General features: G+C 72.5%; 58 protein-coding genes and 4 pseudogenes. 20 read left to right on the top strand and 42 right to left on the bottom strand.

The window, feature by feature from the left end; all coding sequences use genetic code 11:
- Positions 1-180: 180 nt before the first annotated feature.
- Entirely contained in the window at positions 181-843 is a 663-nt protein-coding gene (locus tag MKW14_RS37650) for an SDR family NAD(P)-dependent oxidoreductase (protein WP_240870786.1), read from the bottom strand.
- A gap of 133 nt (positions 844-976) precedes the next feature.
- On the opposite strand from MKW14_RS37650, the gene MKW14_RS37645 reads away from it, so the two are divergent.
- The gene (locus MKW14_RS37645) at positions 977-1,822 is read left to right on the top strand and encodes a helix-turn-helix transcriptional regulator (RefSeq protein ID WP_240870785.1); all 846 of its coding nucleotides are present in this window, start codon (positions 977-979) and stop codon (positions 1,820-1,822) included.
- A 52-nt stretch (positions 1,823-1,874) separates the two neighbouring features.
- On the opposite strand, the gene argG is transcribed toward MKW14_RS37645, so the two are convergent.
- The 8 genes from argG to MKW14_RS37605 form a co-directional block, all read right to left on the bottom strand.
- Complete coding sequence (argG, locus tag MKW14_RS37640; protein ID WP_240870784.1) at positions 1,875-3,329, bottom strand: argininosuccinate synthase; 1,455 nt, start codon at positions 3,327-3,329, stop codon at positions 1,875-1,877.
- A gap of 327 nt (positions 3,330-3,656) precedes the next feature.
- Positions 3,657-3,872 carry a PLDc N-terminal domain-containing protein gene (locus tag MKW14_RS37635; RefSeq protein ID WP_240870781.1) on the bottom strand — a complete coding sequence of 72 codons (216 nt, stop codon included), beginning with the start codon at positions 3,870-3,872 and terminating at the stop codon, positions 3,657-3,659.
- 10 nt (positions 3,873-3,882) lie between these two features.
- Positions 3,883-4,512: a DUF3887 domain-containing protein gene (locus MKW14_RS41420; protein ID WP_240870779.1), complete on the bottom strand. Its 630-nt coding sequence runs from the start codon at positions 4,510-4,512 to the stop codon at positions 3,883-3,885.
- 82 nt (positions 4,513-4,594) lie between these two features.
- Positions 4,595-6,652, bottom strand: a complete 2,058-nt coding sequence (locus MKW14_RS37625) for a beta-galactosidase (RefSeq protein ID WP_240870777.1) — start codon at positions 6,650-6,652, stop codon at positions 4,595-4,597.
- Between the two features lie 29 nt (positions 6,653-6,681).
- Positions 6,682-6,870, bottom strand: a complete 189-nt coding sequence (locus tag MKW14_RS37620) for an ABC transporter permease family protein (protein ID WP_240870776.1) — start codon at positions 6,868-6,870, stop codon at positions 6,682-6,684.
- Positions 6,871-7,200: 330 nt separating this feature from the next.
- A complete protein-coding gene (locus MKW14_RS37615; RefSeq protein ID WP_240870797.1) occupies positions 7,201-8,319 on the bottom strand; it encodes a LacI family DNA-binding transcriptional regulator in 1,119 nt (372 codons plus the stop codon).
- Between the two features lie 218 nt (positions 8,320-8,537).
- Positions 8,538-9,413 (bottom strand): fructosamine kinase family protein, encoded by an 876-nt coding sequence (locus MKW14_RS37610; RefSeq protein WP_240870774.1) that lies wholly within the window; start codon positions 9,411-9,413, stop codon positions 8,538-8,540.
- Between the two features lie 61 nt (positions 9,414-9,474).
- The gene (locus MKW14_RS37605; RefSeq protein WP_240870773.1) at positions 9,475-10,212 is read right to left on the bottom strand and encodes an ANTAR domain-containing protein; all 738 of its coding nucleotides are present in this window, start codon (positions 10,210-10,212) and stop codon (positions 9,475-9,477) included.
- A 132-nt stretch (positions 10,213-10,344) separates the two neighbouring features.
- Here MKW14_RS37605 and MKW14_RS37600 point away from each other — a divergent pair, with 132 nt between their 5' ends.
- Complete coding sequence (locus tag MKW14_RS37600) at positions 10,345-10,695, top strand: helix-turn-helix transcriptional regulator (RefSeq protein ID WP_240870771.1); 351 nt, start codon at positions 10,345-10,347, stop codon at positions 10,693-10,695.
- Positions 10,696-10,734: 39 nt separating this feature from the next.
- Here the strand turns inward: MKW14_RS37600 and MKW14_RS37595 are convergent, their stop codons facing one another.
- Positions 10,735-11,385 carry a phosphoribosyltransferase gene (locus MKW14_RS37595; protein ID WP_240870769.1) on the bottom strand — a complete coding sequence of 217 codons (651 nt, stop codon included), beginning with the start codon at positions 11,383-11,385 and terminating at the stop codon, positions 10,735-10,737.
- Between the two features lie 159 nt (positions 11,386-11,544).
- Here MKW14_RS37595 and MKW14_RS37590 point away from each other — a divergent pair, with 159 nt between their 5' ends.
- Entirely contained in the window at positions 11,545-11,847 is a 303-nt protein-coding gene (locus MKW14_RS37590) for a hypothetical protein (RefSeq protein ID WP_374116655.1), read from the top strand.
- A 19-nt stretch (positions 11,848-11,866) separates the two neighbouring features.
- Here MKW14_RS37590 and MKW14_RS37585 read toward each other — a convergent pair whose 3' ends face one another.
- Positions 11,867-12,631, bottom strand: coding sequence for a hypothetical protein (locus MKW14_RS37585; protein WP_240870768.1), 765 nt, complete (start codon positions 12,629-12,631; stop codon positions 11,867-11,869).
- A 75-nt stretch (positions 12,632-12,706) separates the two neighbouring features.
- Positions 12,707-13,132, bottom strand: coding sequence for a CBS domain-containing protein (locus MKW14_RS37580; protein ID WP_240870767.1), 426 nt, complete (start codon positions 13,130-13,132; stop codon positions 12,707-12,709).
- 78 nt (positions 13,133-13,210) lie between these two features.
- Between MKW14_RS37580 and MKW14_RS37575 the strand changes: the two are divergent.
- Positions 13,211-13,483, top strand: a pseudogene (locus MKW14_RS37575) (acyltransferase); the annotation flags it as partial.
- 169 nt (positions 13,484-13,652) lie between these two features.
- Here MKW14_RS37575 and MKW14_RS41725 read toward each other — a convergent pair.
- Positions 13,653-13,991 (bottom strand): winged helix DNA-binding protein, encoded by a 339-nt coding sequence (locus tag MKW14_RS41725; RefSeq protein ID WP_374116654.1) that lies wholly within the window; start codon positions 13,989-13,991, stop codon positions 13,653-13,655.
- Positions 13,992-14,288: 297 nt separating this feature from the next.
- Here MKW14_RS41725 and MKW14_RS37565 point away from each other — a divergent pair, with 297 nt between their 5' ends.
- A complete protein-coding gene (locus tag MKW14_RS37565; RefSeq protein WP_240870766.1) occupies positions 14,289-14,693 on the top strand; it encodes an ATP-binding protein in 405 nt (134 codons plus the stop codon).
- 89 nt (positions 14,694-14,782) lie between these two features.
- Here the strand turns inward: MKW14_RS37565 and MKW14_RS37560 are convergent, their stop codons facing one another.
- Genes MKW14_RS37560 through MKW14_RS37550 form a run of 3 tightly spaced genes read right to left on the bottom strand, consistent with a single transcriptional unit; the run spans position 14,783 to position 16,954 of the window.
- The gene (locus MKW14_RS37560) at positions 14,783-15,346 is read right to left on the bottom strand and encodes a PadR family transcriptional regulator (RefSeq protein ID WP_240870764.1); all 564 of its coding nucleotides are present in this window, start codon (positions 15,344-15,346) and stop codon (positions 14,783-14,785) included.
- A gap of 50 nt (positions 15,347-15,396) precedes the next feature.
- Positions 15,397-16,062, bottom strand: coding sequence for a GDSL-type esterase/lipase family protein (locus tag MKW14_RS37555; RefSeq protein ID WP_240870762.1), 666 nt, complete (start codon positions 16,060-16,062; stop codon positions 15,397-15,399).
- Positions 16,063-16,093: 31 nt separating this feature from the next.
- A complete protein-coding gene (locus tag MKW14_RS37550; RefSeq protein ID WP_240870794.1) occupies positions 16,094-16,954 on the bottom strand; it encodes an NAD(P)-dependent oxidoreductase in 861 nt (286 codons plus the stop codon).
- Between the two features lie 143 nt (positions 16,955-17,097).
- Here MKW14_RS37550 and MKW14_RS37545 point away from each other — a divergent pair, with 143 nt between their 5' ends.
- Positions 17,098-17,694: a TetR/AcrR family transcriptional regulator gene (locus MKW14_RS37545; protein ID WP_240870760.1), complete on the top strand. Its 597-nt coding sequence runs from the start codon at positions 17,098-17,100 to the stop codon at positions 17,692-17,694.
- A gap of 125 nt (positions 17,695-17,819) precedes the next feature.
- Positions 17,820-19,193: a Tat pathway signal sequence domain protein gene (locus tag MKW14_RS37540; RefSeq protein ID WP_240870758.1), complete on the top strand. Its 1,374-nt coding sequence runs from the start codon at positions 17,820-17,822 to the stop codon at positions 19,191-19,193.
- Between the two features lie 28 nt (positions 19,194-19,221).
- Here the strand turns inward: MKW14_RS37540 and rutA are convergent, their stop codons facing one another.
- The gene (rutA, locus tag MKW14_RS37535) at positions 19,222-20,307 is read right to left on the bottom strand and encodes a pyrimidine utilization protein A (protein WP_240870791.1); all 1,086 of its coding nucleotides are present in this window, start codon (positions 20,305-20,307) and stop codon (positions 19,222-19,224) included.
- A 169-nt stretch (positions 20,308-20,476) separates the two neighbouring features.
- Between rutA and MKW14_RS37530 the strand changes: the two genes are divergently transcribed.
- The 3 genes from MKW14_RS37530 to MKW14_RS37520 all read left to right on the top strand — a co-directional run bounded on the left by MKW14_RS37530 (position 20,477) and on the right by MKW14_RS37520 (position 24,847).
- Entirely contained in the window at positions 20,477-23,383 is a 2,907-nt protein-coding gene (locus MKW14_RS37530; protein WP_240870756.1) for a SpoIIE family protein phosphatase, read from the top strand.
- 143 nt (positions 23,384-23,526) lie between these two features.
- Positions 23,527-24,378, top strand: a complete 852-nt coding sequence (locus tag MKW14_RS37525) for a helix-turn-helix domain-containing protein (RefSeq protein ID WP_240870754.1) — start codon at positions 23,527-23,529, stop codon at positions 24,376-24,378.
- 52 nt (positions 24,379-24,430) lie between these two features.
- Positions 24,431-24,847, top strand: a complete 417-nt coding sequence (locus tag MKW14_RS37520) for a VOC family protein (protein WP_240870752.1) — start codon at positions 24,431-24,433, stop codon at positions 24,845-24,847.
- A 9-nt stretch (positions 24,848-24,856) separates the two neighbouring features.
- On the opposite strand, the gene MKW14_RS37515 is transcribed toward MKW14_RS37520, so the two are convergent.
- The 6 genes and pseudogenes from MKW14_RS37515 to MKW14_RS37490 all read right to left on the bottom strand — a co-directional run bounded on the left by MKW14_RS37515 (position 24,857) and on the right by MKW14_RS37490 (position 30,725).
- Positions 24,857-25,963: an FAD-dependent oxidoreductase gene (locus MKW14_RS37515; protein WP_240870750.1), complete on the bottom strand. Its 1,107-nt coding sequence runs from the start codon at positions 25,961-25,963 to the stop codon at positions 24,857-24,859.
- Positions 25,964-26,118: 155 nt separating this feature from the next.
- Positions 26,119-27,447, bottom strand: a complete 1,329-nt coding sequence (locus MKW14_RS37510) for an enolase C-terminal domain-like protein (RefSeq protein ID WP_240870747.1) — start codon at positions 27,445-27,447, stop codon at positions 26,119-26,121.
- Positions 27,448-27,488: 41 nt separating this feature from the next.
- A pseudogene (locus MKW14_RS37505) lies at positions 27,489-27,809 on the bottom strand (GntT/GntP/DsdX family permease); the annotation flags it as partial.
- A gap of 221 nt (positions 27,810-28,030) precedes the next feature.
- Entirely contained in the window at positions 28,031-28,792 is a 762-nt protein-coding gene (locus MKW14_RS37500) for a sulfite exporter TauE/SafE family protein (protein WP_240870746.1), read from the bottom strand.
- A 74-nt stretch (positions 28,793-28,866) separates the two neighbouring features.
- Entirely contained in the window at positions 28,867-30,045 is a 1,179-nt protein-coding gene (locus tag MKW14_RS37495) for a Gfo/Idh/MocA family protein (RefSeq protein ID WP_240870744.1), read from the bottom strand.
- Positions 30,015-30,725, bottom strand: coding sequence for a ThuA domain-containing protein (locus MKW14_RS37490; protein WP_240870741.1), 711 nt, complete (start codon positions 30,723-30,725; stop codon positions 30,015-30,017). Before MKW14_RS37490 ends, MKW14_RS37495 begins: the two co-directional genes overlap by 31 nt.
- An 88-nt stretch (positions 30,726-30,813) precedes the next feature.
- Between MKW14_RS37490 and MKW14_RS37485 the strand changes: the two genes are divergently transcribed.
- Complete coding sequence (locus tag MKW14_RS37485) at positions 30,814-31,602, top strand: SGNH/GDSL hydrolase family protein (RefSeq protein WP_240870739.1); 789 nt, start codon at positions 30,814-30,816, stop codon at positions 31,600-31,602.
- Positions 31,496-32,266: a zinc-binding dehydrogenase gene (locus MKW14_RS41120; RefSeq protein WP_308314676.1), complete on the top strand. Its 771-nt coding sequence runs from the start codon at positions 31,496-31,498 to the stop codon at positions 32,264-32,266. Before MKW14_RS37485 ends, MKW14_RS41120 begins: the two co-directional genes overlap by 107 nt.
- 9 nt (positions 32,267-32,275) lie before the next feature.
- Here the strand turns inward: MKW14_RS41120 and MKW14_RS37475 are convergent, their stop codons facing one another.
- Together MKW14_RS37475 and MKW14_RS37470 are read right to left on the bottom strand one after the other, a co-directional pair.
- A complete protein-coding gene (locus MKW14_RS37475) occupies positions 32,276-32,452 on the bottom strand; it encodes a hypothetical protein (RefSeq protein ID WP_240870736.1) in 177 nt (58 codons plus the stop codon).
- A gap of 85 nt (positions 32,453-32,537) precedes the next feature.
- Positions 32,538-33,161, bottom strand: a complete 624-nt coding sequence (locus tag MKW14_RS37470; protein WP_240870734.1) for a DUF6629 family protein — start codon at positions 33,159-33,161, stop codon at positions 32,538-32,540.
- Between the two features lie 201 nt (positions 33,162-33,362).
- On the opposite strand from MKW14_RS37470, the gene MKW14_RS37465 reads away from it, so the two are divergent.
- Positions 33,363-33,557 carry a hypothetical protein gene (locus MKW14_RS37465; protein ID WP_240870732.1) on the top strand — a complete coding sequence of 65 codons (195 nt, stop codon included), beginning with the start codon at positions 33,363-33,365 and terminating at the stop codon, positions 33,555-33,557.
- A gap of 32 nt (positions 33,558-33,589) precedes the next feature.
- On the opposite strand, the gene MKW14_RS37460 is transcribed toward MKW14_RS37465, so the two are convergent.
- On the bottom strand, positions 33,590-34,645 hold the full coding sequence (locus MKW14_RS37460; RefSeq protein ID WP_240870730.1) for an NAD(+)/NADH kinase: 1,056 nt from the start codon (positions 34,643-34,645) through the stop codon (positions 33,590-33,592).
- 43 nt (positions 34,646-34,688) lie between these two features.
- Here MKW14_RS37460 and MKW14_RS37455 point away from each other — a divergent pair, with 43 nt between their 5' ends.
- Complete coding sequence (locus MKW14_RS37455) at positions 34,689-34,892, top strand: hypothetical protein (protein ID WP_240870729.1); 204 nt, start codon at positions 34,689-34,691, stop codon at positions 34,890-34,892.
- A gap of 4 nt (positions 34,893-34,896) precedes the next feature.
- On the opposite strand, the gene MKW14_RS37450 is transcribed toward MKW14_RS37455, so the two are convergent.
- From MKW14_RS37450 to MKW14_RS37410, 9 genes and pseudogenes are all read right to left on the bottom strand, one after another.
- Positions 34,897-35,250 (bottom strand): VOC family protein, encoded by a 354-nt coding sequence (locus MKW14_RS37450; protein ID WP_240870727.1) that lies wholly within the window; start codon positions 35,248-35,250, stop codon positions 34,897-34,899.
- A 58-nt stretch (positions 35,251-35,308) separates the two neighbouring features.
- Positions 35,309-35,695 (bottom strand): LysR substrate-binding domain-containing protein, encoded by a 387-nt coding sequence (locus MKW14_RS37445; protein WP_240870725.1) that lies wholly within the window; start codon positions 35,693-35,695, stop codon positions 35,309-35,311.
- A gap of 174 nt (positions 35,696-35,869) precedes the next feature.
- Complete coding sequence (locus MKW14_RS37440; protein ID WP_240870722.1) at positions 35,870-36,538, bottom strand: response regulator; 669 nt, start codon at positions 36,536-36,538, stop codon at positions 35,870-35,872.
- Positions 36,535-37,830, bottom strand: a complete 1,296-nt coding sequence (locus MKW14_RS37435) for a sensor histidine kinase (RefSeq protein ID WP_240870720.1) — start codon at positions 37,828-37,830, stop codon at positions 36,535-36,537. Before MKW14_RS37435 ends, MKW14_RS37440 begins: the two co-directional genes overlap by 4 nt.
- Before the next feature lie 19 nt (positions 37,831-37,849).
- The gene (locus MKW14_RS37430) at positions 37,850-38,692 is read right to left on the bottom strand and encodes an ABC transporter permease (RefSeq protein WP_240870718.1); all 843 of its coding nucleotides are present in this window, start codon (positions 38,690-38,692) and stop codon (positions 37,850-37,852) included.
- Positions 38,689-39,627, bottom strand: coding sequence for an ABC transporter ATP-binding protein (locus tag MKW14_RS37425; protein WP_240870716.1), 939 nt, complete (start codon positions 39,625-39,627; stop codon positions 38,689-38,691). The genes MKW14_RS37430 and MKW14_RS37425 overlap by 4 nt, the downstream gene beginning before the upstream one ends.
- Before the next feature lie 186 nt (positions 39,628-39,813).
- Positions 39,814-39,933: pseudogene (locus MKW14_RS37420) on the bottom strand (transcriptional regulator); the annotation flags it as partial.
- A gap of 34 nt (positions 39,934-39,967) precedes the next feature.
- A pseudogene (locus tag MKW14_RS37415) lies at positions 39,968-40,513 on the bottom strand (threonine aldolase family protein); the annotation flags it as partial.
- Between the two features lie 73 nt (positions 40,514-40,586).
- Complete coding sequence (locus MKW14_RS37410; protein ID WP_240870714.1) at positions 40,587-41,582, bottom strand: pirin family protein; 996 nt, start codon at positions 41,580-41,582, stop codon at positions 40,587-40,589.
- An 89-nt stretch (positions 41,583-41,671) separates the two neighbouring features.
- On the opposite strand from MKW14_RS37410, the gene MKW14_RS41720 reads away from it, so the two are divergent.
- On the top strand, positions 41,672-42,037 hold the full coding sequence (locus MKW14_RS41720) for a hypothetical protein (RefSeq protein WP_374116653.1): 366 nt from the start codon (positions 41,672-41,674) through the stop codon (positions 42,035-42,037).
- Here the strand turns inward: MKW14_RS41720 and MKW14_RS37400 are convergent.
- Together MKW14_RS37400 and MKW14_RS37395 are read right to left on the bottom strand one after the other, a co-directional pair.
- The gene (locus MKW14_RS37400) at positions 42,015-43,070 is read right to left on the bottom strand and encodes a maleylacetate reductase (RefSeq protein WP_240870712.1); all 1,056 of its coding nucleotides are present in this window, start codon (positions 43,068-43,070) and stop codon (positions 42,015-42,017) included. The genes MKW14_RS41720 and MKW14_RS37400 overlap by 23 nt on opposite strands.
- A complete protein-coding gene (locus MKW14_RS37395; RefSeq protein ID WP_240870710.1) occupies positions 43,067-43,930 on the bottom strand; it encodes a dioxygenase family protein in 864 nt (287 codons plus the stop codon). The genes MKW14_RS37400 and MKW14_RS37395 overlap by 4 nt, the downstream gene beginning before the upstream one ends.
- Positions 43,931-44,276: 346 nt before the next feature.
- Here MKW14_RS37395 and MKW14_RS37390 point away from each other — a divergent pair, with 346 nt between their 5' ends.
- The 3 genes from MKW14_RS37390 (at position 44,277) to MKW14_RS37380 (ending at position 48,735) form a co-directional block, all read left to right on the top strand.
- Positions 44,277-45,476, top strand: coding sequence for an EfeM/EfeO family lipoprotein (locus tag MKW14_RS37390; RefSeq protein ID WP_240870708.1), 1,200 nt, complete (start codon positions 44,277-44,279; stop codon positions 45,474-45,476).
- Positions 45,473-46,711, top strand: a complete 1,239-nt coding sequence (gene efeB / locus MKW14_RS37385; protein WP_240870706.1) for an iron uptake transporter deferrochelatase/peroxidase subunit — start codon at positions 45,473-45,475, stop codon at positions 46,709-46,711. The genes MKW14_RS37390 and efeB overlap by 4 nt, the downstream gene beginning before the upstream one ends.
- Positions 46,712-46,902: 191 nt before the next feature.
- Positions 46,903-48,735, top strand: coding sequence for a phospholipase C (locus MKW14_RS37380; RefSeq protein ID WP_240870704.1), 1,833 nt, complete (start codon positions 46,903-46,905; stop codon positions 48,733-48,735).
- A 67-nt stretch (positions 48,736-48,802) separates the two neighbouring features.
- Here the strand turns inward: MKW14_RS37380 and MKW14_RS37375 are convergent, their stop codons facing one another.
- The gene (locus tag MKW14_RS37375; RefSeq protein ID WP_240870702.1) at positions 48,803-49,372 is read right to left on the bottom strand and encodes a rhodanese-like domain-containing protein; all 570 of its coding nucleotides are present in this window, start codon (positions 49,370-49,372) and stop codon (positions 48,803-48,805) included.
- Positions 49,373-49,463: 91 nt separating this feature from the next.
- On the opposite strand from MKW14_RS37375, the gene MKW14_RS37370 reads away from it, so the two are divergent.
- The gene (locus MKW14_RS37370) at positions 49,464-49,751 is read left to right on the top strand and encodes a metal-sensitive transcriptional regulator (protein ID WP_240870789.1); all 288 of its coding nucleotides are present in this window, start codon (positions 49,464-49,466) and stop codon (positions 49,749-49,751) included.
- Positions 49,752-49,769: 18 nt separating this feature from the next.
- On the opposite strand, the gene MKW14_RS37365 is transcribed toward MKW14_RS37370, so the two are convergent.
- The 4 genes from MKW14_RS37365 to MKW14_RS41115 all read right to left on the bottom strand — a co-directional run bounded on the left by MKW14_RS37365 (position 49,770) and on the right by MKW14_RS41115 (position 53,383).
- Positions 49,770-50,516 (bottom strand): sulfite exporter TauE/SafE family protein, encoded by a 747-nt coding sequence (locus MKW14_RS37365; protein WP_240870700.1) that lies wholly within the window; start codon positions 50,514-50,516, stop codon positions 49,770-49,772.
- A complete protein-coding gene (locus MKW14_RS37360; protein ID WP_240870787.1) occupies positions 50,513-50,884 on the bottom strand; it encodes a rhodanese-like domain-containing protein in 372 nt (123 codons plus the stop codon). Before MKW14_RS37360 ends, MKW14_RS37365 begins: the two co-directional genes overlap by 4 nt.
- 39 nt (positions 50,885-50,923) lie before the next feature.
- Entirely contained in the window at positions 50,924-52,282 is a 1,359-nt protein-coding gene (locus MKW14_RS37355) for an MBL fold metallo-hydrolase (protein WP_240870698.1), read from the bottom strand.
- 108 nt (positions 52,283-52,390) lie between these two features.
- Positions 52,391-53,383, bottom strand: a complete 993-nt coding sequence (locus MKW14_RS41115; protein ID WP_308314675.1) for a hypothetical protein — start codon at positions 53,381-53,383, stop codon at positions 52,391-52,393.
- 214 nt (positions 53,384-53,597) lie between these two features.
- On the opposite strand from MKW14_RS41115, the gene MKW14_RS37345 reads away from it, so the two are divergent.
- On the top strand, positions 53,598-54,413 hold the full coding sequence (locus MKW14_RS37345; RefSeq protein WP_240870696.1) for an MIP/aquaporin family protein: 816 nt from the start codon (positions 53,598-53,600) through the stop codon (positions 54,411-54,413).
- Positions 54,414-54,461: the final 48 nt, after the last annotated feature.

The raw sequence follows: 54,461 nt of genomic DNA, 5'->3' as shown, positions 1-54,461 counted from the left end.
CCCGATCTTCGACCTGGTCGACTACGGCGTGGTCGGCGACCTCTTCGACGTCGTCCCCCAGCTCACCGAGGAGATCAACACCCGCAAGGGGTAACGCCGTTCAGGCTGCCCGGGCCAGGCGTCAGGACGACCTGGGCAGCTATGGCCGCCATGGCCGCCATGGCCGGTTCATCCGTGCGATCACCAGGGCAGGCGCCCGTTGACGTCGAAGTAGCCGCCGGTCGGGCCGTCGGGGCCGGTCTGCGCCATCCGCACGATGATCTCGGCGCCCTCCTCGACGGTCTGCGTGCCCGTGTTGCCGTTCAGGTCCGTCTTGGTGAAGCCCGGTTCCACGGAGTTGATGCGCATCTTCGGGAACGCCTTGGCGAACTGCACGGTGAGCATGTTGAGCGCGGTCTTGGAGGTCGGATAGGCGACGCCGGGATAGAAGTGGGCGGGGTGCTCCGGGTCGGAGAGGTAGGTCAGCGACGCGAGTCCGCTGCTGACGTTGACCACGACCGGCGCGGCCGAGCGTTCCAGCAACGGCAGGAACGCGTGCAGGACCCGGACGACGCCGAAGACGTTGGTCTCGAACGTGGTGCGCATGTGGTCGGCGGTGACGGTCGACGGGACCGGCACGCTGTTGTCCTCGGTCCGGGTCTCCATGCCGGCGTTGTTGATCAGCACATCGAGTCCGCCGTCGGCCTCGATCGTCTTGGCGGCGGCGTTCACGGAGGCGTCGTCGGTGACGTCGAGCTGGACGAACCGGGCGCCGACGTACACGGTGTGGCCCGCTGCGACGAGCCTGCGGGCGGTCTCGAAGCCGAGACCCTTGTTCGCTCCGGTGATGAGTGTTGTCGTCATGCCGTCCACTGTCCGCCGGCAGGGCGGGGTCAGCCAGAAGACCCTTCTTCCTGGGACTGGCGGTACTGGGACTGCCGGTACGGGGACTGCCGGTACCAGGCACAGGTACGGCCGACGGTGTTCACTGGGTGGCATGACGGCGACGGAACTCGGACAGGCGCTCAGGCGCTGGCGCGACCGGGTCGCCCCGGACGCGGCCGGACTGCCCACCGGCGGGCATCGGCGTGCGGCCGGGCTGCGGCGCGAGGAGCTGGCCCTGCTGGCCGGGATCTCGGCGGACTACATCACCCGGCTCGAACAGGGCCGTGCGACGAACCCCTCCGCGCAGGTCGTCGAGGCGCTGGCGCGGGCGCTGAGGCTGTCGGCGGACGAGCGGGCGTATCTGTTCCGGCTGGCGGAGCTGGTGCCGCCGGGTCCGGAGGTGGTGCCGGCGTTCCTCACCCCGAGCGTGCAGCGCCTGATGGACCGGCTCGGGGACACGCCTGTCGGTGTCTCCGACGCCGCGATGAACCTGCTGGTGGCCAACCCGATGCACGCGGCGCTGATGGGCGATCAGTCCGGCCTGCGCGGTTTCGAACGCAACGGCGTGTGGCGTGCCTTCACCGGGGCGCCGACCCGGGTGCGGCACACCCCGGAAGAGCGCCGCGCCTTCGAGATCGGCATGGTCGCCGAACTGCGGGCGACCGCCGCGCGGTACCCCGCCGACCGTCAACTGCGGCGGATGATCGCCGAGTTGCGTGGCCGGAGCGAGCGGTTCGCCGAGCTGTGGGACGCGGGGGTGGTGGGCCGGCTGGACGCCTCCCACAAGACGATCGACCATCCGCAGGCGGGGTCGCTGACCCTGGACTGCGATCTGCTCAGGGTGGAGGGGAACGACCTCCACATCCTCGTCTACTCGGCCGAGCCGGGCACCGAGGCGGCCGAGAAGCTGCGCCTGATCTCGGTCCTCGGCACCCAGAACCTGGTCGAGAGGCCCTGAAGACGGATGCCGGGTCGGTGACGACCCGGCATCCCCTGTCCTGCTGTCCGGCTCAGTCCGTGCCGGACTCCATGGCCGCGCGGTCCAGCAGCGCGTCCTCCTCCGAGACCTCGCCGCGGGAGGCGATGGCCTCGGCGCCGCCCTCGGGCAGCTCGGGCATGGTGCCGATGAGCCCGGTCGCGGCGGCCTGGGAGGCGCCGATGGTGGGGCTGCCGGTGCCGATCAGGCCGAGGCCGACGTACTGCTCCAGCTTGGCGCGCGAGTCGGCGATGTCGAGGTTGCGCATGGTCAGCTGGCCGATCCGGTCGACCGGGCCGAACGCGGAGTCCTCGGTGCGCTCCATCGACAGCTTGTCGGGGTGGTAGCTGAACGCCGGGCCCGTGGTGTCGAGGATCGAGTAGTCCTCGCCGCGCCGCAGCCGCAGGGTGACCTCGCCGGTGATCGCCGAGCCGACCCAGCGCTGCAGCGACTCACGGATCATCAGCGCCTGCGGGTCCAGCCAGCGGCCCTCGTACATCAGCCGGCCGAGGCGACGGCCCTCGTTGTGGTACTGGGCGAGGGTGTCCTCGTTGTGGATGGCGTTGACCAGGCGCTCGTAGGCGGCGTGCAGCAGGGCCATGCCGGGGGCCTCGTAGATGCCGCGGCTCTTGGCCTCGATGATCCGGTTCTCGATCTGGTCGGACATGCCCAGGCCGTGGCGGCCGCCGATGGCGTTGGCCTCCATCACCAGGTCGACGGCGGTGGCGAACTCCTTGCCGTTGATCGTCACCGGGCGGCCCTGGTCGAAGCCGATCGTCACGTCCTCGGGGGCGATCTCCACGGCCGGGTCCCAGAACCGGACGCCCATGATGGGCTCGACGGTCTCGACGCCGGTGTCCAGGTGCTCCAGGGTCTTGGCCTCGTGGGTGGCGCCCCAGATGTTGGCGTCCGTGGAGTAGGCCTTCTCGGTGCTCGCCCGGTAGGGCAGCTCATGGGCGAGCAGCCACTCCGACATCTCCTTGCGGCCGCCGAGCTCGGTCACGAAGTCCGCGTCGAGCCAGGGCTTGTAGATCCGCAGGTTCGGGTTGGCCAGCAGGCCGTAGCGGTAGAACCGCTCGATGTCGTTGCCCTTGTAGGTCGAGCCGTCGCCCCAGATCTGGACGTTGTCCTCGAGCATCGCCCGCACCAGCAGCGTGCCGGTGACGGCGCGGCCGAGCGGCGTGGTGTTGAAGTAGGCGCGGCCGCCGGAGCGGATGTGGAACGCGCCGCAGGTCAGCGCGGCCAGGCCCTCCTCGACCAGCGCGGCGCGGCAGTCGACCAGGCGCGCGATCTCGGCACCGTAGGTCTTCGCACGCCCGGGCACCGAGGCGATGTCGGGTTCGTCGTACTGACCGATGTCGGCGGTGTAGGTGCAGGGGACGGCGCCCTTGTCGCGCATCCACGCGACCGCGACCGAGGTGTCGAGGCCGCCGGAGAAGGCGATGCCGACGCGCTCGCCGGCGGGAAGGGAGGTGAGGACCTTGGACATAGCAAGAGTATGCATCAACTCGCATGGTCATGCAAAGCCCGATTCCGCGGACCTCACCGGAGCCGCACGTCGGCTCCCCCGCACCGAGGGCGAAACCTCACGTGGACTCCCGTACGACCAGTCGGCACGGCACCGTGTGCACACCCGGAACCGGCCCCGAGTCGATGGCCTCCGGGCCGGCGGGCGAGGAAGCCGTCGGCCTGGAAGGAGTGTTTCGGGCAGGCCGTCGCCCTGGGGCGGGCCGGCCACTACGTGGTCGGCCCGCCCCAGGGCGACGGTCTTCTCCGGCGCGCGTCACCTCCGGCGAGGCGTCGCGAGCACCGGCGCCTATCGGTTCCCGCTGCGGCCGAACCGCAGGTACGCGATGAGCCCGAGGACGTTGCCGAACGCGCAGAGGGCCAGCCAGGCCTGGGGAGTCAGGTTCCGGGTGTCGGGATGCCGGGCGACGTCGATCATGCAGAGAACAGCGGGGACGAGCGCGATCAGCGGTCCGATCGCGACCCACGGCGAGGGCGGCGCGGACGCAAGAAGCTCGGTGGACATGGATCGCCGACTACGGGGTCTCGGGCGCGAGGATGAACATCCCGGCGACCTTCTCGTCCGTGTCGAAGGCGACCCGGGCCTTCATGTCGCCTGCCTCGTAGCACAGCGGGATGTCGACGACCGTGTGGTCGCCGATGCGCCGGACGAACGGTTCGCCCGTGCCGAAGCCCTCGAACGCGCCGACCAGACCGGCGACGGTGGCGAGGCCGTCACCCCGCACCTCGTCGGTGAACGCGGCCAGCACCTGGTCGTTGAACGAGCGTCGGGCCTCGTCCATCCGGCCTTCCAGGACGTCCTCGACGATGCCGCGGGCACGCTCCGCGGCGTCCGTCATGGTCACCGTCTTGTCCATGGGTTCTCCCGTCCGGGGGTCGATGGGCTTGCCGAACCGCTGAAAGGCGGCCTGGCGGGTGACACCGAGCAGGTCCCCGATCTCCTGCCAGGTGTGGCCGGCGTCCCGCGACTGCTGAACGCACAGCTTGAGCACCTGTTCCGCGAGTGCGTCGACGCCCTGGGAGCGCCGGACCAGTTCGAGATAGTCCGGCGCCGTCAGCGGGCTGCCCACCGCTTGAGCGAGAACGGTCGACTGTTCGGCCAGCAGGGCGCTCAGGTCGGCGAGACTCGGAGAGGAATCGGGCACATGTAAAGGCTTCCTTGACAGCCACTCCTTGTCAAGGAAACCTTTACAGGACCGGGGCAGATGACTCCGGCCGGTGCCGCCGTTACTCCTCGAGCACCTTCACGTCCCAGGGCCCCAGCGGCACGCCGTCGTCGTACACGGTGCCGGTGTCCGACAGCACGTCCCGCAGGGGACCGGGGACGGGCACGGACACCGGCTCCCACGACCAGTTGTGCAGGAAGCGGACCCGGCGGCCGTCGGGGGCGGTGGCCGTGGTCGAGGTGACGCTCGGGTGGGCGGGGCGCCAGGAGCCGGCCGGGGCGGTCCAGTCGAGCAGGGCGCGGGCGAAGGCCGGGTCCGGGACCGTGCCGACGTAGGTGACGCGGCCCTTGCCGTGCGGGTGCGTGGTGACCGCGGGCCAGCGGCCGAAGTGCGGGTGGACGTACGCGGCCAGTTCCTCGGCGCCCTGCGGGCGCAGACCGTCCGCCCAGTGCAGGGCGTGGGCCTCCGGCGGGAGGGCGAGGGTGGCGGTGCCGGTGACCGGGAGGGGTCCGGCGAGGTTGCTGAACTCGTCGTACGTCACCCCGGCCGCGTCCGCCAGACGCGCGGGCTGGGCGTCGGTGTGGGCCCGGGCCTCGTGATCGGCGTAGGCGGTGCGGGGACCGAGCAGAAGGTGGCCGCCCCGCTCGGCGTAGGCTCCAAGACGGTCGAGGACCGCGTCGTCGGCCGCGTAGTAGGCGGGGACCACCAGGACGGGAGGCAGGTCGGCGTCGGCGAGTTGGCCCGGGTGCAGGATGCGGGACTGCAGGCCCGCGTCGAAGGCGCCCCGGTAGAAGGCGTCGAAGATCCTCTCGTACGAGCGGGCGTCCGGGCCGCCGTCCGCGTCGGCGAGGGGCGGCTGCCCCTGCAACGCCCATTTGCTGGGGCCGTCGTAGAGGAAGGCGATGTCGGCGTCCGGGGTCAGCTGGGCCACCAGGTCCCCGGCCTTCTCCAACTCGGCGCCGAGAGCGGCCAGTTCACGGTAGACCCGGCTCGGCCGGCCGTTGTGCGGGAGGATGCCGCCCCAGTAGGTCTCGGCGCCGAAGTGCAGGGTGTGCCAGTGCCAGTACTCGATCATCGAGGCACCGCGTGAGATCAGCGCCCAGGCGGCCTGGCGCCACTGGCCGTCGTATGCGGGCCGGTTGTTCCAGGGATAGCCGATGGCCTGCGCGTCGGTCTCCGTCACCAGGAAGGGCTCCTGACGGGAGGAGTACATGCGGTCGGCGCTGCGGTAGAGGGCCCAGGTGCCGTTGGTCGTCCAGTCCTGGCCTGAACGGGACCGGTCGGGCAGGGCGAGGGCGTCCTGCATCGTGTAGTAGGGGTTGCCGGCCGTGACGTCGAGGCGTTCGGTGAGCCGGTCGTCCTCCACGCCCGGACGGTCGTAGGAGATGCACGTGGTGACGAACTGGCCGGGGCGGGCGTACTCGCGGACGATGTCGGCCTGCCAGGCGATGAACTCCGTGACCAGACGGGCCTGGAAGCGGCGCCAGGCGAGGTCGTACTGCGGCTGGACGTTGCCGTCCGGCCGCCACAGGTCGGCCCAGGTGGACAGCCGGTGCGACCAGTAGACCAGCCCCCACTCCCGGTTGAGGGTCTCCACATCGCCGTACCGCACGCGGAGTTCGTCGGTGAAGCGCTGGAACACGCCGTGGTTGTGCAGGAGATGCAGGCCCGGTTCGTTGTCGACCTGGAAGCCGATCACGGCCGGGTGGTCGGCGTACCGTGCGACGACCTTGCGGATGATCCGTTCGGCGTGGAAGCGGAACGCCGGGTGGGTGATGTCGACCTCCTGGCGGGCGCCCCAGCCGATGCGCTCACCCGTGCGTGCCTCCCCGGCGATCTCCGGGTACTGGCGGGCCAGCCACGGCGGCACGGCGTACGTCGGCGTGCCCAGGATCACCGAGATGCCCCGCTCGTGCGCGCCGTCGAGCACCGGCTGCAGCCAGTCCAGGTCGAACCGTCCGTTCTCCGGCTCCCAGGTCGACCACACCGATTCGCCGACCCGGATGACCGTGAAGCGTGCCTCGGCCATCAGGTCGAGGTCGTCCTTGAGCCGCTCGTGGGGCTGGTACTCGTGGTAGTAGGCGGCGCCGAAGAGGACTCGGCGAGGAAGCTGGAACATCCTTCTCCCATACGTTGGTTGATTGGGCGTCAGCCTTTGACGGCACCCGTGGCCAGTCCTTCGAGGAACTGTTTGCGCAGGACGCCGAAGAGGGCGACGGCGGGTACGACGGCGATGACGGCCCCGGCGAGGACGAGGTCGTACTGCCGCTGCTCGGAGACGAACAGGATCTGCAGGCCCAGCGGCAGGATGCACTGGGAGCTGTCGGTGACCAGCACCAGGGGCCACAGGAAGCTGTTGTATCGGGTGTGCCGCGTCCGGCGACGGCCTGGGCGAGCAGCTTGGTGACCAGGTCGGGAGCGGCGGCGCGGGTGACCTTCAGGTGGTGGCGGAAGTCGGTGAGCCGGTCGGCCTCGGGGATGCCCTTGCGGAAGAAGGCCTCGTATCCGGGGTCGTGGGTCCACAGGGAGAGCTTCACGTCGCCGGAGGTGCGGGCGGTGGTGGTGCCGGCTCCGCAGGCGGTGAGACCGGCGGCGGCGGCGCCGGGGCCGAGGGCGCCGCGCAGCAGGGCGCGGCGGGAGGGGGATGCTGGATACACACGTGACTCCTCACGCGGTGCGGCTACGGATGGGCGCGTGCGCGGCCGTCCCCGGGCGGCGCAGGCGGGCCGGGCCGTCCGGGCCCGCGGCCGGGGTGCCGGGGCCGGGCGGCCGGGGTTCAGCGGCGGGGCGGGGCGGGGCGGGGCTGCGGGCCGGTCCGGTGGAGGCCCGTACGGTCAACTCGACGGCGGGGGCGATGGGTCGGGTGGGAGTGGGCCGTCCTTCGATCATGGCGACGAGCACGTCGATCGCGCGCTCGGCGACGACGGTGAAGTCCTGGCGGACGGTGGTCAGGGGCGGTGAGAGGTAGGCGGCGGCGGGGATGTCGTCGAAGCCGACGACGCTCACACCGTCCGGGACGGACAGTCCCGCTTCGGTGAACGCCCGCAGCGCACCGATGGCCATGTCGTCGTTGGCGGCGAACACGGCGGTGACGTCGGGGAGTCGGGCGAGCCACCGTCCTGCGGCGTACCCGGTGGCCGGGGTCCAGTCGCCGGCCTCGGGCAGGGGCGGTTCGGGGGCGCCGGCGGCGGCGAGGGCCTCGCGCCAGCCCCGCACCCGGTCCCGGGCGGCCCACCAGTCCTGCGGACCGGGGATGTGCCAGACGGTGCGGTGGCCCAGGGAGAGCAGGTGCTCGGTGACGATGCGGGCGGCGAGGGCGCCGTCGGCGCCGACCACCGCACGGGCGCCGCCGGTCTGTTCCAGCCCCTCCGCGAGGCTGACGACGGGCACGTCCGCGCTGATCCTGAGCGGGGTGCCGTCGTCGATGGGCTCGGACAGGACGATGCCGTCCACGCCCTGCTCCAGCAGCGCCGCCACGGCGACCGGGACGCGCTGCCCTTCCAGGGTGCCGGCCACGGCGAAGGAGTAGCCCGCCCGCTGCATCGCCCGTTCCAGCGCGATGAGCAGCGTCGAGGGACCGTACAGGGCGGTGCCCAGGGAGACGACGCCGATACGCCGGTAGCGGCCCAGGAGCAGGGCGCGCGCCGCGTTGTTCGGGCGGTAGTCCAGCTCCTCGATGACCCTCAGCACGCGGTCGCGCACTTCGGGGCTGACGTGCGGTTCCCCGTTGACCACCCGCGACACGGTCTTCTGCGAGACACCGGCCGCGCGGGCCACCTCGGTCATGCCGGGGCCGCGACGGCGGCGCCCGGAACCGTCCGGGGCCCCCTCGGTTCTGCTCGTGGCCATGCGCTCTCCTGCGGATTCCCTGTCGTGACTACGTAGTCAATCGAGCCCGGCCGCGAGTGCGGCCGCTTTGACTACGTAGTCATGCCAGTGTCGGGAAGAACGGGGGCCGCGTCAATGATCGGTACGGAGACGAAGCCGCCGACGTCGGTTCCGGGTCAGCGAGCGAGCGCCGCCCGGGTGACGGTGAGGGCCTGTTCGGCGTAGGAGCGGCCGAACAGGACGGCGTGAACCAGCAGGGGGAAGAGCTGGTGCAGCCCGACGCGGTCCCGCCAGCCGTCGGCGAGCGGCGCGGCCTGCCGGTAGCCGTCCAGGACGTGGTCCAGGTGCGGGCAGCCGAAGAGGTGGAGCATCGCGAGGTCGGTCTCCCGGTGGCCGCCGTGCGCGGCCGGGTCGATCAGCCAGGCGTGGCCGTCGGCACCCCAGAGCACGTTGCCGTTCCACAGGTCGCCGTGCAGCCGGGCGGGCGGTTCGGCGGGTCCAGCCAGGTCGGGCAGCCGCTCGCAGAGGCGCTCGACGGCCGACGTCTCGGCGGCGCGGATCACGCCCCCGTCGACCGCGGCCCGCAGATACGGCAGCACCCGGTGCTCGGCGTACCAGCGGGGCCAGTCGGCGCCGGAGACGTTCCGCATCGGGGCGAGCCCGATGTACGCGTCGACGGGTCCGTCGGGCGGCGGCGCCCCGAACGCGGGGGCACCGGCCGCGTGCAGTGCGGCCAGCTCGCGCCCGAACTCCTCCGCCGCCCGTGCCGTCGCCCGGCCTTGCGGTACGAGGTCGGTGACCAGCCAACTCCCTTCGCACCCATGGACGTTCGGAACGCGGACGGTGCCCGCGTCCGCCAGCCAGCGCAGTCCCGCCGCCTCGGCCCGCGCGGCGCCGGGCTCGCCGGCCCGCTTCACCAGCGCCAGCCCACCGCCGTCGAGGGCGACCTCGGTGACCGCACCGGACAGCGGGCGCTCACCACGCACCGCACGCCCGGTCAGCCGCGCCGCCGCCGCACCGGGCCCGTCTCCGGCCGGCGCCCGTCCGCTCATGCGGTGCGCCGCCGGACGGTCCCGGGGGCCGCGGGGCCCATCGTCGAGGATCCGGGCCGGCTCACGCGGGCGGAGCCTCCATCACCCGGCGGGCCTGCGTGACCGCGGCCGCGACCTGCTGCTGGATTTCCTCGGGCAGCGGCTTCCCCTGCACCGCGCCCACCAGGTCCTGCGCCAGCACGTGCAGCTTGGTGTTGGTGTTCTGCGACGTCGTGACGAGCACGGTCCACGCGGCCTCCGGAGTCAGGTTGAACGTGGCCATCAGAATGCCCCGGGCCAGATCGATACCGGGCCGGGTCCGCATGGCACGGCGCAGCTCGGCGACCTCCCTGCGCAGTTCGCCGTCGACGTCCACGCGCGGGACACGCTCGTCCGGGGCGGCCCCCGCGCTCTTCGAGGCGGGCGCGGCCTGCGGGAACAGCTCCCAGGCGCCGGTGAGTTCCAGGAGCCGGTCGACCGAGGGGCAGCTCACGCGCAGGGTCACCGTCTTGCCGTGGTCCATGGCCCGCCGCCGTAGATCGAGCAGCAGGTTGAGCCCGGCGCAGTCGCAGAACCCGACCTCGCCCAGGTCCAGGTCGACGCCTGAGGCGGAGCCGTCGAGCGCCTCCTCCAGACCGTCCCGCAGCTGCCGGCTGCCGAAGTCGAGCTCGCCGTCGATCCGGATGGCCGTGCGCTCGCCGACCGGCAGCACATGGATCCCCGCGAGGCACGGCGACACGGACGACGGGCCACCGCCGACCACCGCGTCGTCGGTGTCCTGCGACGTACGGGGCTGCGCCGCGTGCGCAGGCTCCGGCATGGCGCCTCTCCCTCGTGTGCTCGCCTGCCTTCGACGTCAAGGTTCCCCCCATCGGCCCACATACGTCAACCAATACAGGAAACGCAGTACGTGTTTTTGAATACGTGAACACTGGGCCGCTAAAGTGGGGGCATGGATGGAGTGCCCGAGCCACACACCGGATGGACGTTCATCACGAATCACGCGCGGGTGCTGGCCGCCATCGCCGACAACCGCAGCGCCCGCATCCGCGACATCGCCGCCCACTGCCGCCTCACGGAACGCGCCGTCCAGAAGATCATCGCCGACCTGGAGCAGGCCGGATACCTCTCCCACACCAGGGAGGGACGCTCCAACACGTACCGCATCGACCCCAGCAAGGTGCTGCGGCACCCGGCCGAGGCCGGTCTCACGGTGGCGTCGCTGCTCTCGCTGCTCATCCAGGCCGAGGCGGACCGCACGACCAGCGCCCAGCCGGGCTCCCGCCCGCACGCCTCGGCCTGAGCGAACGGCGGTCCCGGCCGACCCCGGTGGCCGCGCAGATCAGCGGTCGGCGGTCTCGCCGAGGGCCGTCAGGACGTCCTCGTCCGTCAGCTGCTCGAACTCCTCGTAGCACAGGCCGACCGCCATGAAGTCGTCCGGCCGCTGCAGGCAGATCACCGCGTCGGCCTCCGCCCTCAGCTGGTCCGCGGCCTGCGGGGAGCAGACCGGGGCGGCCAGCACGACCCGCTCGGGTCCCTGCCGGCGTACGGAGCGCAGGGCGGCGCGGGCCGTGACGCCGGTGGCGAGTCCGTCGTCCACCACGATCACGGTGCGGTCCGCCAGGTCGGGGGCAGGACGGTCGTGCCGGTAACGGCGCCTACGGCGCCGGAGTTCATCGCGTTCCCGCTCGACGACGGGCGCGAGTTCGCTCTCGGTCAGGCCCAGCCGGTCCAGGGCGTCGTCGTCGAAGAGCGGCTCGTCGTCGCCGGCGATCGCGCCCACGCCGAGCTCCTCCTGGAAGGGGGCGCCGATCTTCCGTACGACCAGCACGTCGAGCGGGGCGTCCAGGGCCCGCGCCACCTCACGGGCGACGGCGACCCCGCCTCTCGGCAGGGCCAGGACCAGGGGGTGGGGAAGCACGCCCTTCTCCTGCTCGATCCGCAGCCGTTCGGCCAGTTCCCGCCCGGCGTGCCTGCGGTCATGGAACTGCATCGCGGTCGTCACCCCTTCCGCACGACGTCCACGCTCTGCTCCCCGCCTACCCCGCGAGCCCCGGCCGATGCACCGCCCCGGGTCGCGCGTGCGGGTCATGTCCCGCCGCGGCGGGGGTACCCGTGCTGGTGAACGACCTCTTGTGAGGATCTTGAGGAGATGACTCGGATGCTGTTCCTCGGACTGCTCCTCCTCGGCGCGACGGGCGCCTTCACCGCCCTGGCGATCGCCGGCAACCTGTCCGGCGGCCCCGAGTACTCGGTGTCGGTGCTGGACCACCACATCGCCACCCTGAACACGCTGGCGATCTTCAGCTCCGGCCTCGCGCTGGCGCTCCTCTTCTGCCTGGGTCTGGCCATGGCGAGCGGGGGCGCGCACCGCCGCCACCGCACCCCGCGGTCGTACGACACGGGCGCGAACAGTCACCTCGACGAGATGATGGGCCCGGACACCCGCGCCTGACGCGGCACCGAAGTGCCTCTCACCGGTCCCTCAGCTGTACGAGGTGGTGGAGCACCGGCATCGCGGCCGTGCGGTTCTCCCGCAGCGTGGGCCCCAGGAAGCGGTAGAAGCTGGGCTTGGTGAACTGGCGCAGGGCGACGGCGGCCAGGCCCGCGTCCCAGCGGGCGTGGGCGACGAAGCTGTAGTCCGACGCGCTCTCGTCCAGTGGCTGGAGCAGCACCGAGTTGTCCAGGCCCGTCTCGGCGGCGTACCAGCCGGCGAGGTGCTCCCACAGTTCGGCGGTGCGCCGCGGGTCCTCCCCGACGAAGTAGGTGAACTGGAACAGGCCCTGGTGTCCCCGGTCCACGTCCGCCAGGCACTTGGCGCAGCGGGCGGTCATCTCGTGCACGTCCCGGGCCGCGTGTTCCAGGCGTCGGCGCAGATGACGGTAGGCGACGCTGTCGCGTACCGGGGCGATGTCGTGCGGTGTCCGGGTCTCCACGAGGAGGACGACGTCGTAGCGGGCGCGGTGCAGTCCCTCGGGCGGGTCCCAGCCGACGGCGGGCGCGAGGGCCGCGGCCCGGTAGACGCTCGCCCGCTTCACCTCGGTCAGGCTGGCCAGGTCCTCCGCCTCGGCCCGCAGCAGGTCGAGCAGGTGGGACTTGCCCCGGCTGTGTCCCGGCCTGCCGACTCCGCCCGGGGGCGGCTCCACGGCGGCGGCGAGATGCAGATAGCCGGTCGGCGGCGGCTCGGCGAGCCGTGCCCGGGCGAACTTGGGGCGCGGATGAACGAGTGTGACGCTCATGGGAGTCTCCCGCGGGAGGATGCGGTCCCTGACCGTGCGCCTACCCGCGAGCGCGAGCCCTCACGCCGGGCGCGCTCAATGGTTCGGGGCGGCCCTGCTGATGTCCGCGAGGGCCGACTGGGGATCCTCGGTGGTGGCGAGATCGCCGATGCTGACCACGCCGACCGGGCAGCCGCCGCGCTCGACGACCGGGAGGCGACGGACGGCGTACCGGCCCATCAGCTCGATGGCGCGGTCGGTGGTGTCGTCCGGCGACAGGGTCGCCACCGGCGGCGGGGTGCAGACGGACCCGACGGTCGTGTGCTCCGGGTCGAGTCCCGCGGCCAGGGCCCGGATCACGATGTCACGGTCCGTGAGCACGCCGAACAGATCGCAGTCGTAGGCGACGAGTACGTCACCCACGTCCCGCTCCCGCATCACACGGGCCGCGCGTGCCACGGTGGTCATGGGTTCGACGGCTGCCGCGCCGGGCGACATCACGTCTCGTATCTTCCGGGTCATGGGGACCTCCCGGGTGCCGGAGAGAGCACAGGTGGCACCAGCCGCGTAGCCCGCACCGGCCCGGATAAACCGCGCACGCGCTGCGACGGCTACCGCACGGCCGACATCGGGGCCTGGGCCGAGCGACAGCTGACGGCCGCCGCTCTCTCCCGCTGGCGGGACGGCAAGGGCATCGGCTTCGGCGCGGGCGGCCCCGGGCCCGAACCGGGCCTGCAGGGTACGGAGATGTGGCTCGCCACCATCTGGTACCTCGCCGACCTCCCGGGCCGCTCCGACGAGCTCGGCTACCGCCCCCGCGGAGTCCACCGGCCGGAACGGGCCCGCACGGGTCTGAGCCGGCAGACCGGTTGAGGGCCGAGGCGTGCGTACGGTGCCGCGGGAGATGAGCCGGACGAAGAAGCGGCGGCCGGGCGGAGCCGTACTGGCCGTCACCGGTGCCGCGGTGGCGGCAACGGCGCCGAGCCGGCGGTGGCCGCAGCGGGCGGGCGCCGAGCCGGCGGTGGCGGCAGCGGGCGGGCGCTCACCTGCGCCGCCACGGCAGCACCGTAGGGTCGTCCGCCTTGTCGACGCGGTGCAGGGCGTCGCTGATCGTCTCGCCGATCTCCGCGAGCTGCCGTACCTGCTCGGGTGTGAGGGCGTCGAAGACCGCGCGGCGGACGGCCTCCACATGGCCCGGGGCGGCCCGTTCCAGCAGGGCGTGGCCCTCGCCGGTGAGGGCGGCGAGCCGGCCTCGGCCGTCGGCGGTCTCTCCCCATGCCTCGTCATGCTGCCGGAGCCCCCGGCGAAGCCGCTCCGCGAATCCCCGGCCCCAACCAATCCGTGCCCGCGGCGAGATTTCAGGAACGCCGTGTTCGGCCATTCTGGCCAGGTGCGGGCATATGCCAGACGGTTCGGCAGGGCGCTCCCCAACCAGCCCCCGCCTGCCGAAGAGGTATGCGGCCATCGCCCGACATGCCGCCCGAACTGCCGTTTTCCTCGCATACGGCGGACAGTGGGAGCCGTGTGCCGCCTCAGTGCCCGCCTCGCACGCCCCCGCGTTACCGGCGGTCCCGGGGTGGCCGGAATCAGTCGGGTATCGGGTCCGCAGTGACATTGACCTGTCACTGTGCGCTCTTCAGTGGGGAGGCTTTCGGTGTTGACAGGGGAGGGATGCTTTGTGCTGAGACGAGAGGCCTTCCGGGTGCCCCGGCACCCGGCTTCCGTGGGCTTCGCCCGGCATCGGGTACGCCGTCATCTGGCCACGTGGGGACATGGCAAGGATGACGCGATCACGGAGAACGTCGTGCTGCTGGCCTCCGAGCTGGCGGCGAACGTCGTCCGTCACGGACCGATCCTCGAGCGGGAGTTCGAGATATCGGTGACCGCGCGGGCCGACGGCTCCTGCTTCATAGCGGTGTCCGACCAGAGCCCGGCCCGCCCCGTGCTGCGGGACGCGCCGAGCCCGGACGACGAGCGCGGCCGCGGACTGCATCTGGTGGACCAGCTGGCCCGGACCTGGGGGGTACGGGACCGGGGACGCAACGGCAAGACCGTGTGGGCGCTGGTCGGCGCGTCCGGATAATCACCGCGAACTCCCGACGCACGTCGTCGACCGGGGGGTCGAGGGTCGTCGACCGGGGTGTCGAGGAAGGGCCCGCCGACCGCCCTTGGTCAGTGCGCGGCCGAGCGCTGGTCGAGCCGCTTCAGGGCCGCCTCGCCCCACTGCACGTTCGCCCGCTCCAGCGCCAGCCCGCCCAGCAGGGTGAGGTAGGGGCCGATGCGCTCGGCCTGCGTGAAGTACTCGTCCTCGCTGCGGCCGTCCAGCAGCCGCTCCCTCAGCCGCTCGTAGCGGGCCAGCTTCGCGGTGGCCCGCTCGACCCGCTCGGCGACCGCGGCCCGTACGGCGTCGAGGTCGCCGATGTCGACGCACTGCACCTTGACCATCAGTTCGTCCCGGATGGCCAGGGGCTTGGACGGGGTGGCCAGGATGTAGTCGCGCAGGACCTCCAGGCCCGCCTCGGTGAGGGAGAAGAGCCGCTTGTTGGGGCGGCGCTCCTGCTGCACGACCCGCGCCGAGACCAGCCCCTCGCCCTCCATGCGCTCCAGCTCCCGGTAGAGCTGCTGCGGGGTGGCCATCCAGAAGTTCGCCACCGAGGCCTCGAACCCCTTGGCGAGGTCGTACCCGGACGCCTCACCCTCCAGCAGTGCGGCCATCACCGCGTTGCGCAACGCCATTGCCCCAAACTAACACCGCGTTGATTAATCAAAGAGGTGACTAAACCCCCCTAAGGGGCGCGCGGCTGTACCGACATGCGGCACCGCCGCAGGGGCGCGACCAGCCACAACGACGCCGCAGACGCCAGACGGCAGACCGGATCGCGGCACTCCCAGCGGAGCGCTTCGCCCCGGGAGCGGCCGCGTACGCGGCGGACGATCCAGGGGCCGAGGAAGGTTCCGGCCCAGCGCCCTTCGGCGCCGACGGCCCGCGGGCCCGAGCGGGTCGCCGCGCCGGGCGGCAGGGGCCGGGTCCAACTGTCGTCGCTGTCCGGCAGCGCGAGGGCGTGGGCGAGCGCGGCGGCGATCAGCGCGTGGCCCTGGGGGCCGGCGTGCCGCCGGTCGGCGCTCCACAGCCGCGGATCTGTCACCGCCGGATGGCGCGAGGAGTCGGCCACCACGACCCCGTGCCGCCGAGCTGCCTCTCGGATGGGGGCGTTGAGCGCGAGGACCCGGGGCGCGAGCGACCGGGCCGGCGGGGCGATGCGGCCGATGTGGGGGAAGGTGAGCGCGGCCACGCGGGCACCCCGTGCGGTGAGCGCGGCGAACGTCGCCTCCAAGGTGGCCGGCGACCTCGTCGGCGTCGAACCGGGGCCGCAGGCGTCGTTGCCCCGGCGACGACCGTTGGCGAGGTCGGGCTCGAGCGCCAGGGCGGGCCCCAGTCGCTCGGCCCGCACCTGCCCGGCGGGCCGGCCGCGGACGGCGAGGTTACAGCGTCGGCCGGTCCGCTTCGTCGGTCCGGGATTCCAGGGCGTGCAGCACGGCCACCATGTCCTCGCCGCCGTGCCCCTGCTCGACGGTCTCTCCGAAGAGGGTGTGGCAGACGTCGAGGAGGGGTGAGGCCAGGCCGGCCTTGCGGGCGGCCTCGGCGATCAGCCGGTTGTTCTTCAGTACGTCCGCGGCACCCGCCTGCACCGCGAAGTCCCGGGCCAGCAGCTTCGGCGCCTTCATCCGGGAGACCGCGCTCGCCATCGGGCCCGCGTCGATGACGTCCAGGAACAGCCGCCGGTCGAGGCCGTGCCGGTCGGCGAAGTGGAAGGCCTCCGTCAGACCGGTCACCAGGGTGATCAGGAACAGGTTCACCGAGAGCTTCATCAGCAGGGCGTCCGGTACGGCACCGCAGTCGAACGTCTCGCGGCACAGGGGAGCGAGCAGCGGCCGTACCTCCGCGACGGCGTCGCTGTCGCCGGCCAGCATCGCCACCAACTGCCCCTGTTCCGCCGGGACGCGGGAGCCGGAGACCGGCGCCTCGACATAGCGCCCGCCCGCCGCCCGTACGGCGTCCTGCAGGCCGCCCGAGTACTCCGGCGCGGTCGTTCCCATGTGGACGACGGTGCGTCCCGCGAACCGCGCGGTGAAGTCCGGTGTGCCCCGGCCGAGGACGGCGTCCATCGCGGCCTCGTCGGCGAGCATGAGGAAGACGACGCCCGCCCGGGCGAAGACCTCGGCGGGGCCGGCGGCGACCTCGGCTCCGGCCGCCCGCAGGGGCTCGCAGCGGTCCGGCGTGCGGTTCCAGACGAGGAGCGGTGTTCCCGCGCGGGCGAGGTTGAGCGCCATCGGGCGGCCCATCACCCCCAGGCCGACGAATCCCACGTAGTCCACGATGCACCGCCGTTTCCGAGCCGCAGCTGCCGACTATGACCGTGGTCATAGTAGCCGTGTCTATGACCACGGTCATAGGGTGTCCGCGGAGACGTCGAAGGAGGTCGGGCATGGCGGAGTCCGAACGCGGGCCACGGGAGCGGATGGTCTTCAGCGCGGCCCAGCTCATCCGGCGCGAAGGCGTCGGGGCCACCGGGATGCGCGAGGTCGCCGCGCACGCCGAGGCCCCGCGCGGCTCGCTCCAGCACTACTTCCCGGGCGGCAAGGAGCAGTTGGTCGACGAGGCGGTGGGCTGGGCGGGCCGCTACGCGGGCCGGCGGATCGCCCGTTTCCTCGCCGGACTTCCGGAGCCGACGCCGGGCGGGCTGTTCGCCGAGATGGTGCGGCAGTGGACGGACGAGTACGAGAGAGAGGGCTTCGCGGGCGGCTGTCCCGTCGCCGCCGCCACCGTGGACTGCGCCGAGTCCAGCGCGTCCACCCGGGAGGCGGTGGCCACCGCGTTCGCCACCTGGACCGGGCCGGTGGCCGAGGCCCTGACGGACATGGGCGTACCCGGGGAGCGGGCCGGCGCCCTCGCCACGCTCATGATCAGTGCGCTGGAGGGCGCCATCCTCATCTCCCGGGCCGAACAGGACACCCGCGCCCTGACGACCGTGGCCCGGGAGCTGGGCCCCCTCCTCGACGCCGCCACGCACACCGCCGGTTGACCGCTGCTCCTCAACCGACCCTTGCGCCACAGTCGTTGACCGCGCTGCGACGGCGACAGCAGAATGGGCCCGCCACCGTTTGAGAGCGCTCTCAAGCGCGAACCGTCACATGCCCAGGGAGACCCATGACCGGCAGCCAAGGCCCCGGAATCAGCCGCCGTGCGCTCATCGGGACCGGAGTCGGCGCGGGCGCCGCCCTCCTCACCGCCGGGACCGGCACCGCCGAGGCGGCGAGCGGCCCCTCCGCCCCGCGCCGCGCCCTCTCCTTCCTCGCCGCGGCCATGGACGCCTACCCGGACCACGGCACCGTCCGCCTGGCCCAGAGCTACACCGACCAGGCGGGCCTGTTCAGCACGGCGTTCACCTACGACAACGCCCTGGTGATCCTGGCGAACCTCGCCTCCGGCACGGCGGACGGCCGCACCCGCGCCACGCTCCTCGGGGACGCGCTCCTGTACGCGCAGGCCCATGACCCGGGCTACGACGACGGCAGGCTGCGTCAGGCCTACAACGTCGGCCCGTACACCTTCTACGACGGCTCGGCCCAGCCGGACGGCTTCGTCCGGGCGGACGGCACGGCCAACGTCGGCACCCAGTTCGGCTTCACCGGCACCGCGGTGGGCGACATGGCGTGGGCCGGCATCGCGCTCGGTGCCCTCGCCGGGCGGACCGGAGAGCGCCGGTTCCTGACCGGCGCCGTGCGGATCGGCGAGTGGATCGAACGCAACGCCCGCACCGACGAGGCGCTGGGCGGCTACAAGTTCGGGGTGAACGGAGCGAACGAGAAGCAGCCGTTCAGCTCCACCGAGCACAACACCGACCTGGTGGGGCTGTTCGGCAGGCTCGCCCGGCTGACCGGCGACCGGGTGTGGCGGGAGCGGCGGGCCTGGGCGAAGGCCTTCGTGGAGCGGATGTGGGAGCCGGCCGGCGGCTTCTTCTACACCGGCACCAACGACGGCGTGACGATCAACAAGTCACCCGTCCCCGAGGACACCCAGACCTGGACCCGCCTCGCCCTCCCCTCCCCCGCCCACGCGCGCTCCGTGGACTGGGCGGCGGCCCACCTCGCCGTGCTGGACACGGCCGACCGCCCCAACAGCACGGTCCCGGCGGGACAGTCGTACGAGGGCGTCACGTTCAGCTCGGCGAGTCCGGTGGCGAACGAGGACGCGCCGATCGCCACTGGACAGCCGAAGCCCGACCGCAACGGCGTGTGGTTCGAGGGCACGGCCCATCTCGCGCTCGCCCTGCGCGACCGCCGCGCGCCCGGCGACGAGGCGCGCGCCCGACGGCTGATCGCGTCCGTCGAGCGCGCCCAGGACCTGCTCGGCGGCGGCCAGACCCTCGGATCCGTGACGGTGGCCGAGCGGTCCGGTGTCGTCTCGGCCAGCAGTCCCCTCGACACCGGTTTCGGGTTCGGCTACTACCCGTACCGGCACACCGGCGCCACCGCCTGGTACCTGCTGGCCGTCGCACGCGCCAACCCGCTGCGGGGCTGAGTCGGTTCGCCCCCGCTGCGGGCCTGAGTCAGTTCGCCGCCACGGCGCGCTCGGACCGGGAGCGCATCAGCGGCTGGATGCGGGTGCCGAAGTTCTCCAGGCCTTCGAGGAAGTCGTCGAAGACGAGCATGATGCCCTTGGTGCCGGGGACTTCGGCGATCTCGTCGAGCATCCGGGCGACGCTCTCGTACGACCCGACGAGCGTGCCCATGTTGAAGTTGACGGCTCCTTCGGGGGCCACGATGGTGCGGGCGGTGGAGGAGTCGTCGGCGGTCGTGTCCGTGGCCGACTCCCCCGCCATGTAGGCCAGGGCCGCGTGGTCGGCGTGGTCGTGGTAGTCCTGCCACTTGGCCCGGGCGGCCTCGTCCGTCTCGTCCGCGATGACCATGAACAGGGAGAGCGCGCCGACGTCCCGGCCGCTCTCGCGGGCCGCCTCCACCAGTGCGGCCGTGGTGTCCGAGAAGGCGAGCGGGGTGTTGACGCCGCTGCCCAGGACGAAGTTGTAGTCGGCGTGCTCGGCGGCGAAGCGGATGCCGGTGCCGCTCTGGCCGGCGGCGACGATGTCGATGTGCCCGTCCGCCGGGCGCGGGGAGAGCACGCAGTCGTCCATCTCGTAGAACTCGCCCTTGAAGTTGCTGACGCCCTCGCGCCACAGCTCCTTCATCACGGTGACGTACTCGACGGCCCGGGCGTAGCGGTTGCCGAAGTGCTCGTCGCCGGGCCACAGGCCCATCTGGCCGTACTCGCCGGGCGCCCAGCCGGTGACGATGTTGACGCCGAACCGGCCGGGGGCGATGGAGTCGACCGTCACGGCCATGCGGGCGACGATGGCCGGCGGCAGGGCGAGGATCGGTGTCGAGGCGTAGAGCCTGATGCGGTCCGTCACGGCGGCCAGGCCCGCCATCAGGGTGAACGATTCGAGACAGTGGTCCCAGAACTCCGTCTCGCCGCCGAAGCCCTTGAGTTTGATCATCGACAGGGCGAAGTCGAGGCCGTGTTCCTCGGCCTTGCGCACAACCGCCTTGTTCAGCTCGAACGTCGGCATGTACTGCGGTGAGCTCTTGGAGATGAGCCAGCCGTTGTTGCCGATGGGGATGAAGACACCGATGTCCATGCCGCTCCTCATGATCGGAAGCCTGCCCGTGCGAGGGCACGGTACACGGCCGAAATTTCAACAACTTGCCGTTGCCCGTTGACCGTTGGGGAGGCAGAGTGGCGAGAAGCGGCCGGTCGGAATCTGTGAAGCAGGTTTCGATCGGAAACAGGAACGATAGGTTCCCACCATGAACGCGCGGCTCGCTCTTCTCGGCTCGGTGTCTCCCGGTGTGACGGAGAGCGAGGTCTTCAGGCTGGCGCTCGGACAGGCGGTCAGCGAGCTGAGCGGGCTCGGCGGCACCATGCACCTGCGCGGGCCGATGTCGGCCCTGCGGCTGGTGTCCTCGGTGGGGCTGCCGCCCGCGCTCACCCGCTCCTGGGAGATCGTCGATCAGGCGGGCCCCCTGGCCCCGGCCCGCGCCCTCCAGCAGGGCGAGGGCGTCTGGGTGCCGCACTCCGCTTCCGGCACCGCGCCGGAACCGGCCTGGCCCGGCACGGGGCTCGCCGCCCTGCCGGTGTTCAGCGGGCGGCGCAGCATCGGCGCGCTGACGGTCCTGGCGGGCGACCGGGGCGAACCCACCCCGCAGCACTGGGACTTCCTGCGGGACGTCGTCGCCTGGACCGAGGACCGTATGGCCCAGGCCCCGCCGCCGTCCGGACCCGCGCAGCCCGAGCTGAACGGCGAGCGCCTGCGCCACGCCCTCAAGGAGGTCCAGGTCGGTTCCTGGGACTGGGACATCCGGGGCGGCGACCTGATCTGGGACGAGGCGGCCCTGGAGCTGTACGGCACCCGGCCCGCCGACTTCACCGGGAAGATCGAGAACTGGATGCGGATCGTCCACCCCGACGACCTGGCCCCCACCCTGGCGGCGGCCCAGCGGGCGATCCTCGACCACAGCGTCTACGAGGCCGAGTACCGGGTACGGCGCCTGGACGGCACCTGGGGCTGGACGCAGGCGCGCGGCCGGGCCACGTACGACGAGAACGGCGAGCCGCTGCGGATGATCGGCGTGGGCTGGGAGAGCAACGAGTCGCGCACCGCCCGCGACGCGCTCAGCCGGGCTCTGCGGCACATGAGCGACGGCTTCATCGCGGTGGACGACGAGTGGCGGATCACCTTCGCCAACCTGGAGGCGGAACGCTTTCTGGGCTTCTCCGAGGAGGAGTTGTTCGGCCGGCTGCTGTGGGACCTGCCGGCCGCCCGGGACGTGCCGGGGCTGCGCAGCGGATGTCTGGAGGCGGCGGCCGAGGAGCGGCCCACCGGCTTCGACGTCCTCGTCCCCGACTGCGGACGGCGGCTGCATCTGCGGCTGGTGCCCGGACCCGACGGGCGCACCCTCTACTTCCAGGACGTCACCGAGAAGCGGCGGCTGGCGGAGGAACAGCAGGCGGCCGAGCGCGGCGCGGCCGAACGCTCGGCTCGCCTGGCCGAACTGACCGCGGAACTGGCCAAGGCGACGACCTCCCAGGACGTGGTGGACGTGGTCGCCCGGCGGGTGCTGCCGCCGTTCACCGCCGCGGGTCTGCTCGTTCAGGTCATCGAGGAAGACCGGCTGCACCACGTCGGGGCGGTCGGCTATCCCGACGGCTTCGTCGAGAAGCTCGACACCCGCCCCCGGTCGCGAAGCGGCGACCCGGCGTGGGACACGATCACCGCCGGGACACCACTGTTCCTGTCCTCGACGTCGGAGTTCGCCGCGCGCTACCCCGAGATGGCGTACCTGGCGGCCGTCGGCGGCAAGCGGTCCTGGGCCTTTCTGCCGCTGACGGCGTCCGGGCACACCTTCGGCGTCTGCGTGGTCGCCTTCGACCGGCCTCGGCTGCTCACCTACCAGGAGCGCGACCTGCTGACCACCATCAGCGCCCTGGTCGCCCAGTCCCTGGAACGCGCCCGTCTCTACGACGCCGAGCACACCCGGTCCCGCGAGCTCCAGCGCAGTCTGCTCCCCCAGGTCCTGCCCGACCTGCCGGAGTGCACGGCCGCCGCCCGCTATCTGCCGGCCGGGCCGGGCACGGACGTGGGCGGCGACTGGTACGACATCATCCCGCTGTCGGGCGGACGGGTAGCGCTCGTCGTCGGCGACGTCATGGGCCACGGTCTGCCGGAGGCGGCCACCATGGGCCGGCTGCGCACCGCCGTGCACACGCTGGCCGACCTGGAACTGCCGCCCGACGAGATCATGGGCCACCTCAACGACATCGTCGACGGCATGGGCGAGACCTCGTACGTCACCTGCCTGTTCGCGGTGTACGACGCCACCACCCGGGTCTGTTCCATCGCCCGCGCCGGACATCCGCCGCCCGCCCTGGTCCGCCCCGACGGCTCGGTGCACTTCCCCGAGCACGAGGCCGATCCGCCGCTGGGCGCCGCTGAGCCGCCGTTCGAGACGGTGGAGTTGGAGGTGCCGGAGGGCAGTCTGCTGGTGCTGTACACGGACGGTCTGGTCGAGTCGGCGAAGCGGGACATCGACGAGGGGACGGCGGAACTGGCGCGGCTGCTGGGCACGGCCCACGCGGACGGCACGGCCGTGGATCTCGAGCGGCTGTGCGACACGCTGACGGCCGGTCTGCTGCCCGCCGGCCAGCAGGCCGCCGACGACGCCGCGTTCCTGGTGGCGCGGCTGCACGCGCTGCCCGCGGACCGGATGGCGTCCTGGTCGCTGCCCCAGGACCCGAAGGCGGCGGGCCAGGCGCGCCGCCATGTCCGCGAGCAACTGACCGCCTGGGACCTGGACGGCCTGACCGCCACCACCGAGCTCCTGGCCAGCGAACTCGTCGGCAATGTCGTGCGGCACGCCAAGGGCCCGGTGCGGCTGCGGCTGCTGTACCGGGCGGGGCTGGTCTGCGAGGTCTTCGACGGCAGCCAGACCATGCCGCGGATCCGGCGGGCGACGGAGACGGACGAGGGCGGCCGCGGCTTGCAGCTGATCGCTGCCCTGTCGGCGCGCTGGGGCGCGCGCTACACACCGACGGGCAAGTGCATCTGGGCCGAACTGCCGCTGCCGGACGGCTCGGACGAGGAGCCGTCCGACGCGACGGAGCTGATGTTCCTCGGCGGGGGTGACCTCGAGACGGACTGGGACGCGCTGCTGTGAACTCCCGCCCGGCACGTCGCGGAGCAGGACGAGCGCCCGCTGGTCGGTGACGTCGCCGGGCACGACCGGGGTGGCCGCTCCGAGCCGAGGCGCTGCCCGGCCGTCCACGAGCCCGTTCCGGCGCGGCGCGGCACAATGGCCGTATGGGCGGCGAGATCGTGGACGAGGCGGTACGGGTCGGGCCGGCGCCGCCGTTGCGGGGGCTGGTCGGCTGGTACTCCGGCTACCGGCAGCGCGGCGTCCCGGCCGCCACGCACCGCGGGCTGCCCTCGCCGTGGCTGACGCTGATCCTGACCCTGGACGAGCCGCTGAGCATCGCCGCCCACCCCGACCCGGGGGCCGCTCCGGGCGAGTATCCGACCCTGCTCGGCGGTCTGCACACCTCGCCCGCCCTCATCCGGATCCCCGGCCGGCAGTCCGGCGTCCAGCTGGCGATCAGCCCGCTCGGCGCCCGCGTCCTGCTGGGGCTGCCCGCGGGCGAGCTGGCCGGGATCGACGTCCACGCCGACGACGCCCTGGGCGCGGACGTGCGCGAGGCGCACGACAGACTGCGCGAGGCACCGGACTGGCCCGCCCGCTTCCGGGTCCTCGACGACTGGCTGCTGGCCCGGATGGCACGCCACGACGGCACCCGCACGGCCGCCGCACCCCTCACGGAGGCCTGGCGGCGGCTGCTGGCCACCGGCGGGCGGGCGCGCGTCGAGGAACTCGCCGCCGTCACCGGCTGCAGCGACCGCCATCTGCGCAACCGCTTCCGCGCGGAGATCGGCCTCACCCCCAAGGCGGCCGCCCGGGTCGTCCGCTTCGACCTGACCCGGCGCCGTCTCGCCCGGCGCCCCGGCCGGTCCGACCTCGCCGCTCTGGCCGCCGACTGCGGTTACGCGGACCAGTCCCACCTCGACCGGGAGTTCGCGGCGCTGGCCTCCTGCACACCGAGCGCCTGGCTGGCGCAGGAGTTCCGAAACATCCAATCCGGGCACCATCCGCCCGCGTGACGCTGAAGGGGTACGGCCGACTCCGGCTCCCCGCACCGAAAGGCCCGCCGTCATGACCGACACCGCCAAGCAGCCGCCCGCCCCGCAGGTCTGGCCCACCCTGCGCGCCCGCGACGCCCGGGCGCTGATCCGCTTCCTGGTCGACGCCTTCGGCTTCGAGGAGACCGTCGTCTACGGCGACGGCGACCTCGTCGAGCACGCCCAGCTCAGCTGGCCCGAGGGCGGCGGGGTGATGCTGGGCTCGGTGCGCGAGAACCAGGAACCCGGCGAGGGCCCGACCCCGCCCGGCGCCTTCAGCGCCTACGTCGTCACCGCCGACCCGGACGCCGTGCACGCCCGCGCCAAGGCGGCCGGCGCCGAGATCACCACCGGCCTCCATGTCACCGACTACGGCTCCCGCGACTTCGCCGCCCGCGATCCTGAGGGCAACCGCTGGTACTTCGGCACCTACCGGGGCGAGCCGCGCTGAGTCCCGTTCTCAGGTCGCGGTGTAGCCGAGCTGGCGTCGCATGTACGGCGTCATCAGGGTCTTCGCCTTGGCCAGCACCGAGGCGCGCCCTCCCAGGACGGCGGTCTCACCGCCCGGCATGGGCAGCGCGGTGACGCCGTCGGCGGAGCCGAACGGGACGATCATCGGGGTGCGGTGGAAGGGCCGGTACGGGCGCAGGTCCCCGCGGTGGCGGCCGCCGCTGTTCAGGTAGGTGCGGATGTTCCAGGCGGCGAGGTCGGCCTGGGCCAGCGCGGCCGGGGTGATCTTGAGTTCGGTGGCGTCGTTGACGTCGCCGACCGCGAAGACGTCCAGGCGTCCCCCGACGCGCAGTGTCCGGTCGACCTTGATGTGTCCGGCCTCGTTCAGCCAGTCGCCGTGGCCGCCCAGTCGCAGCCAGAGGGTGTTGGGCGTGGTGCCCGTCGCCCAGAAGGACAGGTCCGCGGCGAGGACGTTGCCCCGGGCGTCGCGGTAGGTGCCGAAGTCGTTGCCGGGCGACATGAACGAGTCGAGGCGGACCTCGACGTCGTGTGACTGAAGCCAGGCGCGGGCGCGCCGGCCGGCGCGCGCGATGCCCGTCGACTGCAGCAGTTCGGTGCCGGAGTGGGCGAGGGTGACCCGGGCGTCCGGGCGGGCCAGTCGGATCTCGGCGCTGAGTTCGACCCCGGAGGGGCCGCCGCCGACGACCAGGATGTGCTCGGCGCCGGCCACCTTGTGCTGGTGGCCGGCGAAGGCCTCGACCGCCTCGTCGGCGGTGCTGCCGACGAAGCGGGCCGGTTCGGGGTAGTCGGCGCCGGTGGCGATCACCACCACGTCGTACGGCAGCCGCTCTCCCGTGCCCAGCACCACCTGCCGCTCGGCGGTGTCGACACGGACCACCTTGCCCACGACGACCCGGCCGTGCCGCAGCAACCGGTCGTAGGGGATGAACGGCGTCACGGACCACTCCGGGCGGACTCCGGCCCGCAGGGAGGCGATCCGGTGGAAGAACACCTCCTTGCGGTCCACGAGCGTCACCCGCGCCGCCGCGTCGAGTCGTTTCGCCACGCGGACGCCCGCGTAGCCACCGCCTATCACCACTACGTCGCCGTGCCGCACGCCGGGTCTCCTGTGCAAGTGGGGGTGGTGAGCGGCGCCCTTCGTCGGCTCCCCCGGCCACTCGAACTGGTGACGAGCCTAGCGCTTGAACTTTTAAGCACATGAGGGGAGTTTGTGTGCGTCCCGTGAAGCGATGGGGCGGATTCGCCCCGAACTCAGCGCACGAGACAGGGGCGTTGGGCGTCGAAGGTCCAGCCGTCGATGAGATGGCGCATGCCGATCGCGTCGTCGCGGCCCGACAGCGCCTTCGCCCGGTACAACTCGTGGGCCGCCATGAGCCTTTCCCGGTCGAGGCGGACGCCGAGGCCCGGGGTGTCCGGCACGGCGACCTCGCCGCCGACGATCCTCGGCGGCTCGACGGTCAGCCGTTCCTGTCCCTCCTGCCAGATCCAGTGCGTGTCCAGCGCGTTGTACTCGCCCGGGGCCGCGGCTCCGCAGTGCGCCATCATCGCGAGCGAGATGTCGAAGTGGTTGTTGGAGTGGCAACCCCAGGTCAGCCCCATCGCGTTGCACAGCTGGGCCACGCGCACCGACCCCTGCAGGGTCCAGAAGTGCGGGTCGGCGAGCGGGATGGAGACGGACTGCAGCGCGAGCGCGTGGGTCAGCTGCCGCCAGTCGGTGGCGATCATGTTGGTGGCCGTCGGCAGCCCGGTGGCCCGGCGGAACTCCGCGAGGATCTCGCGGCCCGAGTAGCCGCCCTCGGCTCCGCAGGGGTCCTCGGCGTAGGCGAGGGTGCCGACGAGGGGGCGGCACAGCTCGACGGCCTCGCGCAGGGACCAGGCCCCGTTCGGGTCCAGTGTGACCCGGGCCTCGGGGAAGCGGTCCTTGAGCGCCCGTACGGCCTCGACCTCCTCGGCGCCGGGCAGGACACCGCCCTTGAGCTTGAAGTCCCGGAAGCCGTAGTGGTCGTAGGTCGCCTCGGCCTGGCGGACGATCGCCTCGGGGGTCAGCGCCTCCTCGTGACGGAGGCGGTACCACTCCACGTCCGCGTCCGGCGCGCGGTGGTAGTCGAGGTCGGTGCGGTCGGGGTCGCCGACGTAGAAGAGGTAGCCGAGGACGCGTACGGCGTCGCGCTGCTTGCCGTCGCCGAGGAGGGCGGCCACCGGGACCTCCAGATGCCGGCCGAGGAGGTCGAGGAGGGCCGACTCGATCGCGGTGACGGCGTGCACGGTGGTGCGCAGGTCGAAGGTCTGGGCGCCGCGGCCGCCGGTGTCACGGTCGGCGAACTCGGCCTGAACGGACCGGAGTACGCGCTTGTAGTCGCCGACGCGTGCGCCCAGCACGAGGTGTTCGGCGTCGCGCAGGGTCTGGGTGATCTGCTCACCGCCGGGCACCTCGCCCAGTCCGGTGCGCCCTTCGGAGTCCTCGATGACGAGGACGTTGCGGGTGAAGTAGGGGGCGTGGGCGCCGGAGAGGTTGAGCAGCATGGAGTCCCGGCCGGCGACCGGGTAGACGGAGAACGTCGTGACGACGGGCTGGGTCATGGGCAAGTGCCGTTCTCTTGAGGGGGGTTGGCGGTGAGCGGTCACACGTTGAGGGCGTCGAGCACCTGCTCGAGGACGAGCACGCCGCCCAGGCCGAGTATCGCGAGCACCGTCGTATAGGTCGTCCGTGCCTTGATCGCGTCGATGACGGACAGGTTGAAGTACTCCTTGAACATCCAGAAGCCGGGATCGTTCACATGGGAGAACGCGATCGAGCCGCAGGAGACGGCGAGCACCATCACCTCGGGGTGGATGCCGCTGCCGGCGAGCAGGGGCAGCGCGACACCGGAGGCGGTGACGACGGCGACGGTCGCGGAGCCGAGGGCGACGCGGAGGATGACGGCGATCAGCCAGGCCAGGAGCGAAGCCGTTCAGCCGGAGTTTGGTCATCAGGAACAGAAGGATCAGCACGCTGACCCCGACCACCACGAGCGGCATCTGTCAGTTCTCCCTTGAACCGCTGTGCATATATCTGAACGAAGTCCCCTCATGAGGACGTCGTCTACATATGAGGACGGAGGTTAGGTTGATCGACACGTCCGGGTCAATGGGTGTCCACCGGTCGACTTGCGCTGACGCGCCGTCAGCCGGTCCGGTACCAGAGCGACACGGCCAGCCCGAGCCCCGCCAGCGCGATGGCGATCCGCAGCGGTTTCTCGGGCAGCCGTCGTACGACCACCGGTCCCACCCGGCTGCCGATCAGACAGCCGAGGCCGAGTGCCGCTGCCGCCTGCCAGTGGACCGGCGCGAGGAAGGCGTAGGCGATCGCCGCGGTGACGTTGGCGGCTCCCGTGGCGACGTTCTTGACGGCGTTGGTCACCCGGAGCGGCTCGTCGGCGGCGAGGGACAGCACCGCGAGCATCAGGACGCCGGAGGCGGCCCCGAAGTAGCCGCCGTAGAGCCCCACGAGGAGGACGGCGAAGATCAGCGGGAGCCGGCCGCGCAGGCCGTCGCGTGACGGGCGTCGGCCGGCGATGCGGCGCAGTGGTTCACGTACGAGAATCAGGACCGATCCCAGGGCGATCAGCCACGGCACGACGTGTTCGAAGGTCGACGACGGCGTGCCCAGCAGCAGCGCCGCGCCGACCGAGCCGCCGACCGCCGAGAGCAGCCCGAGCCGGACCAGACGGCGGCGCTGTCCGCGCAGTTCCTCTCGTGAACCGGCCGCGGTTCCCAGGGTGTTGGTGAACAGCGCGACCGCGTTGGTGACGTTGGCGGCCACCGGCGGCAGACCGGCGGCCAGCAGCGCGGGATAGCTGAAGAGCGAGGCCAGTCCGGCGATCGATCCGGCGAGCCCGGAGGCGACGCCGGCCACGGCGAGCAGGAACACGGAGCCGGCCGACACGGGGCCTCCCTCTCCAGTCGGTGAGCACGGAGGCCCCATGTTGCCCGGTGAACGTCCCGTATGTAAGACGGTGTCTACATAGGGAGACAGCCTTGGGTGCCCTCTCGGGTTCCCTCTCGGGTTCCCTCTCGGGGTCCCTCTTGCGGGTCCTGAGGTCCCTTCCACATCCACGCCGGGGTGAGCGGGACCGGCTCGGGTCGTTCCACCGAGGTCGTCAGGGTGATGCGTCTGCCCTCGGCCGCGGAGCACAGCAGCGCCGTCATCGTCTCCAGCACGTGCAGGGCGACGTCCCCGCCGGCGCGGGGCGGGCGCCGGTCGTCGGCCCTGAGGAAGTCGAGCAGGCCGATGCCGCGGGCCGCGTCGGCGTAGCCCGCCGACGGAGGGAGGGTGCGCCAGCCGGTGCCGCCCAGCTCGTAGAGCCGTACCTCGCCGTCGAAATGGTTGGGATCGGGGACGGCCAGGGTCCCCTTCTCGCCGTGGACCTCGATCGGCGCGGCGGTGGTGGTGACGCCGTCGAAGCTGGTGGTGAGGGTGGAGAGGGCGCCGCCGGCGTGTTCCAGGACGCCGGAGACATGGCTGTCCACCTCGACCGGGACCCGCTCCCCCTGACGCGGCCCGGACCCGATGACCCGCTCACCGCGCAGCCGGCTGGACGCGCCGGTCACCGTCCGTACCGGGCCGAGGAGGTGGACGAGGGCCGAGATGTAGTAGGGCCCCATGTCCAGCAACGGGCCGCCGCCCGGCGCGTAGTAGAAGTCGGGGTTGGGGTGCCAGCGTTCGTGGCCCGGGGTGACCATGACCGCCGACGCCGCGAACGGCCGCCCGATCAGCCCGGCGTCGACGGCCGCGCGGGCTGTCTGGGTACCGGTGCCCAGGACGGTGTCCGGCGCGCAGGCGACACCGACTCCCGCCGCGGTGGCCGCGTCGAGGACCGCTTTGCCGTCGTCGAAGGTACAGGCCAGCGGCTTCTCGGCGTAGACGTGCTTGCCGTGGCCGATCGCGCCGAGGGCGATCTCGGCGTGCGCGGCGGGGGTGGTGAGGTTGAGGACCGTGTCGAGGTCGGGGGCGGCGAGCAGATCCTCGACGCTCAACGCCTCGGTGCCCGGCAGCTGTTGGGCGACCTCGGCCGCTCGGGCGGCGTCGAGGTCGGCGACGGCGGCGATCCGCACGCCGGGGTGCTGCGCGAGCGTGCCGAGGTACGCCCGCGATATGACGCCGAGCCCTACGATGCCGATGCGGTGCGCGTCGCCCACAGCATTCCCCTCTCGATGACGGTACGGACGGCGGTGTCCTCCAGTACGTCGAGACTGTGTCCCGGCGTGGTGACGACGACGCGTCCCTCGCCCCAGCGCCGGGTCCAGATCGCCGGCGAGGTCACCGGACGGTGCCAGGGCTGCCAGGGCCGTACCGGATGGGTGGTGGTGGCGAGGACGTCGATGAGGTCGTCGTGGAGCACCCAGTACTGCTCGGTCTCCAGCTCGAAGTCCTCCAGCCCCGCGGTCACGGGGTGTTCGCGGCCGAGTTCCGTGAAGTGCACGGTGTGCGGCAGGAAGTTGTCCTCGGCCTCCCCGCGCCGCAGACAGGGTTCCTTGCCGGGGTGGGTGGCGAACTGGCCGCCGATCAGGTGGAGATAGTCGGCGGAGGCGCGGAAGGAGTCGGCGATCCCGCCGTGCCAGCCGGTGAGGCCGGTTCCCGCGGCGACCGCAGCGCCGAGTCCGGCCACCTGCTCGTGGGTGATCTCCGCCATGGTCACGCACTGCACGATCAGATCGGTGGCCGCCAACTCCTCGGCGTCGCCGTACACGTCGGTCGACTCCTCGACGCGCACGGCGTAGCCGTTGTCCTCGAGGAAGGGGATGAACAGCTCGGTCGCCTTGACCGGTTGGTGCCCCTCCCATCCTCCGCGCACCACCAGGGCCCTCTTCTGCGCCACGTGCCACTCCCTCTCCGGTTGTTGGCTTCGACGCAAGGGGGCCTGCCCAGCCTGAACCACGGATGAACCGAAGTTAGACTCGGGCGGCATGACCGTCTCGCACCCGTTCAACCGTTACGTCGCGATCGGCGACAGCCTGACGGAAGGCGTCGGTGATCCCGGCCCGACGGGCGGGCCCCGGGGCTGGGCCGACCGGCTCGCCGAGACCCTCGCACGGACGCAGCCGGGTCTGACCTACGCCAATCTGGCCGTGCGCGGGAAGACCAGCACCCAGATCAGGGCCGACCAGCTGGCCCCGGCGCTGGCGCTGCGGCCCGACCTGGTGACGGTGACGGCGGGCATGAACGACGTCGTACGGCGGCGCCACGACCCGGAGGCGGTCGCCGCGAACATCGAGGAGACGTTCGCCCGGCTGACCGCGTCGGGGACGCATGTCGTCACGATGACCTTCCCCGACCTCGGCGGGATCTCCCCGGTGGCGCGCCGGGTGCGACCGCGCGTCATCGGCCTCAACTCCCGGGTGCGTGACCTCGCGGGACGGTACGGCGTGGCGGTCCTGGACGTCTTCCCGCATCCCTTCACGGCCGACCCCCGCCTGTGGAGCGACGACCGCCTGCACGCGAGCCCGCTCGGACACGCCCGGATCGCCGCCGGGATGGCCCACACCCTGGGTCTGCCGGGCCACGAGAACTGGGCGGAGCCGCTTCCCGCCCTGAGCCCGGTGTCGGTGTTCCGCGCCCTGGGAGCCGACGTCCGCTGGGCGGTGGACCATGTCGGCCCCTGGGCATGGCGGCGACTGCGCGGCCATGTACCCGGCGACGGCTTCGTGGCCAAGCGCCCCGTGCCGAGCCCGGTACTCCCCCAGCACGCGAGCTGAACCAGCGGCGGGTATCGACTCCAGCGGCGTACGGGCCTCCTCACGTGATCGACGCCACGACAGATGTTCAAAATTTGAAGCACACCCCCTAGGGTCTACCGCCAGTGCCACCGCCTACCAGGCCATCGAGGCGGCCCGGCTGGACACCGGGCACGTCATCCTCGTCAACGGCGCCTCCGGAGGCGTCGGCCAGTCGGCGATCCAGTTCGCCGTCCACGAAGGGGCACGGGTGCTGGCCACCGCCGCCCCCGACGTCGCCGGTCACCTGCGCGACCTCGGCGCCCACGAGACCCTCGACTTCACGGCCGCGCCCGTCGCCGAGCAGGTGCCGGCCGCTCACCCGGACGGCATCGACGCCGTCCTGGACCTGATCACCCACCCCGGCGGCGACATCGACGCCTTCGCCGCGCTCCTCAAGCCCGGCGGCCGGCTGATCAGCACCAACCACGCCGTCGACCCCGGCGCCCTGGCCGCCCGTGAGATCCACGGCGTCAACCTGTCCAGCAGCCCCAGCCAGGCCGAACTCGGGGCCCTCGCCGACCTCACGGCCGCCGGAAAGCTCCGTGTGACCGTCGACGCGGAGATCTCCCTGGCCGACGCTCCGGCCGCCGTGGCCCGCGCCCGCTCCGGCCACGCCCGCGGCAAGACTGTCATCCTGCTCTGAGCCGTACGGTCATCCGCCGCCCGGATCCACGGACTCGCGGCCCTCGCACTCCCTCTCGACGACGTCCCGCCCGTGCCGCCACCGCGGCGCGGGAGTCGATGTCCCGCGCGGGACGTGGACGTGCCCGCTCAGGCGGCGCAGCGGTGTCACCCGGCTGCGGATCCGTGACGTTCCCCTGGTGTTCATGGTCCCACCCTGAATCGCGGGATCCGGCGCAACCAGGTCCCTCCCGCACGCAGGATCACCGGTCCCGGTAGCGACACCACCACCGTCAGCGGGAATACGCGGGCTCCCGGCGCACCACCCAGCCGTACACGACCACGGAGCACAGGGCCGCGAACGCGCACCACGTCGAGACGAACTCCAGCCGCCACAGCGCCCAGCACACCAGCGCCCCCACCCCGGCCAGCAGACCGAGTCCGCGCACCCACCGGTCGGTGGCCAGCAGCAACGCGCCCACGGTGGCGAGCAGATACCCCGCCACGAGCACACCCCCGTGGGTCAGCCCGAGCGCGTAACCGACGGTGTGGCCCCGGATCTCGGCGCGGACGGGACGGGTGGCGATGGCGTACGCCAGCGCGGCGGCGGTCGCGACCCCGCTCGCCATGGGAACGGCGAGCCGGGCCCGGCCCTGTCGCGGAACCGCGCACAGCACGGCGAACGGCACCCACACCGCCAGCAGCGGAAACGCGATCACCGCCCAGGCGACGGTGGCCGGACCGGTACCGCCGCCCACATTCCAGACCCACGCCTCGACCAGCTGATGGCTGCCCAGCAGCAACGGCAGCGCGGCGAGCGGCAGTTCACGCACCCGCTGTAACCGCGCCACACAGACGGCACCGACCCCGGCGATCCCGGCGCCGGCGACGAGATCGGCCGTCGCACTCCAGCACATGGCTCCACCCTGACCTCGACCGTGCCGCGCCGCCACGGCGAGACACCCGCGTGCGTACCGCTGCTCAGTCCGCCGGCGGCGGCCCGCAAACCGGGAGAGCTGAAATCGTCACCACCTTGACCGGTGATGCGAGACCTGCAAGGGTGAGTGCAGCGACGGATCGCACGACTCGATCCGTCAAGCGAACAGGGGAGGTTGACCGTGGAGATCCAGAGCACCCCGGACAGCGCCGCGGCCGCGCGCCACGCACGGTTCGGCACGTTGCCCGAGCGCATCCACTACGAGGACATGACCGAGGAGAAGGCGGCCACACCGCACGACCCGGCCCGGGAGGCCTACAACCCCGAGGGCGCCTGGATGTCCTTCTCCTGCCTGGCGGCGGACCTCGGCCTGTGAGACGCCCGCGCCGACCGGGGACTCATCACCGGTCAGGACGGTGAGGGCGGCGGCAGCCGGAGGTGGCGCACGTCCTCGGGGACGGGACCGCTGGGGCGGAACAGCGGCGCCGACTCGCCGTCCGCGGCCGTGGCCGGCGCGTCGGTCAGGCGCATCCGGTCGCGCAGACGGCCGTAGAAGTCGGCGGGGCTGAGCCGGACCAGGCGCAGCGGCTCCGGCGCCGCGATCACGCCGATCCAGTCCCCGGGTTCGAGGACACCGCGCGGCTGGCCGTCGACGCTGACGGCGGCGCGCCCGGAGTGGGGCAGGACGCGCAGGGCGATCGGCTCGTCGGCGTTGGCGATCACCGTGCGGTTGAACGTCATGTGCGGGGCGACCGGCGTGAACACCACCGCCCGCATCCGGGGCGAGAGCACCGGTCCCCCGGCCGCGAAGCTGTAGGCGGTCGAGCCCGTGGGGGTGGCGACGATGAGACCGTCGGCGGAGTACGAGGCCAGCAGCCGGCCCGCGATGTAGACGCCGACGCTGACCTGGCGGTCCCGGGCCAGCTTCTCCACCACGATGTCGTTGAGCGCGGTGACGTCCAGCGCGATGCCCCAGGAGTCGTCGGCACCGGACCGCGGCGGTGGCGGCGGCAGCGCGGGACCTCGGCCGTAGCACAGGATCTGCTCCATGTCGGAGGGCATCTCCAGCGGCTTGGACGCCCGCATCGTGAGGGTCATCCGCTCCTCGCACTCCGACCGGCCGGCGTGTACGGCGTCCAGCGCCCGTTCGACCTCGGTGACCGGCGTCTCGGTCAGGAAGCCGACCTTGCCCAGGTCGACGCCGAGGACCTGGATGTTCTTCTTCGCCGCGATGCGGGCGCCGCGCAGGAAGGTGCCGTCCCCGCCGAGCGTGACGATCAGGTCGGGACTGCCCGCCGCCCGCATCTCCTCCCGGCCGCTTCGGCGGCTGCCCTGCCCCTGCCACACGTCGATGTCCACGCAGCCGATGTCGCGCCGCGCGCACCACTCGCGCACGGCCTGCGCTCCCGACACCGCCTCGGGACGTCCTTCGTGCACGACGAGTCCCAACCGGCTGATCGGCATGTCGTCTCCCGGGCTGCCGTGGTCTGTCTGCGGGCTCGTGAACATGGTCACAGCTTTCGCGGACGCCTGCCATGAGGCCGACGGACAAGCGCGCTTCATCGCCGTCTTCTTCGCGGGCGGCGCGCTGGGCTCGCAGCTGGGCTCGGTCGCCTACCACGCGGACGGCTGGAACGCGGTCACCGCGCAGGGCGCCGTCCTTCCCGTCCTTGCCCCGCTGTACTGGCTGACGGAGCGGCGGACCCGCTGAACCGTCAGGCGGGCTGCCAGAGTTCGATCCGGTTGCCGTCGGGATCGGTGACCCAGCCGAAGCGGCCGACGCCCTCCATGTCCTGGCTCTCCGGGTCCACGTCCGCTCCCTTGCCGCGCAACTGCGCGAGCATGGCGTCCAGGTCGCGGACCCGGAAGTTGAGCATGGTCTGCTGGGCGCGGGAGCCGAAGTAGTCGGTGCCGGACTCGAAGGCCGCGAACACCGTGTCCCCGGGTTCCTGACGCCACAGGCCGTGCTCGTCGGTGTCCAGGCCCAGGCACTCCCGGTACCACGCGCTCAGGGCCTGCGGGTCGGTCGCCCGCAGGAAGTATCCGCCGATTCCCAGCACACGTTCCATGCCGCCATCCTGCCAGGACCGGCCGTGTCCGGCCGGGCGAAGTCCCGGTCCCGGCCGGTCAGGTGATGTGCCGCAGCAGCGCGGCGACCGCCGGCGGCACGGGACCGGGCGGACGGGCCAGCAGGACGTCCCAGTGCGGAGCCTGCCGGGTGAAGCGGCGCGGGGTCAGATCCGGGAAGCGGGCGGCGATCGACTCCGGCATGACGCAGACCCCGAGGTCGTGCCGGACCAGCTCGGCCGCGGCCACGATGTCGTTGACCTCGAACGCCGTGCCGCGCTCCACCCCGGCCGACCGGTAGGTCCGGTCCACGGCCTGGCGGACGGCCCATCCGGGGACGAAGTCGACGAACGGCAGGCCGGCGGTCTCGGCGGGGGTGACCTCGCCGGGCCGGGCGAAGGACCGCGCGGGCGCGGCCGCCAGGACCATCTCCTCACGGGCCAGCACCTTGGTGACCAGCCCCCGTTGCTGTTGCCGGTCGAAGGCCGGGGTCGGTGTACGTCGGCGTGGTCGGGGTGAACCCGACGGCGAAGGAGGCGGCCCTGGCGCTGAGCCGGGCGGCGGGCATCGCGGGGAAGGGTGCTCGTGGGCCCGTCCGCCGAACGGGACGGATGACGTCGCTCAGCCCGCGTTGGGCCGGGCGAGACCGATGTCGTAGGCGAAGATCACCGCCTGGATGCGGTCGCGGGCGCCTATCTTCGCCAGGACGCGGCCGACATGGGTCTTCACGGTGGACTCGGAGAGCACGAAGTGCGCGGCGATCTCACCGTTGGTCCAGCCCTTGCCGATCGCTTCGAGGATCTCGCGTTCGCGGTCGGTGAGGCCGGTCAGTCTCGGGTCGTCGTCCGGATCGCGGCCGGTGGCCGGCCGGCTCCGGGCGTACTCGTCGAGGATGCGGCGGGTGAGGGCGGGGGCGATGACGGCGTCGCCGGCGGCCACGGCGCGGATGCCGGCGAGGAGTTCCTCGGGGCGGGCGTCCTTGAGGAGGAAGCCGCTGGCTCCGGCGCGCAGGGCGGCGTGGACGTACTCGTCGAGGTCGAAGGTGGTCAGCACCAGGATGCGGGAGCGGTCGCCGGCGGCGACGATGCGGCGGGTGGCCTCGATGCCGTCCATGCCGGGCATCCGGACGTCCATCAGGACCACGTCGGGGCGCAGTTCGGCGGTCATGCGGACGGCCTCGGCTCCGTGCGCGGCCTCGCCGACCACGTCGGTCTCCGGGACCGACTCCAGCAGGATGCGGAAGGCGTAGCGCTGCAGCGGCTGGTCGTCGACGATGAGCACGGTCGTCACTCGGTACCGCCCTGGGGGGTGAGGTCGAGGGTGGCCCGGACGCTCCAGCCGCCGCCGGGCGCCGGGCCGGCGCTCACCTTGCCGCCGTAGAGAGCCGCCCGTTCGCGCAGCCCCACCAGGCCGTGTCCTTCCTCGCCGGGCGGTCCGGGGAGCAGGGCGGGGCCGGTGTCCTGGACGCGGATGGTCAACAAGGTGTCCTCCACGACGATCGCCAGGTGCACCCGGGTGTCGGGGCCGGCGTGCTTGAGGGTGTTGGTGAGGGCTTCCTGCACGATCCGGTACACCGTCAACTGCACTCCGCCGTCGAGGGTCTCCACGTCCCCGGAGGTGCGGTAGACGACCTCCAGACCGGCGGCGCGCACCCCGGCGCACAGGGCGTCGATGTCGGCGAGACCGGGTTGCGGACTGAGCGCGGGCCCGGTGCCGGACGTGCCCGCACTCTCGCGCAGCACGCCGAGCACCCGCCGCAGCTCGCTCAGCGCCTGACGGCCGGTGTCGCCGATGAGCTGCAGGGCCTCCTTGCCCCGTTCGGGCGCCAGGTCGGTGGCGTATCTGCCGGCGTCGGCGAGGGAGATGATGACGGACAGGTTGTGGCCGACGATGTCGTGCATCTCGCGGGCCACCCGGGCCCGTTCGGTGGCGACCGCCAGCCTGCCGCGCTGGTCGCGCTCTATCTCCAGCCGCGCGGCCCGCTCCCGCAGACCGGCGAGCTGGGCCCGGCGGATGCGGACCGTCAGTCCCAGCGCGAGGGCCGCGGTCGCCGTGCTCAGCAGGAAGAACAGGGCGTCCCACACGGACACCGCGTGCGACACCCGCAGCGCGACCACGGTCATCGCGGCGACCGTGGCCGCGCAGGCCCACGGCAGCTGCCGCAGCCGCCCGTGCAGCACCAGGCTGTACAGGGCGATGAACAGGGCGAAGTCCGCGCGCAGTCCCGCGCCCAGCGACCACTGCAGCAGGACGACGGCCGTGATGACGCCGAAGGTCATGAGCGGCCGTCGCCGCCGCCACAGCAGGGGCAGCACCAGTCCGACCTGCACCGCCAGCACGGCCGGCAGGGGCAGGTCGGTGAGGGCGAGGCGGAGCCGGTGCGGTCCGTCGTCCCCCGTGGCCACGCCCGTGGACCGCAGCAGGTCCGGCACGCAGAACAGCAGGAAGACCAGGACCACGACCGTGGTGTCCAGCGCCCAGGGCCGCGCCCGGTCGGCCTGCCGGAGCCGCTGGCCGGCCCGGGCGAGCCGGGCGACCAGCGGCCCCAGCCCGCCGGCGTCGTCGTAGGTCACGGATGTCACCCGTCCATGGTGCCGGTGCTCAGACGTCGCTGCGCACCAGCCGGTACGCCGCGCCGGCCAGCGCGAGGACCGTCCAGCCGAGGAAGACCCACAGGCCGGCGCCGGGCGAGAGGCTGGTGGCGTCGTGGGTGAGGGCGTACATCGACTCGCCGGCGTTGCTGGGCAGGTAGGGGCTGATGTTGTCCTGCCAGGAGCTGGGCAGCAGCGTCACCAGGCCCGGAATCAGCATCAGCGTGGCGACCAGCACCGAGATCCCGCCGGCCACCGAGCGCAGCAGCATACCCAGGGCCGCGCCGATCACCCCGACCAGGCCGAGGTAGAGCCCGGCGCCGAAGAGGCTGCGGACGACACCGGCGTGCGACAGGCTCATGGCGGCCGGCGTGCCGGAGACGATGCCGCTGCCGATCTGGAAGGTGACGAACGCGCCGACCGTGCCGACGACGAGCACGACCACGCCGTACAGGGCGGCCTTGGACCACAGCACGGGCAGCCGGCGCGGCACCGCGGCCAGCGTCGAGCGGATCATGCCGGTGGAGTACTCGCCTGCGGTGACCAGGACGCCGAGGACGCCGAGGGCCAGCTGGGCGAAGTTGGTGCCGAACAGGGACAGATCCAGGCCCGTCCTGCTGGCGAAGCCCTTGTCGAGGGTGCCGGAGTCGTATCCGGACTTGTAGCGGGCCGTGGCGATCAGCCCGAACGCGACGAGGAACAGCAGCCCGAGCCCCAGCGTGATCCAGGTCGAGCGCAGGGACCACAGCTTGGCCCACTCCGAGCGCAGCACTCCCGCCGGGGTGACCCGGTAGGCGGGGCGCCGGGGGGTGGTGGTGCGCGGTGTCTGGGTGGTCGCGGTGATGGTGGTCATGCCGCCCTCCCGGGGGTCTCGATGGCGGTCGTCGTGCCGTGGTACTCCACCGCGTCCCTGGTCAGGTCCATGAAGGCCTGCTCCAGCGACACCGAGCGCGAGCTGAGCTCGAACAGGGCGATGCCGTGCTCGGCCGCCTTCAGGCCGATCTCGCGGGCGGTGACCCCGGTGACCTGGAGTTCTTCGGAGCCGATGTGCCCGGTAATGTCGACGCCGGGTCCGGCCAGCACCTCCCGCAGCCGTGCCGGGTCCTGGGTCGCCACGGTCACGGTGTCGCCGCCGGCCTCGCGGACCAGGTCGCTCACGGTGGTGTCGGCCAGCAGCCGCCCCCGGCCGACGATGATCAGGTGGTCGGCGACGAGGGCCATCTCGCTCATCAGATGCGAGGACACGAAGACCGTACGGCCCTCTTCGGCGAGCGAGGTCAGCAGGTTGCGCATCCACAGCACGCCCTCCGGGTCGAGCCCGTTGACCGGCTCGTCCAGCATGACCGTCTGCGGGTCGCCGAGCAGGGCCGCCGCGATGCCGAGCCGCTGTCCCATGCCGAGCGAGAAGGCACCGGCCCGCTTGCGGGCCACACTGCCCAGTCCCGCGAGGTCGATGACCTCGTCGACGCGGCTGCGCGGGATGCCGTGGGTCAGCGCCAGCGCCTTGAGGTGGTTGTAGGCCGAGCGCCCCGGGTGGATCGACTTCGCCTCCAGGAGCGCGCCCACCTCCTGCAGCGGGGCCCGGTGCTGGGCGTAGCGGCGGCCGTTGACCGTCACGGAACCGCTGGTCGGGGCGTCCAGCCCGACGATCATGCGCATGGTGGTGGACTTGCCCGCGCCGTTGGGTCCCAGGAAGCCCGTCACCGTGCCCGGCTTGACGACGAAGTCGAGCCCGTCCACGGCCGTCTTCTCCCCGTACCTCTTGGTGAGCTGTTGTGCCTCGATCATCCGCGTGCTCTCTCTCGGTCCGCGGCACCGGTCGGCCGCCGCACCTCACACGCTAAGGAACCGGACCGTCCGATCCGGTGGTACCGGGGTTCGATCTACGCCGGGCGGGTGGTACCGGGGTACTACGCGGGGTCGTACGCCCGGGGTCAGTCGCCGTCGGCGCTCTGCACGAGGTCGAGCAGTCCTTCCGCAGCTGCGGCTCCAGTCGGCGGAGCCGGCGAGCTCGCGGATCAACTGCAGACCCACGGGATCGGCGACCGCGGACAGTGCCGCGAGCACGGAGACGTCCTCTGGATCGGTGTGCACCGGCGACTGAGCCGGGACGGCCGCAGGGGCCCCGTCAGCCGGCGTGGCGGTGGACGGCCTCGACGAGGTGGTCGACGTCTTGCGGGGTGGCGGCGAAGGACGTGACGAGGCGGACGACGCCCGGCTCCCAGCGGTCGTGGTAGAAGGCGTAGCCGTCGGCCAGGAGTCCGTCGATGACCGGCCGGGGCAGCCGGCAGAAGACGATGTTGGCGTCGGCCGCACCGAGCAGACCGACGTCGGGCACGGCCTTCAGGCCCTCCTGGAGACGGGCCGCCATGGCGTTGGCGTGCGCCGCGTTGCGCAGCCACAGGTCGTCGGTGAGGTAGGCGTCGAACTGGGCCGCGTGGAAACGCATCTTGGCGGCGAGCTGACCGGCGCGCTTGGCGCGGAAGGACAGTTCGGCGGTGAGCGAGCGGTCGAAGACGACGATCGCGTCGGCGGTCATGGTGCCGTTCTTGGTGGCCCCGAAGGACAGCAGGTCGACCCCGGCCCGCCAGGTCACGTCGGCGGGCGCGCAGCCGAGAGCGGCGACGGCTCCGGCGAAGCGGGCACCGTCCATGTGCAGACGCAGCCCGGCGTCCCCCGGCCGGTCCGGAAGGTGGAGCCACTACGCCGGAGACCCCGGCCGGCATGACGTACGGGCTGATGACGTGTCAACGACGGCTCAGGTGCGGAGGGTTGCGGCGTGGGGTGATGACGGCGTTGGGCAGGGCGGGGGCGGGGAGGCGGCCTCCCGGGAAGTCCTCGATGACGCCGAAGCGGTCGGAGGCGGCCTCCCAGTCCTCGCGGGCCCGGGCGATGTCCTCGTGGCTGCGCCCGATGAAGTTCCACCACATGACGATCTCCTCCTCGAAGGGCGGGCCGCCGAGCAGGATCGTGCGTGCGGGGGCCGCCGATTCGTTGACCAGCGTCAGGGTGTCGGCACCGCAGGGGACGTAACCGAGATCGGCGGGGTGCACCACGGTGTCGAGGAGGCGGACGTCTCCGGCGTCCACGAGGAGTCCGTGCTCGAAGGCGGGGTCGACGGCCAGCGTGACCGTCGCATGCGGTTCGAGGGTGAGTTCCGCGCCCAGCAGGGGCGTGAACGACCGCACCGGGGACGTGCTTCCGGCGAGTGAGCCGAGGAAGACCCGGAGTTCGGCCCCTTCGACCGACACGGGCTTCGGCACATGGTGCTGGAAGTCCCGGCCGGTGCCGCGGTGCTCCTCGGGCAGGGCCACCCACAGCTGAACCCCGTGCAGGACCGTGGTGTTCGGCGTGGAGACCTCCGAGTGGGCAATGCCGTGACCGCCGGTCATCAGGTTCATCTCGCCGGGGCGGATCAGCGCGCGGGTGCCGAGGGTGTCCCGGTGCTCGATCTCGCCGCTGAAGAGCCAACTCACCGTCTGCAGACCGGTGTGCGGGTGCGGGGGTACGTTCATGCCCCGCTCGGTGGCGTCGACCGGGCCGTAGTGATCGGCGAAGCACCAGGCGCCGATCAGGGTACGGGCCCGCTGCGGGAGCGTCCGCCGTACACGCATCGCCCGCGGGCCGCCGAGGGGCACGTCCCGCGCCGACAGCACCTCCACCCGGGGCGCCGCGTCAGGCTCGCCGTCGTCCACGGTCGCACCGCAGCGCAGCGCCGCCGGTTCGGTCTCCACGTTGCTCACCGGAACCACCCTCCACCCACTCTGGTTGTTGCATCAACCAGCCTGCCACGAGAACGAGCCGACAGCCCCGGCAGGAGCCGGCTTCACCGATGGCGGCGGGGTCACGCGCCCAGGTCCCCGACGAGTCGGCCCGCGGCCGGCTCCGCGAGGGCCTCACCCCCGAGAGCGCCGCGGTCCTCTTCCAGGCGGTGCTCAACGGGCTCCAGCTGCAGTGGGTCCTCGACCAGGACCTCGACATCGTGGGGCCGGTCACCGACTTCGTACGACTGCTCTTCGAGCAGGGCGACGCCCGCCAGCGGTCACTGGGCCGGCGTCCGGCCCGCCTCGTCCGCGACCCCGGTGCCGAGCAGTGCCTCCTTGTTGTTCCACAGCCAGCTCTGTCCGCCCGGCCCCGGTCGTCTCTGTGGCGACGATCACGTCGCGCGGGGGTCGTCAGGGCGCGAGGCTCCCGTTGAGGGCGTCCGTGAGCAGGGTGTGGAGTTCCGGTTCGGTGACCGGGCGGGGGTTGGCGTAGGGCTGGGCCTGTGCCTGGGTGACGACCTCCTCCAGGTCGGCCTCGGTGAGCCCGAGTTGGGCCAGGGAGCGCGGGGTGCCGAGGGCGGCGGACGTACGGGCGAGGTGGTGGGGTACGTCGTCGGTGGCCAGGGCGCGGCGCAGGGACTGGTCGGCCTCCGGTGCCGCCGGGAGGTTGAAGGCGGCGACGTAAGGGAGGAGGACGGTGTGGGTGGCGGCGTGCGGCAGGTCGAAGGTGCCGCCGAGGATGTGGCAGAGCTTGTGGTGCAGGGACATGGTGGTGGCGCCCAGGCACGCGCCGCACAGCCAGGCACCGCGCAGGGCGTCGGCGCGGGCGTCGGTGTCCAGCGGGTCGGCGGCGATCGCGGGCAGGGCCGTGCCCAGGGAGCGGACCGCCTCCTCGGCCATGGCGGAGACGATCGGCGAGGCGTCGGGGGCGTAGAGGGCTTCCACGGCGTGCGCGACGGCGTTGAAGCCGCTGGTGACCGACACGTCGACGGGGAGGCCGACGGTGAGGTCGGGGTCGTAGACGACGCTGCGGGGCAGAACGGCGCGGTCGCGGCCGGTGCGCTTGCGGCCGTGCTCGGTCAGCCCCCACACGGGGGTCATCTCCGAGCCGGCGTAGGTCGTGGGGACGCAGATCACGGGCAGCCCGGAGTCCAGGGCGATCGCCTTGCCCAGCCCGACGGTCGATCCGCCGCCGACGGCCAGGCAGCCGTCGGCGCCGGCGTCGCGGGCCGCCGCGCGGGCGGCCTCGGCGACCTCGACCGGGACGTGCATCCGGGCCTCGGTGAAGGTCCCGGCGCACGCGTCGCCGAGGAGGGCGGCCGCCTGCTCGGCCAGGGCGCGCTGACCGGGCGTTGACAGCACCAGCAGCCGGCGCAGCCCCAACCGCCCGGCTTCCTCCGGCAGTTGGCCCAGACTGCCGGAACCGAAGACGACCCGCATGGGCAGGGCCTCGTAGGTGAAGGTCATCGGGAGCCCTCCGGCGCCAGCACGATGTCGAAGCGGGCGTGCGCGAACGGCGCGGTCACGCCGAGGCGTTCGGCGTCCCGCTCGTCGTGGGACTCGGCGAACTCGGTGATCAGGCCGCTCTTCACGGCGAAGACGGCGTCGGAGTCGATGTAGGGGCTGTCGGCGACGAACGCGTGCGTGGTCACCGGGAGGTGGCCCGCCGCCTTCGCGATGAAGTGGATGTGGGCGGGGCGGTAGGGGTGGCGGCCGGTGGCGTCGAGGAGGCGGCCGACGGGGCCGTCGGTGGGGATCGGGTAGTGGGAGGGGACGACGGTGCGGAACCAGTAGCGGCCCTCGTCGTCCGCCCGGAACAGTCCGCGTCCGTTGCCCGGCGGCTGGACGTCGGGCTGCTGGACGTCGTAGAAGCCCTGCTCGTCGCACTGCCACACGTCGAGTTCGGCCCCCGGCAGCGGGGTTCCGTCGGCGGTGAGCACCCGGCCGGAGACCACGCAGGCCCGGCCGGTGCCCAACAGGTCGATGGTGTCGCCGAGTTCGCGGCTCGGGGACTCGGTCATGTGGAAGGGGCCCAGGACCGTGCTCTCGGTGCCGTCCTCGGTTCCGTTGATGGTCTCCACCAGCATGGAGACGCCGAGCACGTCGGAGAGCAGGACGAACTCCTGCCGGGTGTCGTCGCACTTCTGGCCCACGGCGGTGAGGAAGTCGATCGCCTGCTCCCACTCCTCGAGCGTCGGCTCGACGTCCCGCACGAAGTCATGGAGGTGCCGGGTCAGGCTCCCCAGCAGCTCTCGCAGCCGCTGGTCCTTGGTGTGGCGGAAGCTCTCGACGACCGCGTCGGTGGCGGTCTCGACGGTGAAGTCCATGGCGTTCCTGACTGTTCGGAGATCACGGCCCCGTAGTTGACCCATAAACCAGTCTGCAGCGTACGCGTCGGGTTCGCGCGCGTGGAGGCTGGTCCGCGCGACGCTCGCGCGCCGCGTCACCCAGGGTGGGTTTCCGAGCGTCCGCTGCCGTGGCACGATCTGGAGGCGCCGCTCCGGAAAGCCGGCGTCCGCTGCTTCCCGGGTCCCCGGTGGGCCCTGAACGCCTCGCCGGACGTCGGGTGAACCCCGGGGGAACTCTTGGTCATGGCTTGTTGTGGACGCCTGTTCGCGAAGGTTCCGCTTCCTAGGATGTGGTGATCACGTACGTACGACTCCGGAGGTCCGGATGCCGTTCTCCGGCCTCAGGCTGACCCCGCTCCGGCTGGGCGGGGCACTCGGTCTGCTGCTGGTGCTCGCCCTGGCCGGCGTCCTGCTGGCCCGCTCCGGGGGCGGAGCCCATGCGCGGGCCGCCTCCGACGGGCTGCCGCACACCACCGTCGAGGTCTCGCCGAGCCGCTGCGGCCACGGCTGGGACGCCCCGGTCCCCGGCGTCCAGGTCTTCGACCTGCACAACACCACCGACGGCGCCGCCGAGGTCTTCCTGGAGGACCCGAGGAGCCAGGCCGTGTACGGCGAGGTGGAGGACATCGGCCCCGGCACGACCCGCACCCTGACCGTCCGCGTCGGCAAGGGCTCCTACGCCTTCAAGTGCGTCCCCGACGACGCCGACGCCGTCACCGGACCCACCGTCCGGATCAGCGGCGGCCGTCCGGGACCGGCCGCCGCCCCGGTCAGCGAGCACGACCTGATCCCGCCCGCGATCGCCTACCAGAAGTGGGTCGGCACCGGACTCGCCGATGTCGTACGGCTGACCGCCACCCTGCGCGGCGACATCGACTGCGGTGACCTCGCCCGGGCGCGCGCCGACTGGCTGCCGGCGCATCTGGCGTACGAGCGGCTGGGCGCCGCCTACGACGCCTTCGGGGACGCCGACCGGCAGATCAACGGCACCGACGCGGGACTGGCCGACGGGGTGCGCGACAAGGACTTCACCGGGTTCCACCGGATCGAGTACGGGTTGTGGCACGGGCAGTCGGCGCAGGAGCTGCGCGGTCCGGCCGGCGCCCTGGTGAAGGCCGTCACCGCGCTGCGCGACGCCTGGGCGCAGACGCGGATGGACCCCGCCCAACTCGGGCTGCGGGCGCACGAGATCCTGGAGAACACGGTGCAGTTCGAGCTGACCGGCCGGACCGACTACGGCAGCGGCAGCAACCTCGCCACCGCCCGCGCCAACCTCGACGGCACCCGCGAGGTCCTCTCCCGGCTGCGGCCGCTGCTCACCACCCGGTACGCCGATCTGCCCGGCCTGGACAAGGAGCTGGACCGGGCCGGGCGGACCCTGGACGGTTTCCGAAGCGGTGGCACCTGGACGCCGCTGGACCGGCTGAGCCGTACGCGGCGCGAGGACGTCGACGCGGTGTTCGGCGACCTGGTGGAACGGCTGGCGTCGGTGGCGACCCTGTTCGACCCGCGGAGGACGGTGTGAGCACGCACGAGCAGCCGGGCGGAGTCGGCCGGCGCCGGTTCCTGCGCGGCGCGGCCCTGGCGGGCGCGGGACTGGCCGCGGGAGGCGCGGCCGCCCCCGGCACGGCGACGACCGCCTCCGACGCGGCCACTCCCCCGGTCGCGCCCTTCCACGGCGTCCACCAGGCGTCCGCGATCGCCACGCCCCGTAGGTGCACGGTGTTCACCTCCCTGGACGTGACCGCCGAGAACCGCGCCGAACTGGCCGATCTGCTCAGGACGGTCACCGACCGCGCCCGCTTCCTGACCGCGGGCGGCACCCCTGACCCGGTCGGCATCACCGCCCCGCCCGCCGACTCCGGCGTCCTCGGCGAGCGACTGCCGTCGGGGTCGCTGGCGGTGACCGTCGGCGTCGGCGCGTCGCTCTTCGACGACCGGTTCGGGCTGGCCGGGCGCAGGCCCCGCCGTCTGACGGCCATGCCGTCCTTCCCCGACGACGACCTCAGGGCGGACTGGTGCCACGGCGACCTCAGCCTGCACCTGCACGCCGACGACACCGACACCGTGCTGCACGCCCTGCGCGACATCGCCCGGCACACCCGCGGCGGGATGCAGGTCCGCTGGCGCCTCGACGGCTTCTCCAGCCCGCCGCGGCCCTCCGGCACCCCGCGCAACCTGATGGGCTTCAAGGACGGCACCGCAAACCCGGACCACACCAGTGCGCGCGAGATGGACCGGCTGGTGTGGGTGGACCGCTCCCTGGGCGAGCCGGACTGGGCCGTGGGCGGCAGTTACCAGGTGGTCCGGCTGATCCGGATGCTGGTGGAGTTCTGGGACCGGGTCTCGCTGAACGAGCAGGAGCGCATGTTCGGCCGCTCCAGGGAGTCCGGAGCGCCCCTGGACGGCGACGCGGAGCACGACACGCCGAAGTACACGGACGACCCCAAGGGCGACGTCATCCCGCTGGACTCCCACATCCGGCTCGCCAACCCCCGTACGACGGCCACCGCCGACCAGCGCGTCCTGCGCCGCGCCTACAACTACGACCGGGGCATGGACGCCAACGGCAACCTCGACATGGGGCTGCTGTTCTGCTGCTACCAGCAGGACCTCGCCCGGCAGTTCGAGACCGTGCAGCACCGGCTGGCCGGCGAGCCGCTGACCGACTACATCAGCCCCTTCGGCGGCGGCTACTTCTTCGCCCTGCCCGGCGTGCGCGACAGCGCCGACTGGTTCGGGCGTGCCCTGCTGACCTGACCGTGTCTCACCTGACCTTGTATGGACAACTTTGTAACCCGATCGGTCAATACACAGTCAAAGTTTGCCCCAGCATCCCTGACCCGGTGTTCACCCTCGCGCCATCATGGCTCCGCCGAAGTGCCCCGCACACGGCGGAGCATCCGTGCCGGTAAGACGCACCGACCTTCACGTCCGGAGGGTGAACCAGCATGGCCAGCACTGGAAGACGAACGGCGACGAGGAGCCTCGGGGCACTGGTGGGAGCCGCCGCGCTCACCGTCCTCGGCAGCAGCGCCCCCACCTGGGCCGCCGTACCCGCGGGCCACCAGGGCCACTCCTCGACCGCGACGCCGATCAAGCACGTGGTCGTGCTGTTCGACGAGAACAACTCCTTCGACCACTACTTCGCCACCTACCCGAAGGCCGCCAACACCGACGGCACGAAGTTCACGGCGTCCAAGAAGACGCCGAAGAACATCGACACCCTGGCGCACGCGGGTCTGCTGACGAAGAACCCCAACCAGTACCTGCCCAAGCGGCTCACCCCGGCGCAGGCCCTGACCTGCGACCAGAACCATTCCTACGGGCCGGAGCAGTACGCGGCGGACGGCGGCAGGGCCGACCAGTACGTGCAGAACACCGAGGTCGACAAGTGCAGCGGCGGCCTGTTCGGCGAGCCGGGCCTGGTGATGGACTACTACGACGGCAACACCGTCACCGCGCTGTGGAACTACGCCCAGCAGTACTCCCTCAACGACCGCTCCTTCAGCTCGGTCTACGGCCCCTCCACGCCCGGCGCGCTGAACCTGGTCTCGGGTCAGACCCACGGTGTCGTCTCCGTCGACCCGACGACCGGCAAGCAGACCTCGACCCCCGACTCGTACGCGGTCAAGTCGCCCGACGCCAAGGGGGTCGGCACAGTCATCAACGACCCCGACCCGGCCTACGACGACTGCTCCGACAAGGACCACACCAGCACCAGCGCGCTGGCCGCGATGCAGGGCAGGAACATCGGTGACCTGCTCAACGCCAAGAAGGTGACGTGGGGCTGGTTCCAGGGCGGCTTCCGGCCGTCCACGGCCTGGGACGGCAAGTCCGGCGACCACGCCAAGTGCGACACCGCGCACGCCAACGTCGGCGGCGCCTCCTCGGTCGACTACAGCCCGCACCACTCGCCGTTCCAGTACTACAAGTCGACGTCCAACCCGCACCACCTGCCGCCCAGGAGCGTCGACGAGATCGGGCACAACGGCCAGGCCAACCACAACTACGACCTGACCGACTTCACCGCCGCGGTCAAGGCGGGCAAGCTCCCGGCCGTCAGCTTCGTCAAGGCCGGCGAGTACCAGGACGGCCACGCGGGCTACTCCGACCCGATCGACGAGCAGCACTTCCTCGTCAGCCAGATCAACGCGATCCAGAGTTCGCCGCAGTGGAAGTCGACGGCGATCGTCATCGCGTACGACGACTCCGACGGCTGGTACGACCACGCCTACGTCGCCCCGCGCAACGGCTCCAAGGACACCTCGCTCGGTTCCAACGACAAGGCCACGGACAGCCCCGCCTGCCAGGCCGGTCCGAAGGCGTCCGGCGGCTACGCGGACCGCTGCGGCCCCGGTACCCGTCAGCCGCTGCTGGTCGTCTCTCCCTACAGCAAGGTCAACAAGGTCGACCACACGCTGACCGACCAGTCCTCGATCATCCGTTTCGTCGAGGACAACTGGCACACCGGTCGTATCGGCGACCCCTCCTTCGACGCCACGGCCGGTTCGCTGTCGGGCATGTTCGACTTCCGGCACCCCAACGACAAGCAGGTGCTGCTGAACGCGAACGGCTCGGTGAGGTCGGTCGGTCCGATCCGGCACATCGCCCCGGTCTCCACGCACATCACACCGGGCCCGGCGATGCAGAACACCGCCGCGAGCACCGACGCCTCGGACTTCCCCGCCCTTCCGGTGGGCCTGGGCGTGGGCGCGCTGCTGGCCGCGGGTGCCACGGGCACGTACCTGACGATGCGCCGCAGGCAGCGCGGCGCCGCGTGACGCCGACCGCATGACCAGTGGGGCCCGGTCCTTCCGACAAGGACCGGGTCCCGTTGTGTGTGACCACTCAGCGCGTGCGCAACGCCGCCACGGCGGCGTCGAGGTCGCTCGCACGCGGGCGGTTGTGGGGCAGCCTGGCGAGCAGGGCCGCCAGGCCGCACCTGTTCGTCAGGGCGGAGACGACCAGACCGGCCGCGACACCGGCGGAGAGCAACCGCAGGGCCGGGTGCACCAGCAGGCCGAGGAGGAGGCCGAGCAGGACCAGGGCGCCCGCGGTGAAGCGGACCTGACGCTCCATGGTCCAGCCGGCCCGGGCGGCGGGACGATGGAGTTCATGCCCGTCGGCGGCCCAGGCGGCGGTGCCGCCCGCGAGGGTGGCGGCGGCGACGCCGTGCGCGCCCAGGAGCCGGCAGGCGGTCTCCGAGCGGGCTCCGGACGCGCAGACCACGAGGACGCCTCCCCGCTCCGCGGCCCGGCGTATCTCCGGCAGCAGGCGACGGACGTGGCCCAGGGGGATGTTGAGCACGCCCGGGAGATGACCGGAGGCGTATTCGCCGGGCGTGCGGACGTCGATGACGGTGAGGTCGGGCAGCCGGGTGCGGGCCTGGCCCGGGTCGAGGGTGCGGGGTGTGGTCATGGCAGGTGTGGTCCTTGTGATCCGGTGATGGTCGACGCCGTCCCGAACCGGGACGTACAGTACCCCTAGGGGTATAGGTCGAGGAGTGATGGTGGAACTGGAACTCGAGGGCGCGGAGCTGAAGTCCGTGCTGAACCGGCTGCGGCGCGCACAGGGGCAGATCTCCGGGGTGATCCGGATGATCGAGGAGGGACGCGACTGCGAGGACGTCGTCACCCAGCTCGCCGCCGCCTCGCGCGCCCTCGACCGGGCCGGTTTCGCGATCATCGCCACCGGTCTGCAGCAGTGCCTGACCGATGTCGAGTCCGGCCGCAGGAATGGTGAGGACACCGAGCAGATGCGGGCCCGGCTGGAGAAGCTGTTCCTGTCACTGGCGTGAGACGGGCGGCCGTGGCGGTCACAGCAGCGCGTCGAGCAGCATGAAGGCCGCCACGAGGAGCAGGACGACGGCGAAGACCCGCTGGAGCGCGGTGCCGGACACCCTGGCCGCCAGCCGCTTGCCGTCCCAGGCGCCCAGGATCGCGGCCCCGACGAACGGACCGACGACGGCCCAGTCCAGGCCCCGTGCCGTGCCGCCCCGCATCGCGAGCGCGGCCAGCGAGTTGACGGTGATGACGAGCAGGCTGGTGCCCACCGCCGCCCGCATCCGCAGGCCGAGCACGCCCACCAGCGCGGGCACGGCGAGGAAGCCCCCGCCGACACCGAGGACACCGGTGACCGCGCCGAGACCGGCACCGGCCGCCGCCGCGCGGCCCGGACGCACCGCCACGGCGCCCTGTCCGGCGGGCCGCGAGCCCAGCATCCGTACCGCCGCCGCTCCCGCCACCACCGCGAAGGCCGCCGTCAGCACCGCCTGGGGCAGGCTCCCGGCGAGCGCGCCGCCCAGCATCGCCGGGCCGGTTCCGGCGGCCGCGAACAGCAGTCCCGTACGCCAGCGCACCTGGCCGTCGCGGGCGTGCGCGGACAGGGCGGTGGCCGAGGTGAGGGTGACGATGACCAGGCTCGCGGTGGTGGCCGCGGCCGGGGTGAAGCCGAGCAGGTAGATCAGGGCGGGCACGGCCAGGACGCTGCCGCCGCCCCCGAGCGCGCCGAGCGCCAGCCCTATGGCGCCGCCGGCGATCAGGGCGAGGACGACCGCGGTCACGCGACGGTGCCGGTACGGCCTCGGGCGTCCACCACCGGCAGACCGCCGGCCGCCCAGTCCCGCATGCCGCCGATGACGTCCACGGCGTCCGCTCCCCGCGTGGCGAGCAGTTCGGCGGCCTGCCGGGAGCGGTTGCCGGAACGGCAGATCACGACCAGCGGCCGGTCCTGCGCCCCGGCGGGCAGCCCGGCTCCGGCGATCAGCGCCGAGAGGGACAGACGGACGGCCCCGGGCGCGTGCCCGGCCCGCCATTCGTGGAGTTCACGGACGTCCAGCAGGACGGCGTCGCCGCCCTCGCCGGTCCGGGCGGCGGCCTCCTGGACGCTCACCCGCCCCGGACCGCCCCGGCCCCGCCGGAAAAGACCCATCATGCTGTTCACTTCGTTCCTTGCTCTCTGCTGCGCGGGTCAGCCGTTGCGGACGACGAGCCCGGCCTGTTCGGCCGCGTCGAAGCCGTCGTCCACGGCGACGACGTCCCGGCCCGCGGCGTCCAGCAGGGAGGCGGCGACGGCGGCGCGCATACCGCCCGCGCAGTGCACCCAGACCTGACCGGCCGGGACCTCGTCGAGGCGGCGGTGCAGGGTGTGGACGGGGAGGTGCACCGAGCCCTCGACATGTCCGCCCGCGCGTTCGGAGTCACGGCGGACGTCGAGGACGACGACGCCGTCGCGGGGACGCGCGGCGAGGTCGGCGAACGTGGCACGCCGGAAGGAGGCGGGGCGTTCGCCGGGGCGGAGCCAGTCGGCCGGGGCGCCGGTCGCCGCGGCGGCCGGGCGGTCGATGCCGATCCGGGCCAACTCGCGCTGCGCGGCGGCCAGTTGCTCGGCCGACTCGGCGAGCAGGGTGACCGGCCTGCCCCAGGGGATCAGCCAGGCCAGGTAGGTGGCGAGCTGTCCCTCGGCCTCGAAGTTGAACGAGCCCGCGACATGCCCCTCGGCGAAGGCGGCCCGGTGGCGCAGATCGACCACCCACTCCCCCGCGTCCAGCCGGCCGGCGATGTCGTCGGGGTCGGCCTGGGCGGGCGGGGTCAGGTCGACGGGCGCGGGGCCGGCGGCATTGGCCGGTCCCATGTGCGTGTAGTAGGCGGGGATGTCGTCCAGGCCGGCCGGCAGACCGGCGACGAAGGTGTCCACGTCCCGGGTGAGGGCGTCGTTGGACGCCTTCTCCTTGCCGATGGTCGTGTCGTCGCCGGCCGTCGGGGCGGACGAGCAGAAGCTGCCGAACCCGTGGGTGGGCAACACGGCCGTCTCGTCGGGCAGTTCGGCGGCCAGGCGGCGCGCGGAGGCGTGCTGGGCGCGGGCGAGGCGTTCGGTCAGCCGCGGCTCGACCAGGTCCGGCCGGCCGACGGTGCCGATCAGCAGCGAGCCGCCGGTGAAGACCGCGACGGCCGTGCCGCCGTCCTGAAGGACGTAGGAGGTGTGGTGCGGGGTGTGACCGGGGGTGGCCAGCGCGCGCAGGGCGAGTCCGGTGTCGACGGTCACGCTGTCGCCGTCGTGCACGGGGGTGCGCTCGAAGGAGACGTGGGCCGCGGCGGGCACCAGGTAGGCGGCGCCCGTGACGCGGGCCAGTTCCAGGCCGCCGCTGATGTAGTCGTTGTGCACGTGCGTCTCCACGACGTGGGATATCCGCACCCCGCGCCGCGCGGCGACGGCGATCACCCGGTCGATGTCGCGCGGCGGGTCGACCACCACGGCGGTTCGCTCACCGCCCGCCAGGTAGCCGCGGTTGCCGAGGCCCGGCACCTCGATGACGTCGACGAAGAACACGACCTGCTCCCTTCCGTTCCAGAATTACCCCGGGGGGTATATGGACGACGGTAGCACGGATACCCACGGGGGTATTTTTTCGAGCACTTCCTCGGGACCTGCTGTCCGTCAGGCAGTGCCGCTCAGGCGTTCGACCCGCGCCGCGGTCGTTCTCGCGCGTCGGCCTGCCTCCCGTACGCGGCGTTCGGCGGCCCGAGCCCGTTCGCGGGCCTCGCGGACGGCGGTCCCGGCCTGTCGCTGCTGCTCCTCCAGCCGGCGCAGCTCCTCGCTCAGTTCGCCGACGCGCCGCCGCAGGACATCCGCCTGCTCCTCGGCCTCCCGGGCCCGCCGGTCGGCCTCGGCCGCCTCGTCCCGGCCGGCTCTGAGTTCGGCCTCGGCCTCTTCGGCCTCCCGCCGGGCCTCGTCCAGACGGCGGCGGCGGTCGTCGGCGGCCTTCTCCAGACGGCGACGGCGCTCGTCCTCAGCGGCCTCGTCCGGGCGCCGGGGCGCGGACGGCGGCGGCGCCGATCGACGGGCGGCCCGGGTACGGCGGGCGGTGGCACCGGCGGAGGCGTCGGCGACGGAGGCGTCGCCGGCGGAGGCGTCGCCGGCGGAGGCGTCGCCGACGCGGGCGGAGGGGGGAACGGCGGACGGGAAGCCGACGGTCGGGCCGAAGGGCTTGACCAGTCGTCCGGTGGCCCATTCCCGTCCGGCGTCGGGGTCGGCGAGGACGGTCTGCAGCATCGCCTCGATCTCGCGCTGGACGTCGTCACCGATCGGGTGGCCCGCCTGGTCGGCCAGGTGGCGTGCCTGCCGGGACAGGGCGTTGATCAGGACGTGCTGCCGGCGGCTGAGATCGCGCAGCTGCGGCCCGTCCAGGTCGTGGTGGGCCTGGCGCAGCGCCTCACCGAGCCGCAGCAGCGGTTCGACGTCCTCGGGCTGCCGCCGCACCAGGAGATTGCTGGCCCAGGCCGCGAGGCTCGGGCGGCGCAGCCTGCCGATCCGCTCGGCGAGGGCCCGGTCGCCGCTCTCGCGGGCCGCGGCCGCGCGGGCCTGCCGGGCGGCGGTGAAGTCCTCCGGCCGCAGCCCGTACAGCTCGTCGGCGACAGTGTCCAGGTCCACCAGCGTCCTCCCCGGTCACCTCCCGGGTTTCACACCTGCCGCCGCTCATGCGGTGCCACGGCCAGGGAGGAATACGAGAGCGAACTGCCGGGGCGGGACAGGCAAGCGGGAGAAGGTTGTTCCAGTTGACGCTGAGGCTCTGGACGTCCAGCATCAAAACGTTACCCTCGCGGTCAAAAACGCCCATCCTTTGACAGGTGGAAGGCGGTGCCCCATGGCAAATGGGACCTCGAGAAGGGGACTCCTCGGCGAACTCGCCGCCGAGTTCCTGGGCACCATGGTTCTGATCCTCTTCGGCTGCGGTGTGGTCGCCCAGGTGGTGGCCGGCGGCCTCGGAGATCACGACAGCATCACGTGGGCGTGGGGCTTCGGCGTCACCTTCGGTGTGTACATCGCCGCCCGGCTCAGCGGCGCTCATCTCAATCCCGCGGTGACCGTGGCCCTGGCCTGTTTCAAGGGTTTCTCCTGGGCCAAGGTGCTGCCCTATGCCGTGGCCCAGACGGTGGGGGCGTTCGTCGCCGCCCTGCTGGTGCGCTGGAACTACACGGAGGTTCTGGCCAAGTTCGACCCCGGTCACACGATCAAGAGCCAGTTCGTGTTCTCCACCCTGCCGGGCAACGGTGTCCTTCCCGTGAGCGAGCTCGGGGCGCTGCGCGACCAGATCATCGGCACCGCGATCCTGCTGTTGCTGATCTTCGCCGTGACCGACCTGCTGAACACCCCGCCCGGTGCCAACCTGGCCCCCGTGGTCATCGGCTTCCTCGTCGTGGCGATCGGCATGGCCTGGGGAACCGACGCCGGGTACGCGATCAACCCGGCCCGTGACTTCGGACCCCGGCTGGCCAGCTACATCACCGGATACGGCACGGCGTGGCGAGATCAGTACGGCAATCTGTACTGGTGGGTGCCGATCGTCGGGCCGTTCATCGGCGGTGTGGTCGGTGCCGCGCTGTACCGCTTCGTGATCAGTCCGTTCCTGCCCACCGCGGAACAGGAGCCGGGTCGCGTACCCGCGCCCGACGGCGAGTGATACGGCGGTACTCCTACGACGCCGCGGCGGGGGGGGGGGGGGGGTGGG

This window comes from Streptomyces gilvus (assembly GCF_022513565.1).
In the GTDB taxonomy this organism is placed as follows: domain Bacteria; phylum Actinomycetota; class Actinomycetes; order Streptomycetales; family Streptomycetaceae; genus Streptomyces; species Streptomyces gilvus.
This window is presented reverse-complemented; position numbering and strand designations above follow the sequence as displayed.

Bases quoted from the DNA above. Each gene is read 5' to 3' on its own strand.
- MKW14_RS37610 (WP_240870774.1), bottom strand. From the start codon at position 9,413: ATGAGCGGACGGGCGCCGGCCGGAGACGGGCCCGGTGCGGCGGCGGCG.
- MKW14_RS37590 (WP_374116655.1), top strand. From the start codon at position 11,545: ATGACTCGGATGCTGTTCCTCGGACTGCTCCTCCTCGGCGCGACGGGC.
- MKW14_RS37645 (WP_240870785.1), top strand. From the start codon at position 977: ATGACGGCGACGGAACTCGGACAGGCGCTCAGGCGCTGGCGCGACCGG.
- MKW14_RS37650 (WP_240870786.1), bottom strand. From the start codon at position 843: ATGACGACAACACTCATCACCGGAGCGAACAAGGGTCTCGGCTTCGAG.
- MKW14_RS41725 (WP_374116654.1), bottom strand. From the start codon at position 13,991: ATGGCCGAACACGGCGTTCCTGAAATCTCGCCGCGGGCACGGATTGGT.
- MKW14_RS37615 (WP_240870797.1), bottom strand. From the start codon at position 8,319: ATGACCGAGGTGGCCCGCGCGGCCGGTGTCTCGCAGAAGACCGTGTCG.
- MKW14_RS37430 (WP_240870718.1), bottom strand. From the start codon at position 38,692: ATGACCACCATCACCGCGACCACCCAGACACCGCGCACCACCACCCCC.
- MKW14_RS37470 (WP_240870734.1), bottom strand. From the start codon at position 33,161: ATGTGCTGGAGTGCGACGGCCGATCTCGTCGCCGGCGCCGGGATCGCC.
- rutA (WP_240870791.1), bottom strand. From the start codon at position 20,307: ATGGACATCGGTGTCTTCATCCCCATCGGCAACAACGGCTGGCTCATC.
- MKW14_RS37545 (WP_240870760.1), top strand. From the start codon at position 17,098: ATGGCGGAGTCCGAACGCGGGCCACGGGAGCGGATGGTCTTCAGCGCG.
- MKW14_RS37595 (WP_240870769.1), bottom strand. From the start codon at position 11,385: ATGCAGTTCCATGACCGCAGGCACGCCGGGCGGGAACTGGCCGAACGG.
- MKW14_RS37510 (WP_240870747.1), bottom strand. From the start codon at position 27,447: ATGACCCAGCCCGTCGTCACGACGTTCTCCGTCTACCCGGTCGCCGGC.
- MKW14_RS37585 (WP_240870768.1), bottom strand. From the start codon at position 12,631: ATGAGCGTCACACTCGTTCATCCGCGCCCCAAGTTCGCCCGGGCACGG.
- MKW14_RS37395 (WP_240870710.1), bottom strand. From the start codon at position 43,930: ATGGACTTCACCGTCGAGACCGCCACCGACGCGGTCGTCGAGAGCTTC.
- MKW14_RS41120 (WP_308314676.1), top strand. From the start codon at position 31,496: ATGTCGGCCCCTGGGCATGGCGGCGACTGCGCGGCCATGTACCCGGCG.
- MKW14_RS37550 (WP_240870794.1), bottom strand. From the start codon at position 16,954: ATGGGCCGCCCGATGGCGCTCAACCTCGCCCGCGCGGGAACACCGCTC.
- argG (WP_240870784.1), bottom strand. From the start codon at position 3,329: ATGTCCAAGGTCCTCACCTCCCTTCCCGCCGGCGAGCGCGTCGGCATC.
- MKW14_RS37560 (WP_240870764.1), bottom strand. From the start codon at position 15,346: ATGGCGTTGCGCAACGCGGTGATGGCCGCACTGCTGGAGGGTGAGGCG.
- MKW14_RS37460 (WP_240870730.1), bottom strand. From the start codon at position 34,645: ATGCCGATCAGCCGGTTGGGACTCGTCGTGCACGAAGGACGTCCCGAG.
- MKW14_RS37625 (WP_240870777.1), bottom strand. From the start codon at position 6,652: ATGTTCCAGCTTCCTCGCCGAGTCCTCTTCGGCGCCGCCTACTACCAC.
- MKW14_RS37425 (WP_240870716.1), bottom strand. From the start codon at position 39,627: ATGATCGAGGCACAACAGCTCACCAAGAGGTACGGGGAGAAGACGGCC.
- MKW14_RS37390 (WP_240870708.1), top strand. From the start codon at position 44,277: ATGCCGTTCTCCGGCCTCAGGCTGACCCCGCTCCGGCTGGGCGGGGCA.
- MKW14_RS37635 (WP_240870781.1), bottom strand. From the start codon at position 3,872: ATGTCCACCGAGCTTCTTGCGTCCGCGCCGCCCTCGCCGTGGGTCGCG.
- MKW14_RS37375 (WP_240870702.1), bottom strand. From the start codon at position 49,372: ATGACCACACCCCGCACCCTCGACCCGGGCCAGGCCCGCACCCGGCTG.
- MKW14_RS37530 (WP_240870756.1), top strand. From the start codon at position 20,477: ATGAACGCGCGGCTCGCTCTTCTCGGCTCGGTGTCTCCCGGTGTGACG.
- MKW14_RS37540 (WP_240870758.1), top strand. From the start codon at position 17,820: ATGACCGGCAGCCAAGGCCCCGGAATCAGCCGCCGTGCGCTCATCGGG.
- MKW14_RS37485 (WP_240870739.1), top strand. From the start codon at position 30,814: ATGACCGTCTCGCACCCGTTCAACCGTTACGTCGCGATCGGCGACAGC.
- MKW14_RS37475 (WP_240870736.1), bottom strand. From the start codon at position 32,452: ATGAACACCAGGGGAACGTCACGGATCCGCAGCCGGGTGACACCGCTG.
- MKW14_RS37600 (WP_240870771.1), top strand. From the start codon at position 10,345: ATGGATGGAGTGCCCGAGCCACACACCGGATGGACGTTCATCACGAAT.
- MKW14_RS37380 (WP_240870704.1), top strand. From the start codon at position 46,903: ATGGCCAGCACTGGAAGACGAACGGCGACGAGGAGCCTCGGGGCACTG.
- MKW14_RS37520 (WP_240870752.1), top strand. From the start codon at position 24,431: ATGACCGACACCGCCAAGCAGCCGCCCGCCCCGCAGGTCTGGCCCACC.
- MKW14_RS37450 (WP_240870727.1), bottom strand. From the start codon at position 35,250: ATGGAACGTGTGCTGGGAATCGGCGGATACTTCCTGCGGGCGACCGAC.
- MKW14_RS37360 (WP_240870787.1), bottom strand. From the start codon at position 50,884: ATGGGTCTTTTCCGGCGGGGCCGGGGCGGTCCGGGGCGGGTGAGCGTC.
- MKW14_RS37525 (WP_240870754.1), top strand. From the start codon at position 23,527: ATGGGCGGCGAGATCGTGGACGAGGCGGTACGGGTCGGGCCGGCGCCG.
- MKW14_RS37605 (WP_240870773.1), bottom strand. From the start codon at position 10,212: ATGCCGGAGCCTGCGCACGCGGCGCAGCCCCGTACGTCGCAGGACACC.
- MKW14_RS37580 (WP_240870767.1), bottom strand. From the start codon at position 13,132: ATGACCCGGAAGATACGAGACGTGATGTCGCCCGGCGCGGCAGCCGTC.
- MKW14_RS37455 (WP_240870729.1), top strand. From the start codon at position 34,689: ATGGTCACAGCTTTCGCGGACGCCTGCCATGAGGCCGACGGACAAGCG.
- MKW14_RS37400 (WP_240870712.1), bottom strand. From the start codon at position 43,070: ATGACCTTCACCTACGAGGCCCTGCCCATGCGGGTCGTCTTCGGTTCC.
- MKW14_RS37345 (WP_240870696.1), top strand. From the start codon at position 53,598: ATGGCAAATGGGACCTCGAGAAGGGGACTCCTCGGCGAACTCGCCGCC.
- MKW14_RS41720 (WP_374116653.1), top strand. From the start codon at position 41,672: ATGGCGGCGGGGTCACGCGCCCAGGTCCCCGACGAGTCGGCCCGCGGC.